Below are 56529 nucleotides of genomic sequence, written 5' to 3' on the forward strand. Positions count from 1 at the left end.
GACTTGTTGGGCGAATTGAGGAGCTTGCATGGTCAACGCGGGATATCCGGCAAAGGTGTAATAAAGGAGCCGATTCCAGCACAGCGGCGTAAAGCTGTAAACCGGAACTTTCTGCCACTTGCTTCTCATCCTTAACTTTGGATAATGCCCGTTTCCCGAACACTAAGCGAAGCGTTAAGAAAACCATGAAGAATGACGTCATTTCACCGGAATTTAATGAAGAAGGCCGTGTGCTGCGCCGCATCCGCAGCTTTGTCCGTCGCCAGGGGCGTCTGACAAAAGGCCAGCAGCACGCGCTGGATAACTACTGGCCGGTGATGGGCGTTGAGTTCCAGGCCGAGCCTGCCGACTTTAGCGAGATTTTTGGCCGCGAAGCGCCGGTCACGCTGGAGATCGGTTTTGGTATGGGCACCTCGCTGGTAACCATGGCACAAACCAATCCGCAGCATAACTATCTCGGTATTGAAGTGCATTCGCCGGGCGTGGGCGCCTGCCTGGGCACCGCGCATGAGGCTGGCGTGGAGAACCTCCGTGTGATGTGCCACGACGCGGTGGAAGTGCTGGAAAACATGATTCCTGACAATTCTTTGAACATGGTTCAGCTGTTTTTCCCTGATCCATGGCATAAAGCACGTCATAATAAACGCCGTATCGTTCAGGCACCGTTTGCTGACCTGGTGAAACGCAAGCTGAAGTTGGGCGGCGTGTTCCATATGGCCACCGACTGGGAACCTTATGCTGAACATATGCTCGAAGTGATGTCCTCTATCGAAGGGTATAAAAACCAGTCGGAGAGTCACGACTACGTACCGCGTCCGGACTCACGTCCGGTAACCAAATTTGAACAACGTGGCCATCGTCTTGGTCACGGCGTATGGGACTTAATGTTCGAGAGGGTGAAATAATGGCAAAGAATCGTAGCCGTCGTCTGCGTAAGAAAATGCATATCGAAGAGTTCCAGGAACTGGGCTTCTCGATTGCCTGGCGCTTCCCGGAGGGCACTTCCGAAGAGCAAATTGATAAAACCGTGGACGAGCTGATCGCCGAAGTGATCGCGCCGAACAAGCTGGCGTTTGACGGCAGCGGTTACCTGGTCTGGGAAGGTCTGGTGTGCATGGAAGAGATTGGCAAATGCACCGAAGAGCATCAGGCGCTGGTGCGTAAATGGTTAGAAGACCGCAAACTCGAAGATGTTCGCATCAGCGATCTGTTCGACGTCTGGTGGGATTAAGCTTTAGCAAAAACAGGCTGGTTAATTAACCGGCCTTTTTTTCAGGAGCTGATTTTTCAGGAGAAAATATGATCCGTAAGGTCCTTTTAGGCGCGCTGCTGGTCACCGCCGCTTCGGCACACGCGGACTATCAGTGCAGCGTCAATCCACGTGATGACGTGGTGATTAACCCGCAGTCCGTGCAGGTTGTGGGTGAGAACGGCAATCTGGTCATCGCGCCTGACGGCAGCGTGCAATACAACGGTGTTCAGAAGACGCTGACATCCGCACAGCGCCAGCAGGCGCTGAACTACCAGAAAGCCCTGCGCACGGATTTACCGTGGATCGATAATGGGGCTCGCTCTCGCGTAGAGAAAAGCCGCGTCGCGCTGGACGGCATTATTGCTAAACAGGTCGGGGAAAGCAGCAGCATGCGTAATCGCCTGACCAAGCTGGATGCCCAGCTAAAAGAGCAGATGAACCGGATTATTGAGCGCCGCCAGGACGGGCTGACGTTCCATTATAAAGCGGTCGATCAGGTAAGAGCCGATGGCCAGCAGCTGGTGAACCAGGCGATGGGCGGCATTCTGCAGGACAGCATTAATGAAATGGGCGCGCAGGCGGTGCTGAAAGGCGGCGGCAACCCGCTGCAGAATGTACTGGGTAACCTGGGCGGTCTGCAAACGGCGGTTCAGAACGAATGGAATAATCAGCAGGCTGATTTTGAACAGTTCGGCCACGAGGTGTGTAACCGGGTGGTGTCGCTGGAAAATCAGCGTAAAGGGCTTGTGGGGGCGCTGAAGTAATTTTCTCCTCACCCTAACCCTCTCCCCTAAGGGGAGAGGGGATAAACCATGTTCCCCGTCGCCTGTTTTTCCCTCAAAGAGAGAGGGAATAAGTCATGTCGCCCATCACTTGTTTTCCCCCTCTCCCTCTGGGAGAGGGCCGGGGTGAGGGTAAAAACTTACGCTTCGTCGGCTAAAAACAGCTCCAGCAGGGAATTTAAAAACAGTTTCCCGTGCTCGGTTATCTGCCAGTGTTCATCCGTTTCCGTCATATAGTTTTTCGCCAGCGCCTCATCCAACTGCGGGCGAATTATCGCTTCATCTAAACCGGTATAAAGCGTGAACTCACTGCGTGGTGCGGCCTCCAGCAGGCGGAAACGGTTCATAAAGAATTCGAACGGTTTGTCTGCCTGCTCAACGTCATGCTGGCGGTCGAGGTACTTTCCTTCCATGTAGCCGCGCGGATGGCGCGTTTTCGCCGTGCGCGTAATGCGCCCGTCCGGGAAGGTGATTTTGCCGTGCGCGCCGCAGCCAATCCCCAAATAGTCGCCAAAGCGCCAGTAGTTCAGGTTGTGCTGACACTGATAACCGGGCTTAGCATAGGCTGAGGTTTCGTATTGCTGGTAGCCCGCAGCGGTCAGTAGCTTATCGCCTTGCTCGAAGATATCCCACAGCGCGTCGTCGTCCGGTAACTTCGGCGGACGTGATCCAAACAGCGTGTTCGGCTCGATGGTCAACTGATACCAGGAAAGATGCGGGGGATTCAGGGCAATGGCCTGGCGCAGATCGTCCAATGCCTCTTCGAGCGACTGGTCAGGTAGGCCGTGCATCAGGTCAAGGTTAAAGCTGCGCAGCCCCAGGCCGCTTGCCAGGTTCGCGGCACGTTTGGCTTCACCCGCATCATGAATACGGCCCAGGCGCTTTAATTTGGGCTCGCTAAAGCTCTGAACGCCGATAGAAATACGATTCACACCCGCTTTCTGGTAGCCAACAAAGCGGTCGGCTTCGACCGTGCCGGGGTTGGCTTCCATGGTGATTTCTGCGTCGTCTGCCAGCTTCAGGCGTGAGCGCACGCCGTCCAGCAACGTTTGCATGGCTTCGCTGGAGAGCAGGCTTGGCGTACCGCCGCCAATGAAAATAGTCTTTACCTCACGCCCCTGAGCAAGCGCCACGTCGCGGTCGAGATCGTGCAGCAGATGGCTCACGTACTCGTCGTGCGGCACGTCGCCTTTCAGCGCGTGGGAGTTGAAGTCACAGTACGGGCACTTCTGTACGCACCACGGGATGTGAATGTAGAGACTAAGAGGTGGCAAATTAGCCATTACGCATTGCTTCCAGTAACAGTTTCAGCGCTTGCCCACGGTGGGAGATCGCGCTCTTTTCATCGCGGGTTAGCTCCGCCGCGGTTTTACCCTCGGAAGGAACGTAGAAGATAGGATCGTAGCCAAAGCCACCTTGCCCTGCTGGCGCCTGGGTAATCACGCCCGGCCAACTACCGTGAAACACCAGCGGCGTTGGGTCTTCCGCGTGACGCATATAGACGAGCACGCAGTGGAACTGAGCCTGGCGTTTATCGTCCGGCACGTCGTTGAGCGCTTCCAGAAGCTTGTCGAGGTTCTGCCGATCGCTGGCATCCTCGCCCGCGTAGCGTGCGGAATAGATACCCGGTGCGCCGCCCAGCGCATCCACCGCCAGGCCGGAATCGTCGGCCAGCGCCGGTAGCCCGGTCACTTTAGCCGCATGGCGAGCCTTGAGAATCGCATTCTCAATAAAGGTCAGGCCGGTCTCTTCGACAGACTCTACGTTCAGCTCGGTTTGAGCGACCACATCGAAGCCAAAATCCGCCAGCAGATTGGCGAGTTCACGCACTTTACCGGCGTTACCGGTAGCTAATACGACTTTTTGCATAGTCAGTCCTGTGTTATTCGAGGGGGGCAATCAATGCCGCGACTTCCGTCGGGATCTGCTGCGGGCCGATAATTTTAACTTGTTTATGGCGACCAAGTTCGCCTTTCTCTATCACGACCTGGCCTTTCGCTACCCTGAATTGTTTGGCCAGATATTTTACCAGGTGAGCGTTGGCCTGCCCGTCTACCGGTGGTGCGGTGATGGCGACTTTTAACTCGTCGCCATGCATACCGACCAGGCTATCGCGGCTGGCCTTGGGCTGAATATACAGCCGCAGAACCAGCCCGTCAGGCTGCTGTGTCACAGCACTCAAATCGCGTACCAAAGGCCAGGGAACAGGTCCATACCGAGGTAATTCAGCGCATAAAGAATAAGAATGACCACCATGGCGGAGAAATCAATGCCGCCCATCGCAGGCAAGATGCGGCGAATCGGCGCCATCATTGGCTCGGTCATTTGCATCAGCACGTATTCAATAGGGCTGCGGCCCTGGCTTATCCAGCTCATCAGGGAACGAACGATGATCACCCAGAACACCAGGGTACCGGCTGATTTCAGCAGCGACAGCACGCCGATGAGTAAGTTTAATGGATCGAGCGACAGCCCGCCGGACTGGATCAGCAGCAGAATAGGGAATTTCAGCGTGGTGAGTATAAATGCCACCAGCAGGGATGAGGTGTCAATAGGGCCCAGGGATGGCAGTACGCGACGAAGCGGTCCGACAACGGGCTGGGTAACTTTAACGATGAACTGGGCAAACGGGTTGTAGAAATCACAGCGCGCCCACTGCATCCAGATACGGATAAGCAGCACCATTACGTAAAGCTCAATCAGGGTTTTGACCAGGAAAGTCAACGTAAGCATGGTTTTCCTCAAAAATGATGGTGATTAACGAGCGGGATAATCCCGCGCGCCGAAAATAGCGGTTCCAATGCGCACCATGGTGCTGCCTGCGGCAATCGCGGCTTCCATGTCATCGGTCATGCCGAGAGATAATGTATCGATCGTGGTAAAGCGGGCTTTGAGTGCATTACAGGCCTCTGCCATTTTGCGGCAAACGGTAAGCTGGCGCTCGTAATCCGGTTCTGGCGCAGGGATGGCCATCAGGCCTCGCAGCGTCAGTCCCGGTAAGGCCGCCACTTCGGCAGCTAACTGCTCCAGCTCACTCAGCGCGATGCCGGACTTACTGTTTTCGTCGCTGATATTAATTTGAATCAGTACGTTTAGCGGCGGCAACGTCGACGGGCGTTGTTCGCTGAGTCTACTGGCAATTTTCAGCCGATCGACGGTATGGCACCAGTCAAAATTCTCCGCCACAAGGCGGCTTTTATTCGACTGCAGCGGCCCGATAAAGTGCCACTCCAGCCCTGTTACACCTTGTTCAGCAAAGTGGTGAATCTTATCCACGCCTTCCTGCACATAGTTTTCGCCAAAGGCGCGTTGCCCGGCAGCAATCGCTTCTGCGAGGGCGCTCGCAGGCTTGGTTTTGCTGACTGCAAGCAGAGTCACTTCTTCGGGGCTTCTGCCGCAACGTGCCGCAGCGGCTGAGATTTTCCCATGTACCTGTGCCAGATTGTGCGCTATCTCATTCATGATCGTTGGAAGTGATATGGATATCGAAGAAATTGTGGCCCTTAGTGTAAAGCATAATGTCTCCGATCTACACCTGTGCGCGCGCCAGGCGGCACGCTGGCGAAAGTGTGGCAGGCTGGAAGCGTGCCCGGAGAAGGTGCCGGAAGTCGAAGAGGTTCTCAACGGATGGTTAAATGAGGAGCAAAAGTTGCAGCTTAGTCGCGCCGGCCAGCTCGATTTTTCCCTCACGCTCGCGAACGGCATCAGGCTACGCGGCAATGCTTTTCTCCATCAGGAAGGTTATTCGCTGGCGCTTAGATTACTCGCATCTTCTTGCCCGGATCTGCATACGCTTGGCGCACCCTCCCAACTGAAGGCGCTTTTACGGGAAAGTGAAGGGCTGATACTGGTGACTGGTGCTACCGGGAGCGGGAAGTCTACAACCCTTGCCGCGATGATTCAGCATCTCAATCAGCATCTTGACGGCCATGTGCTAACGCTGGAAGACCCCATCGAATTTATTCACGCCTCTGGCCGCTGCCTGATTCAGCAGCGCGAGCCCGGCCTGCACTGTGAAAGCTATGCAGCAGCGCTAAAAGCCGCTTTAAGGGAAGATCCGGACGTCATTCTGCTGGGTGAGCTCAGGGATAGTGAGACTATTGGCCTGGCGCTGACCGCGGCAGAAACAGGGCATTTGGTTCTGGCGACATTACACACACGCGGTGCTGCTCAGGCGGTAGAACGGCTGGTGGACGTGTTCCCTGCTCAGGAGAAAAGCCTGATTCAAACTCAGCTTGCCGGAAGCCTGAAAGCGGTGCTGGCACAAAAGCTTGTACCGGCGACTGACGGTGGCCGGGTGGCGCTGTACGAACTGTTGGTCAATACCCCGGCTGTGGCAAATTTGATTCGTGAGGGGAAGACGCATCAACTGCCTGGCGTGCTGCAAACCGGCCAGCAGCATGGCATGCAAAGCTTTGCCCAGAGCGAGGCGCTGCTGCTGCGTGAAGGTAAGATTGTTGGACACGATCGGGAATTCAGCGTGCCATGGGAGGCGACATTTTGAACGCTTTTATTGCCGTAATGTGTATTGGTGTGTATATTATCCATCATTCAGGGAGAGCATGATGACCTCTGCTGAGCTGATAAAGGAATTGAGGGCCACGGGGTGCGAACCCGTCAGGCGTTCTGGGGGTAGCCACTGGATCTGGTGGTCACCTACAACCGGAAAAACGTTCCCCGTTCCGCATCCCAAAAAGGATTTGCCCGTCGGTACCGTCAAATCCATTCGTAAAATGGCAGGCATTTAGCCTGTCGCTGCCGGAGGTTGATGATGTTTTTTTCCGTTGGTGTGGAATTACCCGCAACTGAAAACGAAGCGTTTGGCCTGGTCGTGCCCGCGCTATGCAATGATGAATTTGGCTGCGTATCGGCCGCAGACAGTCAGGCGGATATCGCCCCGATGGTGCAGGATGCGGTGCTGTCGATTGTGGATTTAATGGTGGAGAGCGGCAAAGACATTACTCAACTGTGTGATGCGGGGCCTTTTGCTTATGCCGCAGACCCGGAGTACGGCTACTGCCAGCAATGGCTGCTGGTTGATGTGGATTTATCCGCGCTGGAAGGAAAGCAGCAGCGGCTAAACATCATGCTGCCAGACGCGCTGCTGCGGCGTATTGATTCCCGGGTAAAACAGCCCTCTTCAGGCTACCGGGACCGCAGCCATTTTTTGGCGATTGCCGCAAGGCATGAACTGCTGAACGCAGGGAACGACGCGCCCGGCAGTTAAGCCCTTCACGGGTGGTACTCGAACCAGCTTTCAAGAATAATCACCGCAGAAGCGGAGTCGATGCTGCCTTTGTTGAGGGCGCGGAAACCACCGTGTTCGAATAACCCGGCGCGGGCTTCGACGGTGCTCAGCCGCTCGTCCTGCAGGGAGACTTTCACGCCAAAGCGGCCGTGCAGGCGGTTCGCAAACTTGCGGGCTCTCGCCGTCAGGGGTTGTTCGGTGCCATCCATGTTCAGCGGCAGGCCGACAACGACTTCTTCCGGCTGCCACTCCTTCAGGATTTTTTCTACCGCATTCCAGTCCGGAGTGCCGTCCTGCGCCTTAAGCGCGGTTAACGGGCGCGCAGTGCCGGTAATGCGCTGGCCGATGGCGACGCCGATACTTTTGGTGCCGAAGTCAAAAGCCATTAAAGTTCCACTGCTCATCAGGCGTGCCCCGCTTCGCTTGGCATGGTGTGGATATCGATACCAATCAGACGGGCGGCCTCGCGCCAGCGCTCTGAAATGGGCGTATGGAACAAGATCTCAGGCGAAGCAGGAGCCGTCAGCCATGAGTTTTCCATGATCTCCTGTTCAAGCTGCCCCTTTTCCCAGGAAGCATAGCCGAGGGCAACAATCACCTCTTTCGGCTGTTTGGCCGTGCCTAACGTTTCCAGCACATCACGGGAAGTTGTAATCACCGTGTCGTCGGAGATGCGAATGCTTGAGCCGAAGTTGTCCGGCGGTGAGTGCAGAATAAACCCGCGATCTTCCGCCAGCGGGCCGCCGATAAATACGGGTTTATCCAGTCGAATCGTAGCGTCGCGCGGGTCTGGTTCTATTTTTAGCTTTTCGAGAACGCCATCCACCTGCAGGTTTTCCAGCGGTTTATTGATGATAATGCCCATCGCGCCTTCATCGTTGTATTCACAGATATAAACTACGGAGCGCTTAAATAAAGGGTCCTGGAGAGCCGGCATGGCAATAAGAAAGTGATGCTGTAAATTCATTGTCAGAGGTTCTGATCCCGGTTGATAAAAGCGGCAGTGGCTGCGCGAAGTGTGGCCAGCTTACCACTAATGAAGGAGGGCGGGCTACCCGCCGTGAATCGTGCCTTCGAAGGGGGAAGGCGGGTAACAGCTACCCGCCAGATGCGCTTAGTGAGCGAGGCGTTTTTCGATGGCGTCGAACAGCATCCCGGTGATCGACACAGGGAATTCAGCTTCGATTTCGCGGATGCAGGTTGGGCTGGTGACGTTAATCTCGGTCAGGCGATCGCCGATAATATCCAGACCAACAAAAATCAGCCCTTTGGCTTTCAGCGTAGGCCCAACGCGGCGGGCAATTTCCCAGTCGCTGTCGGTCAACGGACGTGGTTCACCACGGCCACCGGCGGCCAGGTTACCGCGGGTCTCACCACCCTGCGGAATACGAGCCAGGCAGTAAGGTACCGGCTCGCCGTCGACCACCAGCACGCGTTTATCACCGTCTTTAATGGCAGGCAGGTAGTTCTGCGCCATGCAGTAGCGGGTACCCAGTTCGGTCAGCGTTTCGGCGATAACGCCGATGTTTGGGTCATCCTGTTTCACGCGGAAAATAGAGGCGCCACCCATACCGTCCAGCGGTTTCATAATGATGTCGCCGTGCTGCTGCCAGAAGGCTTTCAGCTGAGCTTTGTTACGGGTGACCAGCGTTTCCGGCGTTAAGTCGGCAAACCAGGCGGTGAACAGCTTTTCGTTACAGTCGCGCAGGCTCTGCGGTTTGTTAACGATCAGCGTGCCTTTCTCTTCTGCGCGCTCAAGAATATAGGTCGCGTAGATAAATTCAGTGTCGAACGGCGGGTCTTTGCGCATCAGTACCACGTTCAGATCGGCCAGGGCGATATCTTGCTCGGTGCCAAACTCATACCACTTATCGTAGTTCTGCTCGACGCTGAGCAGGCGCGTGCGGGCACGCGCTTCGCCGTTGTTCAGATACAGGTCGGCCATTTCCATGTAGTGCAGTTCGTAACCACGACGCTGCGCTTCCAGCAGCATGGCGAAGCTGGAGTCTTTTTTAATGTTGATGTGTGCGATGGGGTCCATCACGATGCCGAGCTTGATCATTGTTGTTCTCCTTTAGCCCAGGTCGCCAAAGCGCACCTGCAGTGCGGTGATGGCGGTGAGCGCGGTGGTCTCAGTACGCAGAACGCGCGGTCCCAACAGAATATCAGTAAATTGGTGCTCTGCGGTCATGGCAATCTCATCTGCAGACAGGCCGCCTTCCGGGCCAATCAGCAGGCGGACGCGCTCGACCGGCTGCGGCAGAGTGTTGATACTGGCGCTGGCTCGCGGATGCAGATTGAGCTTCAGGGCGTCATCCTGCTCGGCGCACCAGGCGGCCAGATCCATCGCCGGGCGAATGTCTGGCACCCGGTTGCGGCCGCATTGTTCGCAGGCGGCAATCGCAATCTTTTGCCACTGCTGGAGTTTCTTGTTCAGCCTTTCCGCATCCAGTTTTACCCCGCAGCGTTCGGAAAACAATGGGGTGATCTCGTTCACACCCAGTTCCACGGCCTTCTGAATGGTGAATTCCATTTTTTCACCGCGGGACATGACCTGGCCGAGATGCAGCCAGAGCGGTGACTCACGGTCGTCCTCGTTGCCCGCCAGGATTTTAACGCGCACGCTTTTTTTATCCGCCTGCACGATTTCCGCGTCGAACACCTGATTGCTGCCGTCGAACAGCTGAATAGCCTGGCCCGCGCTCATGCGCAGCACGCGTCCAACGTGGTTAGCCGCATCTTCGCTCAGGGCAACGTCCTGGCCAACGGAAAGATTTTCAGGATGGTGAATGCGGGGTATACGCATGAAGTGAGTTCCGGTTAGTTGCGCTGCAGGAATGGGCTCTTATCCTGACTCTATCCCAAAAAGGGAGAGGGGATTTTCGCCCCCTTGTTCTGTAGGTCGAGGGCGATATTCGTCACAGCAAATAAAGAATTGCCGCTAGTGTAGGTTAGCTGTTTCGCGCCTGGCAAGCCCGCAGCACATATGGATTATGATTGCCCTGGACTTTCGCAATGCGCTCATCCCGCTCGCACTCCCAGGTGTTGACCGGGTAGCGTTTATCCCAGGCCTGGAATAATTGAGTCTGCTGGCGAGAAAGCGACAGCTGGTATTGGTCGCGCATGTAGAAATAAGTGCGCGCAATTGCGCCTCGAGCGCGTTCCGGCGGCTCGGCCACTTTATCCTTAAAATCAATTTTCATTGCGCACTGGCCGTATTGGCCTTCGCCGCCGTTCCATTGGCTGTACATGAAGTTATTTCTGTCGGCGTTAACCTCGCCCACGGCAGGCTGCAGGTTATGCATATCGCTTTCTATTTTGCGGTATACCGGATCTTTGGCGCAGTTTTTACGTCCGCCGTCTTGCCAGCACTGCAGCAGGTGGCCGAACTGCCAGGCAGGCATGACGTGCTCCCATTCAATGCGGGTGGCCCGGTTTTCATTCTTCCGCACTTTATAGCCACAGGACTCCAGGTCCGGGATACCCTTTTTACCCTGCCAACTAATTTTACAGCCGCAGTAGAAGTCGCCCGGAGCATCGGCGTTGACCTTGACGCCTGCGGTTTTGGCTTGTGCGAAGCTATTGATGCCGTTGCTGAAGGCGGGAAGCGAACTGAAGGCTGCAACGAATGCAACAGCCCAAGAAATTTTGCGAGACATTTCCAGAATCCTTACTAAAACGTGCCCGCACCCTACCTGATCGGATATCCAGTTTCAATCAGGGGCAGTGTAAAAATTCCAGAAATAAACGATTAATTACATGGGGTTGTAACGTCGATTTTTAATAACTGGCCGCAATGAGTGCAGCGATATTCGGCTTCGCCGCGCAGCACCCGATTGTGGCGGCGCACGGTGAGCTGATGCTGCTGGCAAGGGCAGCGGTAGGGGAAGGTATTTTTGCGTACCGAATCGACTTCAAATTTATGCGTGCGGCGGGCAGGGACGCCGAGCACGGTTTCCATCATCCATTTCCATTCCTTGCCGTGGGGGGCGACGCGGCCAAAGTGCTTCCATACCAGCAGGTGAGCCAGCTCATGGGGGACAACTTCTTCGACAAAAGCCTGCTGATTTTCCATCAGCAGCACCGGATTCAGGCGAATTTCGTTGCTTTCCAGCCAGGCAGTGCCGGCGGCGGTGCCGCGCTGATGATAGACCACTTTGGGCTCAGGATAATGAGTGCCTAAATGCGCGTTGGCCTGCTGAAGTTTTTCACGCAGGCAGCGCATAACGGCTTGCTGGAGAGCGATAGGGAGTCTGAGGGCTTTCATAACGGCAGAGAATAATGGGGCAGGAAGCGCGGTGCAAGCCCCTCCCGTTACCGGGAGGGGCTTTCAGGACTCAGTTGTGTGCGCCGATTTCGCGTAATTTACGGCCTTTCATCAGGTTACGTTCGATGTGTTCCAGAGAGACATGTTTCGTCTCAGGAATAAGCCACAGCGTCAGGACGATAAAGAACAGGTTCAGCGCCGCATAAACCCAGAAGGTGTTAGCGTTGCCCAGCGTGTTCAGCATAGTCAGGAAGGTGGCGCCGACAATCATATTGGCAATCCAGTTGGTGGCGGTGGAGCAGGTGATGCCGAAATCGCGCCCTTTGAGCGGCTGGATTTCCGAGCACAGCACCCAAATCAGCGGGCCAGCGCTCATGGCGAAGCCAACGATAAACATCAGCAGCATGGCAACCGCAAAGTACTGCGCGCCCTGGGAATGGATGCCGACGTGTAGCATGGTGCCCAGCACGCCCATGCCGACGGCCATGACCAGGAAGCCGAGCACCAGCGTAGGTTTACGTCCCCAGCGGTCAACCAGACCGATAGCAATAAAGGTAGCCAGCACGTTAATCAGGCCCACGATCACGGTGCCCCACATTTGCTGCGTGGTATTCGCGAACCCGGCAATTTCGAAGATTTTTGGTGCGTAGTACATGATGACGTTCATGCCGGTGAACTGCTGCATGACCTGCAGCAATACGCCAAGAAAGACCGCCCGGCGGAAGTTCGAGTTGTCCTTAAACAGCGACCACCCGCTTTGTTTCACCTTCAGGCTTTCGCGGATTTCTTCCAGCTCACGTTTCGCCTCTGCGCTGGTATCGCGCAGGCGCAGCAGCACGCGTTCAGCATCGTGGAAGCGGCGCTTGGCGGCAAACCAGCGCGGACTGTCCGGCAGGAAGAACACGCCAACCAGCAGTAGCAGAGCGGGAAGGGTGATCACGCCCAGCATCCAGCGCCAGGATTCGGTGTAGCTGAAAGCTGTATCGGAGAGATAAGCGCCCAGAATACCGATGGTGATCATCAGTTGGTACATGGAGATCATGCTGCCACGGATCTTCTCCGGCGCAATCTCTGACAGGTAAAGCGGGGCGGTGTAGGAAGCGACGCCAACGGCCAGGCCCAGCAGGACACGAGACACGATCAACACTTCAACATTGGGCGCAAAGGCCGAGAACAGGGAACCGAGCACAAACAGCACGGCACCTATCATCAGGCTGTATTTTCTCCCCAGTTTGAAAGAGAGCCAGCCGCTGCCGATGGCCCCGACGGCTGCCCCGAACATCATCGAACTCACCACCCATTCCTGGGTGTGGGAGGTGATGGCAAAGTCTTTAGCGATAAACGGCAGCGCACCGGCAATCACCCCAATGTCCAGGCCGAACAGCAGGCCGGCGAGCGCGGCGAGGAAGCAGACAAAAAAGGTCATGCTTTTGTTGGAGCGCCCGGTTTTTTTATTGTCAGGCATATCGCCCTCCACGTGGATTTTTTCGGATTTGACGTTTTTAAGGGTAGGGCAGTAAACGGCGGAAGTGTGTGATGATAATCACAGTGATGTAATCGTTTACACTAGAGGTCTAAATTGAGAGGAAACTTAATGTTGATAAGACAGGGAATTTACGGCTAATAAAATCCGTCCTGCGGTTAAAAATCGGTGTTTGATGAGCTGTTATGTAACAAATGATGTGCCTGAACGCACATATGAATAAAAGTGGCAATAAAGGCTATTCCTGTTATGTGTAATCGGTTTCAAATTGTTGCCGGTGATAGCAGGGAGCCAGGAGAAGAGAAATCTGTAGGTACAGAACCAAAAAGCAAAAGGCCAGCATAAGCTGGCCTTTAAAGTACAAAGCGGTGGCGGGTTATTTCAGGCCAGCGGCTTCACGCAGCAGTGCGGCTTTGTCGGTTTTTTCCCATGGGAAATGTTCGCGACCAAAGTGACCGTATGCGGCGGTTTCTTTGTAGATCGGATGCAGCAGATCCAGCATCTGAATCAGGCCGTATGGACGCAGGTCGAAGAACTCGCGTACCAGCAGGGTCAGCTGCTCGGTAGAGATTTTCTCGGTACCGAAGGTTTCCACCATGATGGAAGTAGGTTCTGCCACGCCGATAGCGTAAGAAACCTGAATTTCGCAGCGGTCAGCCAGGCCAGCGGCGACGATGTTTTTCGCGACATAACGCGCAGCATAGGCAGCAGAACGGTCAACTTTAGACGGATCTTTACCTGAGAATGCGCCGCCACCGTGACGAGCCATACCGCCGTAGGTATCAACGATGATTTTACGCCCGGTCAGACCGCAGTCACCCATTGGGCCACCGATAACAAAACGGCCAGTTGGGTTGATGTGGTATTTGGTGGAGGCGTTCAGCCACTCGCCCGGCAGAACTGGTTTGATGATCTCTTCCATCACCGCTTCCTGCAGGTCTTTCAGCGCGATGTCTTCAGAGTGCTGAGTGGACAACACTACCGCATCAATACCGACGATTTTACCATCGTCGTACTGGAAGGTGATCTGGCTTTTCGCGTCCGGGCGCAGCCACGGCAGGGTGCCGTTTTTGCGCACTTCAGCCTGACGCTGCACCAGACGGTGGGCGTAGGTGATTGGCGCTGGCATCAGCACGTCGGTTTCGTTGGTCGCATAGCCAAACATCAGGCCCTGATCGCCCGCACCCTGTTCCAGCGGATCGGTACGGTCAACGCCCTGATTGATGTCCGGGGATTGTTTACCAATCGCGCTCAGAACAGCGCAGGAGTTGGCGTCAAAGCCCATATCTGAATGCACATAGCCGATTTCACGCACGGTTTTGCGGGTGATTTCTTCGATATCAACCCACGCGCTGGTGGTGATTTCGCCGCCAACCAGAACCATACCGGTTTTGACGTAGGTCTCACAGGCTACGCGTGCTTTCGGATCCTGCTCGAGGATTGCGTCAAGGACGGCGTCGGAGATTTGGTCAGCGATTTTATCAGGATGCCCTTCAGATACAGACTCGGACGTAAAGAGGTGTTTAGCCATATTTTCTTCACCCTAAGAGGATTTATTTAGTTCAGGCTGCTGCTCTACGCCACAGCGGTGGCGAGATAGACCAACCCGGGAACTTATTGCCACAGATTGAAAAACAGGCAGTCTAACAGTTAATCAGTATAGATGGATTAACATCTGGACGGCCATTTTAGATTAGACAATCGGCAGATAGCCAGAATTTTTTAGGGTAACGGCAACATGTGATAAATCTTGAGTGGAAAGTGGAGCTGACACTGCTGGCAATTTACACATTTTGTTTTGCTTTTTACCCCTTATATGGGTATAAAGCGGCGCGCGCGGCTTAATCAAAAGCACACGATTCGTGTTGCCCACTTCCAGCCGGGTTGAGCAATTATTTAGAGCCTGTCAGGTACAGTGTTCGCAGCTTTGGCTTGTCGCATACATATTCAACGTATGCGTGGAGGTGATACAAGTAATGAACCGCCGTCATTCACATAACCCAGCACGCCGTTCTGGCGCGCGTATGCTCCTCGCAGCCTGCATCTCATGTTTTCAAACTTGCCGATGTTTTACCCATCTCGGCGCTTCTCAGGATCCCCGGGCCGGTCTGTAATCCGCCGTGGTAACTGAACAAGGGCGCTCTTGTATTACAAGAGTTTTCTCGTGGTTTCGCCGTCCTGTCATACAGGGTTCGGATACGTGTTTTACAATGATATGAAAATGAAACCGGTCGCACAGCCTGGCTGTCAGCGTCTTGTGCTGTCAATGCGCGCTGTTAATGGGTTGTTATTGCAGGATACCCCTGCGATAGTAGTCAACTGTTTTGCACAATCGACAAAATTTGAGGTTCGCCATGACTGACAAAATCACTTCTGTTTCGGGTTCGTCAGTGGGCGAGCAGGATGTACATCGTTCCATTCAGGAGGTTGCCATGAGCTCCGAGGAAGCCAGCAAGATGCTGCGTACATACAATATTGCCTGGTGGGGCAATAATTATTACGACGTTAACGAACTGGGCCATATTAGCGTTTGCCCGGATCCGGACGTTCCGGAAGCTCGCGTGGATCTCGCCGAGCTGGTGAAAGCGCGTGAAGCTCAGGGCCAGCGCTTGCCTGCGCTGTTCTGCTTCCCGCAGATCCTGCAGCACCGCCTGCGTTCGATTAACGCCGCCTTTAAGCGTGCGCGTGAATCCTACGGCTACAACGGCGACTATTTTCTGGTTTACCCGATCAAAGTTAACCAGCACCGCCGTGTGATTGAGTCGCTGATTCATTCCGGCGAACCGCTGGGCCTGGAAGCCGGTTCTAAAGCCGAGCTGATGGCCGTATTGGCGCACGCGGGCATGACCCGGTCGGTTATCGTCTGTAACGGCTATAAAGACCGCGAATACATCCGCCTGGCGCTGATCGGCGAGAAGATGGGCCATAAGGTCTACCTGGTTATCGAGAAGATGTCCGAAATTGGCATCGTGCTGGAAGAAGCCGAGCGACTGAATGTGATTCCTCGCCTAGGCGTTCGCGCACGTCTGGCCTCTCAGGGATCCGGTAAATGGCAGTCCTCCGGCGGTGAGAAGTCCAAATTTGGCCTGGCGGCAAACCAGGTTCTGCAGCTGGTGGAAATCCTGCGTGAACGCGGCCGCCTGGACAGCATTCAACTGCTGCACTTCCACCTGGGTTCGCAGATGGCGAACATTCGCGATATCGCCACCGGCGTTCGTGAGTCGGCGCGCTTCTACGTTGAGCTGCATAAGCTGGGCGTGAACATTCAGTGCTTCGACGTTGGCGGTGGCCTGGGCGTGGACTACGAAGGGACTCGCTCCCAGTCCGACTGCTCCGTTAACTACGGCCTGAATGAATACGCGAACAATATTATTTGGGCAATTGGCGATGCCTGTGAAGAAAATGGTCTGCCGCACCCGACGGTGATCACCGAGTCTGGCCGCGCCGTGACCGCGCACCATACCGTGCTGGTTTCCAATATTATCGGCGTGGAGCGTAACGAATATACCGAAGCAACTCCACCTGCGGTTGACGCCCCTCGCGCACTGCAAAGCATGTGGGAAACCTGGGAGGAGATGCATCAGCCTGGGACTCGCCGCTCGCTGCGTGAATGGTTGCACGACAGCCAGATGGACCTGCACGATATCCACGTCGGCTACTCCTCCGGGGCATATAGCCTGCAGGAGCGTGCCTGGGCAGAACAGCTTTACCTGAACATGTGCCACGACGTGCAGAAGCAGCTAGATCCAAGCAACCGCGCACACCGTCCAATTATCGATGAACTGCAGGAGCGCATGGCGGACAAAATGTACGTCAACTTCTCGCTGTTCCAGTCGATGCCGGATGCGTGGGGGATCGATCAGCTTTTCCCGGTACTGCCGCTGGAAGGGTTGAATCACGCGCCTGAGCGCCGCGCGGTGCTGCTGGACATTACCTGCGACTCCGATGGGGCAATTGACCACTATATTGATGGCGACGGCATAGCCACGACGATGCCGATGCCGGAATACGATCCGGAGAACCCACCGATGCTGGGCTTCTTCATGGTGGGTGCGTACCAGGAAATCCTGGGCAACATGCACAACCTGTTCGGTGACACCGAAGCGGTGGACGTCTTCGTCTTCCCTGATGGCTCCGTGGAAGTTGAACTGTCTGACGAAGGCGATACCGTGGCGGACATGCTGCAGTACGTGCAGCTCGATCCGAACAAGCTGCTGACTCAGTTCCGCGACCAGGTCAAGAACACCGGCCTTGACGATGCGCTGCAGCAGCAGTTCCTCGAAGAGTTCGAAGCGGGTCTGTACGGTTATACGTATCTGGAAGACGAGTAAGCTATCGCTTTCCCTCTCCTCTTCAGGGAGAGGGGCAAAGAGCGTGTAATAGCCTATACTCTCTTGAACCTGTATGAATTAGCGGCGATAATCCGCGCAATAAATAGTAGTCACCCAATCCAATCCCTTCCTCGTCGGGTTTAACGACGCGGAGGGGATTTTTTTTAGGCGTTTTTTAACCCCAACCGAGAGGTCAGACAATGAGCACCTTAGGCCACAAATACGATAACTCCCTGGTATCTAATGCCTTTGGTTTTTTACGTTTCCCGCTGAATTTCCAGCCGTACGATAGCGATGCAGACTGGGTGATCACCGGCGTTCCGTTTGATGCGGCAACTTCCGGTCGCGCAGGCGGCCGCCATGGCCCGGCAGCGATTCGTCAGGTGTCCACCAACCTGGCATGGGAAGGGAACCGCTTCCCGTGGAACTTCGACATGCGCGAGCGTCTGAACGTTGTGGACTGCGGCGATCTGGTTTACGCCTTCGGCGATGCCCGTGAGATGAGCGAAAATCTCCAGGCGCACGCTGAGCGTCTGCTGGCTTCCGGCAAGCGTATGCTTTCCTTCGGCGGTGACCACTTCGTGACTCTGCCGCTGCTGCGTGCTCACGCGAAGCACTTTGGTAAAATGGCGCTGGTTCACTTTGATGCTCACACCGACACCTACGCGAATGGCTGCGAGTTCGACCACGGCACAATGTTCTACACCGCGCCAAACGAAGGCCTGATCGATCCGAACCACTCCGTGCAGATCGGTATTCGTACCGAGTTCGACAAAGATAACGGCTTCACCGTGCTGGATGCCTGCCAGGTTAACGATCGCGGCGTAGACGACATTATTGCCCAGGTTAAGCAGATCGTCGGCGACATGCCGGTTTACCTGACCTTTGACATCGACTGCCTGGATCCCGCGTTTGCGCCGGGAACAGGTACGCCGGTGATTGGTGGCCTGACGTCCGATCGTGCTATCAAGCTGGTTCGGGGCCTGAAAGATCTGAATATCGTGGGGATGGACGTGGTGGAAGTGGCTCCGGCCTACGACCAGTCTGAAATCACCGCGCTGGCTGCGGCAACGTTGGCGCTGGAAATGCTGTATATCCAGGCGGCCAAGAAAGGCGAATAAGCCTTTAAATACCGCCCCGTTGGGGGCGGTATCGCTTTATTTAATCCCATCCGCTGCCATGCGGTCGCGGATATGCTGGGCACGAGCGGCAGACGCCGGGTGGTCGTCCAGCATGGAGCTTTGACGGCCCTCGTCGAGCTTAGCCAGTTTCTCGAAGCTGGTGGCAAGACCGGTCGGGTTGATGCCGCGTTTGCGCAACAGATCGTAAGAGTAGTCGTCCGCTTCAGATTCCTGACGCTGGGAGAACTGAGCGTTCACCAGTTTTTCGCCTAAATCCCCAAGCTGAGACTGCGACAGGTTGCCAATCACGCCGCCTGCGGATGCGGCAGCAACGCGGGCTGCGTTAGCCCCGAGCGCGACCTGCATCCCTTTTTTCACGTGGCCCAGCGCGACGTGCCCCATTTCGTGGCCAATCACCGCTTCAACTTCGTTGTCGTCCATCATGTCCATCAGGCCGCTGTAGACGCGGATGCAGCCGTTCGCCATGGCGAAGGCGTTGACGTCTTTGGTCACATAAACTTTATAGTTAACCGGCAGACCGTTGATGTTATCCCCCAGCGCGGAGGCAATTTTGTTCAGCCGCTGGGTGTATGGGCTGTCTGCCGGGGCTATCGTAGCTTTGCTGTCCTGCTGCTTACAGGCATCATCGCTCAGGGTTTTCACCTGCGCATCGCTTAAAGTGTAGGCCTGGAAAGCTTCGGCTCCAGAGGTCAATAGCCCGTTGGAATCCATTCCCTGGCAGCCGCTCAGCAGGGCTGCGACGCTCAGGCTCAACAATATTGGGCGCATCTTCATGGCCATTTTCCTTTCTTTATAATAGGTAAAAACAGAATCGGATTTACCGCAGGCGTGGCGGCTCCAGAACCAGTATAAAGAAGAATAAATGGCCTGCGCATCAGGTTGCGCAACTTGCGAGCGTTATCCAGAGATTTCTTACCCTGTCAACGGCACGCCGCATGTACATGACCATTCCCCTGGTGTACATTGTTGTCACATTTTCGGGCGTAGCCCATAACGCATCGTAGTCAAGGCGCGACCTTCAACCATCCGATCTGGAGTCAAAATGTCCTCTCGTAAAGAGCTTGCCAATGCTATTCGTGCGCTCAGCATGGACGCAGTACAAAAAGCCAAATCCGGTCACCCGGGTGCCCCTATGGGCATGGCCGACATTGCCGAAGTCCTGTGGCGTGATTTCCTGAACCATAACCCACAGAACCCATCCTGGGCTGACCGCGACCGCTTCGTGCTGTCCAACGGCCACGGTTCTATGCTGATATACAGCCTGCTGCACCTCAGCGGTTATGATCTGCCGATTGAACAGCTGAAAAACTTCCGTCAGCTGCACTCCCAGACTCCGGGCCACCCGGAAGTGGGCTACACCGCCGGTGTTGAAACCACGACTGGCCCACTGGGTCAGGGTATTGCGAACGCGGTCGGTATGGCTATCGCAGAGAAAACGCTGGCGGCACAGTTCAACCGTCCTGGCCACGACATCGTGGACCACTTCACCTATGCATTTATGGGTGACGGCTGCATGATGGAAGGCATCTCTCACGAGGTTTGCTCCCTGGCTGGTACCCTGAAGCTGGGTAAACTGGTTGCGTTCTATGACGACAACGGCATCTCCATCGACGGTCACGTTGAAGGCTGGTTCACCGACGATACCGCAAAACGCTTCGAAGCCTACGGCTGGCATGTCGTGCGCGGTGTAGACGGCCACGATGCCGCGGCTATCAAACGTGCAGTAGAAGAAGCGCGTGCGGTGACCGACAAACCATCCCTGCTGATGTGCAAAACCATCATCGGTTTCGGTTCCCCGAACAAAGCCGGTACCCATGACTCTCATGGCGCCCCGCTGGGTGATGCAGAAATCGCACTGACCCGCGAAGCGCTTGGCTGGAACCACGCACCGTTCGAAATCCCTTCTGACATCTACGCGCAGTGGGATGCGAAAGAAGCGGGTCAGGCTAAAGAAGCCGCATGGAACGAGAAGTTCGCTGCCTACGCGAAAGCCTTCCCGCAGGAAGCCGCAGAGTTCACTCGCCGCGTGAAAGGCGAAATGCCTTCTGACTTCGACGCAAAAGCGAACGAGTTCATCGCTAAGCTGCAGGCTAACCCATCCAAGATCGCCAGCCGTAAAGCGTCCCAGAATGCTATCGAAGCGTTCGGCCCGCTGCTGCCGGAATTCCTGGGTGGCTCCGCTGACCTGGCGCCTTCTAACCTGACTCTCTGGTCTGGTTCTAAAGCAATTAACGAAGATACCGCCGGGAACTACATCCACTACGGCGTGCGCGAATTCGGTATGACCGCTATCGCCAACGGTATCTCCCTGCACGGCGGTTTCCTGCCGTACACCTCTACCTTCCTGATGTTCGTAGAATACGCCCGTAACGCGGTGCGTATGGCTGCGCTGATGAAACAGCGTCAGGTGATGGTGTATACCCACGACTCCATCGGCCTGGGCGAAGATGGCCCGACTCACCAGCCGGTTGAGCAGGTTGCTTCCCTGCGTGTGACCCCGAACATGAGCACCTGGCGCCCATGTGACCAGGTTGAGTCCGCAGTCGCGTGGAAGTACGGCGTTGAGCGTCACGACGGCCCGACCGCGCTGATCCTTTCCCGCCAGAACCTGGCTCAGCAGGATCGTACCGAGCAGCAGCTGAAAGACATCGCTCGCGGCGGCTACGTGCTGAAAGATTGCGCAGGTCAGCCAGAGCTTATCTTCATCGCTACCGGCTCTGAAGTTGAGCTGGCGGTGGCCGCATGGGACAAGCTGACTGCCGAAGGCGTGAAAGCGCGCGTGGTGTCCATGCCGTCTACCGACGCGTTCGACAAGCAGGATGCGGCTTACCGTGAATCCGTGCTGCCGAAAGCCGTTTCTGCTCGTGTGGCTATCGAAGCTGGCATCGCTGACTACTGGTACAAATACGTTGGCCTGAACGGCGCTATCGTGGGCATGACCACCTTCGGTGAGTCTGCTCCAGCGGAACTGCTGTTCGAAGAGTTTGGCTTCACCGTGGAAAACGTGGTGAAACAGGCTAAAGCGATTCTGTAATCCGTCTCGCTAACTATCAGGGTCGCTTCGGCGGCCCTTTTTTATGCCGATTATTCCACTTATACCCTGTTCTTTATTCCACCATCGGGGCGCTCAGTTGCAGTTATTCCACCAAAACTGTGATGTACATCAGAAGTTGAGCGGAGCATGTTGGGGTATCGTTCCTTTTATTCCCGCTTTCGCTTAACATAGCTGAAGCGTTTCAGTCGAATAAATGTTCGACAATTAAGCAAACAAGTGCAGTTTCATGAGTGCGAGGATTCCCCTCAGGCGGTTGCTGGATTACTCTGTCAGCCACTAAATCCCAGGGATTCTGGCAGGAGAGATATGACCGTACGCATCGCTATTAATGGCTTCGGTCGCATTGGGCGCAACGTGGTACGTGCTTTGTACGAATCTGGTCGCCGTGCGGAAATTACCGTGGTAGCAATCAACGAACTGGCAGACGCTGCGGGTATCGCGCATCTGTTGAAGTACGATACCAGCCACGGTCGCTTTGCCTGGGATGTTCGCCAGGAGCGTGAAGTCCTGTTTGTGGGCGATGACAGCATTCGCCTGCTGCATGAACCGACCATTGAAGCGCTCCCGTGGCGTGAACTGGGCGTTGATATCGTGCTGGACTGCACCGGCGTGTTCGGCTCCCGCGCTGACGGTGAAGCCCACCTTGCGGCAGGGGCGAAGAAAGTCCTGTTCTCACACCCTGGCGGTAACGACCTCGATACAACCGTCGTCTACGGCGTGAACCATGAGCAGGTCGAAGACAGCCACCGTATCGTCTCCAATGCCTCCTGCACCACAAACTGTATTATTCCAATCATTAAACTGCTGGATGAAGCGTTTGGCATTGAGTCCGGGACGGTCACTACTATCCACTCGGCCATGCACGATCAGCAGGTGATTGACGCTTACCACCCTGATTTGCGACGCACTCGTGCGGCGAGTCAGTCGATCATTCCGGTGGATACGCGTCTTGCGGCCGGTATCACGCGTATTTTCCCACAATTTAATGACCGTTTTGAGGCGATCGCGGTACGCGTTCCCACGATAAACGTGACGGCTATTGATTTGAGCGTGACGGTCAGAAATTCAGTAAATGCATGTGAAGTCAACCACTTGCTGCAAAAAGCGGCACAGGAAGCATTTCATGGTATAGTTGACTATACGGAATTACCGTTGGTCTCTACTGATTTTAACCACGATCCGCACAGTGCAATCGTCGACGGCACGCAAACGCGGGTCAGTGGGCAACATCTGATTAAAACTCTAGTCTGGTGTGATAACGAATGGGGCTTTGCCAACAGGATGCTCGACACCACGTTGGTTATGGCTCAATGGATTTCAGGTAAGGCGCACGTTGCGTCTGCAAAACTTTAAGAATCAACGAGAGGATTCACCATGTCTGTAATTAAGATGACCGATCTGGATCTGGCGGGCAAACGCGTATTCATCCGTGCCGATCTGAACGTGCCGGTTAAAGACGGGAAAGTCACCAGCGATGCGCGTATCCGTGCATCTCTGCCGACCATTGAACTGGCGCTGAAACAGGGTGCTAAAGTCATGGTGACTTCTCACCTGGGTCGTCCGACCGAAGGCGAGTACAACGAAGAATTCTCTCTGCTGCCAGTGGTTAACTACCTGAAAGACAAGCTGTCTAACCCGGTTCGTCTGGTAAAAGATTACCTGGACGGCGTAGAGGTTGCTGCCGGTGAGCTGGTTGTTCTGGAAAACGTTCGCTTCAACAAAGGCGAGAAAAAAGACGACGAAGCACTGTCCAAAAAATACGCTGCACTGTGCGACGTGTTCGTGATGGATGCTTTCGGGACTGCACACCGTGCGCAGGCCTCTACTCACGGCATCGCTAAATTTGCTGACGTTGCTTGTGCAGGCCCGCTGCTGGCTGACGAACTGGAAGCACTGGGCAAAGCTCTGAAAGAGCCGGCTCGCCCAATGGTTGCTATCGTTGGCGGTTCTAAAGTTTCTACCAAACTGACCGTGCTGGACTCCCTGTCCAAAATCGCTGACCAGCTGATTGTTGGCGGCGGCATCGCGAACACCTTCGTTGCAGCCCAGGGCCACAACGTAGGTAAATCCCTGTACGAAGCAGACCTGGTTGATACCGCTAAAGATCTGCTGACCCGTTGCGACATCCCAGTACCAACCGACGTGCGTGTGGCCACTGAGTTCTCCGAAACTGCGACCGCAACCCTGAAGTCTGTGAACGACATCAAAGACGAAGAGCAGATTCTGGACATGGGCGACGTTTCCGCTGAGAAACTGGCCGTGATCCTGAAAAACGCGAAAACCATTCTGTGGAACGGCCCGGTTGGCGTGTTCGAATTCCCTAACTTCCGTAAAGGGACCGAAATCGTTGCCCGTGCTATCGCAGACAGCGAAGCCTTCTCTATCGCAGGCGGCGGCGACACTCTGGCCGCTATCGACCTGTTCGGTATCGCAGACAAAATTTCCTACATCTCTACCGGTGGCGGCGCATTCCTTGAGTTCGTGGAAGGCAAAGTACTGCCAGCTGTAGCAATGCTCGAAGAGCGCGCTAAGAAGTAATTCCTACGGGCAGGGTAACCTGCCCGTTGATTTATTGCCGCCCGGCAAGATTCAGGACGGTGATTCGATTTTTCCAAGGCCTACAGGACACATCAACATGTCTAAAATTTTTGATTTCGTAAAACCAGGTGTTGTAACTGGCGACGACGTACAGAAAATCTTCCAGGTAGCAAAAGAGAACAACTTTGCTCTGCCAGCCGTTAACTGCGTCGGTACCGACTCTATTAACGCCGTTCTGGAAACCGCTGCGAAAGTAAAATCTCCGGTTATCGTTCAGTTCTCTAACGGCGGTGCTGCATTCATCGCTGGTAAAGGCGTGAAAACTGATGTTCCACAGGGTGCTGCTATCCTGGGCGCAATCTCTGGTGCACACCACGTACATCAGATGGCTGAACACTACGGCGTGCCGGTTATTCTGCACACTGACCACTGCGCTAAGAAACTGCTGCCGTGGATCGACGGCCTGCTGGACGCGGGTGAAAAACACTTTGCCGCTACCGGTAAACCACTGTTCTCTTCCCACATGATTGACCTGTCCGAAGAGTCTCTGGAAGAAAACATCGAAATCAGCTCCAAATACCTGGCTCGCATGTCCAAACTGGGCATGACCCTGGAAATCGAACTGGGCTGCACCGGCGGTGAAGAAGATGGCGTGGACAACAGCCACATGGACGCTTCTGCTCTGTACACCCAGCCAGAAGACGTTGATTACGCTTACACCGAACTGAGCAAAATCAGCCCACGTTTCACCATCGCAGCTTCCTTCGGTAACGTACACGGCGTGTACAAACCAGGTAACGTGGTTCTGACCCCGACCATCCTGCGTGATTCTCAGGAATACGTTTCTAAGAAACACAACCTGCCGCACAACAGCCTGAACTTCGTCTTCCACGGCGGTTCCGGTTCTTCTGCTCAGGAAATCAAAGACTCCGTAAGCTACGGCGTAATCAAAATGAACATCGATACCGATACCCAGTGGGCAACCTGGGACGGCATCCTGAACTACTACAAAGAAAACGAAGCTTACCTGCAGGGTCAGCTGGGTAACCCGAAAGGCGCTGACCAGCCGAACAAAAAATACTACGATCCACGTGTCTGGCTGCGCGCAGCTCAGACCTCTATGATCGTTCGCCTGGAGCAGGCATTCAAAGAGCTGAACGCGGTAGACGTTCTGTAATTTGAGCTAATATTTGCTTCGATAAAAACCCGCCTTGGCGGGTTTTTTTATATTCAAATATAAGCGTAATATTTGCAGCCATTTTTAATTCTTTGTTTTATGCACCTTACTCTGAGTAAATAAACGTCAATATTGATAAGTTTTCAGTCTGAATAAGAGTTTATGGCTGGTTATATGAATTTATTATCTCCATAAATTTCTTTTATTCAGGATGTTTAGGTTGACCTTAATCATGGAAATAGCAAATTATAAAAAATTAACTCATTGTTATTTATGGGTTTATATTTATTTGGTTGCTTGTTGTACTGATGAGGGTTGAGCTCTTGTGAGTCGCCGCACATAACATAGTAGGGAGAATACGTAAGATCGCCGCCATTGATAACTTATTAGGCATGGCGCTTTATGGATAATACGACATTACCTAAAACACAGCACCTGGTTGTATTTCAGGAAGTGGTAAGAAGTGGTTCATTTGGCTCTGCGGCGAAGCAGCTAAGATTGACTCAGCCTGCGGTAAGTAAAATTATCAGCGATATGGAAGCCTTGTTTGGTCTGGAGCTTATCATTCGCAAAAATACCGGTGTTCAGCTTACGGCTGCCGGTAAAGTACTGCTCGGTTACGCCGAGTCGATTACCCGCGAAATGCGCAACATGTGCAACGAAATGAACAGTCTGGTCGGTAGCGAAGCGGTAGATGTTTCATTCGGCTATCCTTCACTTATCGGTTTTACCTTCCTGCCGGGCATCATGAAAGCCTTTAAAGAGCAGTATCCACAGGCTGAAGTTTCAATGTTTGAAGCCCAACTTTGCTCCTTCTTACCGGCGATACGTGACGGCAGGCTGGATTTTGCCATCGGTACGCTGAGCGATGAGATGCTGCTTCAGGATTTGCATATCGAACCCCTGTTTGAATCAGAGTTTGTTCTGGTAGCCGGACGAACACGAACGCGCGGAGGCGTGATGACGCTCCGCTCATTAAGCCATGAGCAGTGGGTGTTGCCTCAAACCGAAATGGGCTACTACAGTGAACTTCTGACCATCCTGCAACAGAACCATATCACCAGCGATAAAATCATTAAAACCGACTCAGTTGTCACCATTTATAACATGGTGTTGACCGCCGGTTTCCTGACGATTATTCCCCGTGAAATGATCGCACCTTTTGGCTCTCAGGAGTTTGTTCAAATTCCATTAACGGATGAATTACCTGTTGCACGCTATGCTGCGGTATGGTCGAAAAATTGCCGTATAAAAAAATCAGCGGCGACTCTGGTTGAATTAGCCAAAGTGCATTCAGTGCGTAGTAAATATCAATTTAATAAATTAACGGTGGTGGCTTAGCTTACTTAGCATAATCACTTTTTATCACTCATTAAATTAAAAAGGCGAGTTTTTTATTATTCGCTACGAATATCTTTTATTGCTTTGATGCGGAGATTAACATGCATATAGATAATGAATTGCCAGTCACAATTAACGATGTTCTTGAAGCGAAAAAAAGAATATCTGGATTTGTGTATAAAACCGGGATGCCTCGCTCTAATTATCTTAGCGAATGCTGTAAGGGCGACATCTATTTGAAATTTGAAAACATGCAGCGTACCGGTTCGTTTAAAATGCGCGGTGCTTTCAATAAACTCAGTTCACTGAGTGAAGAAGAAAGAGCCCGGGGCGTGGTGGCCTGTTCTGCGGGTAACCATGCTCAGGGTGTTTCATTGTCATGTGCGCTGCTCGGTATTAACGGCAAAGTGGTGATGCCTAAAGGTGCACCGAAGTCAAAAGTTGCCGCCACGACTGACTATTCAGCTCAAGTGATTATCCACGGCGATAATTTTAACGAAACCATCGCCAAGGTCAGCGAAATTGTTGAGACGGAAGGGCGTATCTTTATCCCACCTTACGATGATGAAAAAGTCATTGCCGGGCAGGGGACGATTGGCCTGGAAATTCTTGAGGACCTTTACGACGTCGATAACGTGATTGTGCCGATTGGCGGCGGCGGCCTGATTGCCGGCATTGCGGTAGCCATTAAATCCATTAATCCAACAATTAATATTATTGGCGTGCAGGCGGAAAACGTCCACGGCATGGCTTCCTCTTTCCGTACTGGTGAAATTACCGCGTATCGGGCAGGCAGCACGTTGGCTGACGGCTGTGACGTTGCCCGCCCAGGAAAGCTAACCTTCGAAATCGTTAAAAAATTAGTCACCGATATTATTTTGGTCAGTGAAGACGATATCAGAAATAGTATGGTCGCACTTATTCAGAGAAACAAAATTGTCACTGAAGGTGCTGGTGCACTGGCTTCTGCTGCATTATTAAGCGGCAAGCTTGACCAGTACATTAAAGGCCGGAAAACCGTGAGTATTATTTCTGGTGGAAATATCGATTTGTCTCGTGTTTCTGAAATTACTGGCGCAGCGGAAGCCTGCCTGGTCTAAATAAGGATCTTCATTATGAGTAATGTAGAAACAACCCTTGTTGGTCAAAAAGAGTCCTCCCTGTGGCGTAAGTCCGATACCACCTGGACTTTAGGTCTGTTTGGTACCGCCATTGGCGCTGGGGTCCTGTTTTTCCCGATTCGCGCGGGCTACGGCGGGCTTATCCCAATACTTATCATGCTTGTTCTTGCCTATCCGATAGCCTTCCTTTGCCACCGCGCGCTGGCACGACTGTGCCTTTCCGGCAGCAATCCGTCGGGGAATATCACCGAAGTTGTCGAGGAGCATTTTGGTAAAACGGGGGGCGTCGTTATCACCTTCCTTTATTTCTTCGCGATTTGCCCGCTGCTGTGGATTTACGGCGTCACCATTACTAACACCTTCATGACCTTCTGGGAAAATCAGCTCCAGCTGATGCCCTTAAATCGTGGGCTGGTAGCGCTATTCCTGCTGATGCTGATGGCCTTTGTCATCTTCTTTGGTAAGGATCTGATGGTGAAGGTGATGAGCTGGCTTGTGTTCCCGTTTATCGCCAGCCTGGTCATTATTTCCCTGTCGCTTATTCCCTACTGGAATTCAGCGGTTATCGATCAGGTGAACCTGAGTGAAATCGCGTTGACCGGCCATGACGGCATCCTGGTGACCGTGTGGCTCGGGATCTCCATCATGGTGTTCTCCTTTAACTTCTCGCCGATCGTCTCTTCCTTTGTGGTGTCGAAGCGTGAAGAGTACGAAGCGGACTTCGGGAAAGCCTATACCGAAGACAAGTGCTCAAAAATCATCTCGCGTGCCAGCATGTTGATGGTTGGCGTGGTGATGTTCTTCGCCTTTAGCTGCCTGTTCACGCTGTCGCCACAGAATATGGCCGAAGCAAAAGCGCAGAACATCCCGGTGCTCTCCTATCTTGCTAACCATTTCTCTTCACTCTCTGGTTCGAAGTCTACTTTTGCCACGGTGCTGGAATATGGCGCGTCGATTATTGCCCTGGTCGCTATTTTCAAATCTTTCTTCGGCCACTATCTGGGCACGCTGGAAGGGTTGAATGGCCTGGTCCTGAAGTTTGGCTATAAGAGTGACAAAACGAAGGTTTCCGAGGGCAAACTTAATCTGATCAGCATGGTGTTTATCATGGGGTCAACCTGGGTTGTCGCCTACGCCAACCCAAATATTCTTGACCTGATTGAAGCGATGGGCGCCCCGATCATTGCCTCGTTGCTTTGCCTGCTGCCGATGTACGCGATTCGCAAAGTGCCGGCGCTGAGCAAATACAAAGGCAGAAGTGAAAATATCTTTGTTACCGTGATCGGCTTACTGACGATCCTTAACATCGTATACAAAATCTTGTAATTAACTGTCATTGGCTCAGGATGAGTGAACGTTAATATGAATGAATATCCGGTAATATTAACCATAAATTGCGGTTCATCTTCGGTTAAATTCTCCGTGCTGGATGAGTTAACCATGGAGCCACTTTTAACGGGTATTTGCGAAGGTATAAATACCGAAGCCGCAATGCTTATCGTTAATAGCGGTGAGCCGGTGAAGCTGGCGCATTCTGATTATGAGGATGCGCTGGCGGCAATCTCCCTCGAGCTTGAAAGACGTCATTTGACCGAAAGCGTGGCCTATATAGGCCACCGCATTGCTCACGGTGGGGCGATTTTTGGCGAGTCGGTATTGCTTACGGACGACGTCGTGGAGCAAATCCGCGCGGTCTCGCCTCTCGCGCCGCTGCACAACTATGCCAATCTCAGTGGCGTGGCTTCGGCCAGGCTGCGCTTCCCTGGCGTGCCGCAGGTTGCCGTGTTTGATACCAGCTTTCACCAGACGATGAAACCTGAAGCCTATCTTTACGGCCTGCCATATCGCTATTTCAACGAGCACGGCGTCAGGCGTTATGGATTCCACGGGACCTCTCACCGCTATGTTTCCATGCAGGCAAGCGAGCTACCTGAACTGAAAGGGCGTTCATTGGGGCTGGTGATTGCTCATCTGGGCAACGGGGCTTCAGTGTGCGCGGTTGTTGACGGGCAAAGCGCTGATACCTCGATGGGGATGACGCCGCTGGAAGGTTTGATCATGGGGACACGCTGCGGCGATGTCGACTTTGGGGCGATGGTGTGGCTGGCAAGGCAGACCGGGCAGTCGCTGGACGATCTTGAGCAGGTGGCAAATACCGAGTCAGGGTTGTTGGGGCTTTCAGGTATATCTTCTGACTTACGGACGCTGGAAAAAGCCTGGCAGCAGGGGGATACCCGCGCGGAGTTGGCTATCAACACCTTTGTACATCGTATTGCCAAAACCATCGGCGGGCACGCAACTTCGCTGCCACATTTTGATGGGCTAATTTTTACTGGCGGCATTGGTGAGAACTCCGCGCTTATTCGCCGTCTGGTTATTCAACATTTACGGGTATTCGGTTTCGAACTGAATGAAGAAAAAAATATGCGGCCTAATTCTGACGGCGAGCGTGTTATTTCAACCCAGAACTCGGCAGTACTGTGTGCAGTTATTCCGACCAACGAAGAAAAAATGATTGCTCTTGATGCCCGTGAATTGGGCAAGGCATCGGAGCTTGCGGCATTCGCTTAATTTTATTTGCGGTACAGAGGATTGAATGCATGAAAATGGATATTGATATTTCCCATGATAATTATGCTCAGGCCTGGCAGCAGTTTCGTGGGGAATGCTGGCAGCATGAAATTAATGTTCGGGATTTTATCCAGCAAAACTACACGCCGTATGAGGGGGATGATGCGTTTCTGGCGAGCGCAACATCTGAGACGACGGCGCTCTGGGAAAAGGTGATGGAGGGTATTCGCGTTGAAAATGCCACTCATGCCCCGGTCGATTTTGATACTAACGTGGCCACGTCCATTACCGCCCATGCCCCCGGTTACATTATTCAGCAGCATGAGAAAATTGTTGGCCTTCAGACGGACCAGCCGCTAAAGCGCGCGCTGCATCCTTTCGGCGGCATCAATATGATCAAAAGTTCGTTTGAAGCCTATGGCCGCAAAATGGACCCTGAGTTTGAGTATCAGTTTACCGAGCTGAGGAAAACGCACAATCAGGGCGTGTTCGACGTTTATTCGCCGGATATTCTGCGCTGCCGCAAGTCCGGCGTACTGACTGGGCTGCCTGATGGTTACGGGCGTGGCCGAATCATCGGCGATTACCGCCGCGTGGCGCTGTACGGCATTGCTTATCTGGTTCGCGAACGTGAGCTACAGTTTGCCGATCTGCAGCAAAAGCTTGAACGCGGCGAGGATCTTGAGGCAACGATTCGCCTGCGAGAAGAACTGTCGGAGCATCGCCACGCACTGCTGCAAATACAGGACATGGCCGCTGGCTACGGTTTCGATATCTCGAGGCCGGCGAGCAACGCACAGGAGGCGATTCAGTGGCTTTATTTCGCCTATCTGGCGGCGGTGAAGTCGCAAAACGGCGGAGCGATGTCGCTGGGGCGCACCGCAACCTTTATCGATGTTTATATTGAGCGCGATCTTCGCTCTGGCCTGCTCAATGAGCAACAGGCGCAGGAGCTTATTGACCACTTCATTATGAAAATCCGCATGGTGCGCTTCCTGCGCACGCCGGAGTTTGATTCGCTGTTCTCCGGGGATCCTATTTGGGCAACGGAAGTGTTAGGCGGAATGGGGCAGGATGGTCGTACTCTGGTGACCAAAAGTACCTTCCGCTATTTGAATACGCTTTACACCATGGGGCCTGCGCCGGAGCCGAATTTGACCATCCTTTGGTCTGAGGCGCTGCCGAAAGCGTTCAAGGTTTATGCCGCCAGAGTGTCGATTGAAACCTCGTCATTGCAGTATGAAAATGATGATCTGATGCGCAGCGATTTCGCCAGCGACGACTATGCGATTGCCTGCTGCGTTAGCCCGATGGTGATTGGCAAACAGATGCAGTTCTTTGGCGCTCGCGCCAACCTGGCAAAAACGCTGCTGTACTGCATCAACGGGGGAATGGATGAAAAGCTGAAGATCCAGGTTGGGCCGAAAACGCCAATGTTGCTCGACGATGTGCTGGACTACGACAAGGTGATGACCAGCCTCGACAGCTTTATGGATTGGTTGGCGGTGCAGTACGTGACGGCCCTGAACCTGATCCACTACATGCACGATAAATACAGCTACGAAGCTTCGCTGATGGCCCTGCATGACCGGGATGTTTACCGCACGATGGCCTGTGGCATCGCCGGGCTTTCGGTGGCGGTGGATTCACTTTCTGCCATCAAACACGCCGTGGTTAAGCCGGTGCGCGACCATACCGGGCTGGCGGTGGATTTCGTGATTGAGGGTGACTATCCGCAATACGGCAATAACGACGATCGCGTGGACGCCATTGCCTGCGATCTGGTTGAGCGTTTTATGAAGAAAATTCAGGCGCTGCCAACTTATCGCGATGCCGTGCCGACGCAGTCTATTTTGACCATTACGTCGAATGTGGTTTACGGGCAAAAAACGGGGAACACGCCAGATGGCCGCAGGGGAGGAACGCCGTTTGCACCCGGTGCGAACCCGATGCACGGGCGAGACACTAAAGGAGCTGTAGCCTCGTTAACCTCCGTGGCTAAGCTGCCGTTCAGCTACGCAAAAGATGGTATCTCTTATACGTTTTCCATCGTGCCTGCGGCGCTGGGGAAAGAGGATTCCATTCGCTGCCTGAACCTGGTCGGCTTGCTTGATGGCTACTTCCACCACGATGTCAAAACGGAAGGCGGGCAGCACCTGAACGTCAACGTGTTGAACCGTGAAATGCTGATGGATGCCATCGCGCATCCTGAAAATTATCCGACACTGACCATTCGTGTTTCTGGCTACGCGGTGCGTTTCAACGCGCTTACCCGCGAGCAGCAGCAGGATGTTATTTCCCGGACCTTCACACAAACGTTGTAAGCCCACTTTTAGCCCGGACATTCGTCCGGGCTTTTCCCTTTTTTTGCCGCATTAATACGCAATTTGAGATCAATTTTGTGACGTACTTGGCACATCCATGCGTTTTTGTTTACCCTTTACGGTTTGAACTGCCTTACCGGGCGGAGAAACTTTTCAGACAAGGAACAGTAAATGGAAGATCTCAACGTAGTAGACAGTATTCATAATGCGGGGGGCTGGCTGGTACGCAATCAGGAGCTGCTCCTGAGCTATGCGGTAAATATCGTCGCCGCCGTGGCCATTTTGATCGCCGGGATGATCGTTGCCCGTCTGGTCTCCGGAGCCGTTAATCGCCTGATGCTGGCTCGCAGCATCGACAGCACTGTCGCCGACTTTCTTTCCGCGCTGGTGCGCTACGGGATTATTGCCTTCACGCTGATTGCGGCCCTGAGCCGTGTCGGGGTGCAGACAGCTTCGGTGATTGCCGTGCTGGGTGCCGCCGGTCTGGCCGTTGGTTTGGCGCTGCAGGGTTCCCTGTCCAACCTGGCCGCAGGCGTGTTGCTCGTTACCTTCCGCCCGTTCCGTACCGGGGAGTATGTCGATCTCGGCGGCATTGCGGGCACCGTGCTGAACGTGCAAATCTTCTCCACCACGCTGCGTACCGTGGATGGCAAAATCGTGGTTGTGCCGAACGGCAAAATCATCGCCGGGAATATCATTAACTTCTCCCGGGAACCTGCCCGCCGCAACGAGTTCATCATCGGCGTGGCCTACGATGCCGACATCGATCAAGTTAAGCAGATCCTGACTGACATCATCACCAGCGACGAGCGCGTGCTGAAGGAGCGCGATATCACCGTGCGCCTGAACGAGCTTGGCCCTTCATCCGTCAACTTTGTGGTGCGGGCATGGAGCAAAAGCGGTGACCTGCAAAACGTTTATTGGGACGTGCTGGAGCGCATCAAGAAAGCGCTTGATGCCAACGGCATCGGTATTCCTTATCCGCAAATGGACGTTCACGTTCGCCAGATGAAAGACTCTGATAACGCATAACCTCCGGGGCCAGCTTTCGCTGGCCTTATTTTCACCTGCAATGATTAGCCATGCTTATAAGCGATTAAAAATATCAATTTCCTCTAATAATTTTTGCGCATTACACTCACGCTCAATGATGAACAGTTAAAGGGTGTGTCGCGTGTTATCTTATTATTTTCAGGGCATTGCATTGGGAGCCGCGCTAATTCTGCCTCTGGGGCCGCAAAATGCCTTCGTGATGAATCAGGGCATTCGTCGCCAGTACCATCTGATGATTGCTTCCCTGTGCGCGTTGAGCGACATCATTCTGATTTGCGGCGGGATTTTTGGCGGCAGCGCCATTCTGATGCAGTCTCCCTGGCTGCTGGCGCTGGTCACCTGGGGCGGCGTGGCATTTCTGCTGTGGTATGGCTGGGGTGCGCTGCGCACGGCGATGAGCAGCAACCTGGAGCTGGCTTCTGCCGAAGTGTTGAAGCAGGGGCGCTGGAAAATCGTGGTCACCATGCTGGCGGTGACCTGGCTCAACCCGCACGTCTATCTGGACACCTTTGTGGTACTTGGTAGCCTGGGGGGCCAGCTTGCGGACGAAGCAAAACGCTGGTTCGCGCTGGGAACCATTAGCGCCTCCATTCTCTGGTTTTACGGCCTGGCTAGTCTTGCCGCCTGGCTGGCCCCTCGTCTTCGTACCGCAAAAGCGCAGCGCATTATCAACGGGGTGGTTGGGATTGTGATGTGGTTTATTGCCGCTCAGCTGGCCCGGGATGGCGTGCAGCACATCGCGGCACTCGTGGGCTAATTCGCCATAATCTGATAGACAAGTTACCATTACAGGCTAAGCTTGCTGGCAGACGTCGGGAGTTTGTTGAACGGCGTAATCACAGTGGAACGTAGCACGGAGGAGTTACAGTGAAGTTTAAAATTTTAGCATTAGCCGCGTTAATGGGATTAGGTTCTGTTTCTGTGCAGGCGGGTGAGTTGCCAAACGGCCCTCACGTGGTCACCTCCGGGACAGCCAGCGTCGATGCCGTTCCTGATATCGCCACGCTCGCTATCGAAGTCAACGTGTCCGCTAAGGACGCGGCCTCAGCCAAAAAACAGGCCGACGATCGCGTGGCGCAATACCTGACCTTCCTGCAGAAAAATGGCGTAGAGAAGAAGGACATCAATGCCGCTAACCTGCGCACACAGCCAGAGTATGACTACCTGAAAGACGGTAAAACTCAGTTGAAGGGCTACCGTGCGGTACGTCAGGTGGAAGTCACGCTGCGTCAGCTGGATAAAATGAACGAGCTGCTGGATGGCGCGCTGAAGTCTGGCCTGAACGAAATCCGTTCCGTGTCGCTGGGCGTTGCGCATCCAGAAGAGTACAAAGACAAAGCACGTAAAGAAGCGATTAACGATGCAACCCGCCAGGCGAAGCTCCTGGCCGAAGGCTTTAACAGCAAGCTGGGCCCGGTCTACAGCGTGCGTTACCACGTGTCTAACTACCAGCCCGCGCCGATGGTTCGCATGATGAAAGCGGACGCGGCCGCACCGGCTTCCGCTCAGGATACCTACGATCAGCAGACTATTCAGTTTGACGATCAGGTCGATGTGGTGTTTGAACTGCAGGGCGCACAAACCCCTGCGGCACCTGCTCAGTAAGATGTGATCTTCACCTTAACCCTCGCCGCAGCCGACGAGGGTTAATCAAAGCCTTATTCCGTATCCTGCCTCAAGACCTTGTGCCCGTACTCCAGCAACGCATCCGTCACGTTGCGCATCATGCGGCTTTCCGGTGCAAAGCGGTGCCAGTAGAGCATGCGGCGCTGCAGCAGACCCGGTGTCAGGTCGATTAATTCCCCGCTATTTAACTCGCGCTCAATTTGCAGGTGCGGGATCATGCAGCATGTTGTGCCCTGGCGAGCCAGCTGCACAAAGGCCTCCGAAGAGTTAACGATGTGGCACGGCACGCTGCCTGGGGACAGATCAAAGTTCTGCTGTAAAAATGCCTGATGCATATCGTCGAGATGATCAAAGGCTACGGCAGGGGCTTTTAGCAGCGCCGACCGCGTGACGCCATTCGGGAAATAACGCTCGGCAAAATCTTTCGACCCCACAAACAGATAGTCCAGCGCGCCCAGGCGATCCACCAGGCAGCTCGGCAGCGGCTGAGGTTGGATGGATACCGCCCCAACCACTTCCCCGCGACGCAGGCGTTCCTGAGTACGGGTTTCATCTTCCACTTGAAGATTCAGGCGAATGGGGGAGTCGGCCAGAACCGGCGCAAGGGCCGGTAGCAGCCAGGTGGCCAGACTGTCGGCGTTAACTGCCAGCGAAAGCAGCAGCGGCGTGGAGCCGGTTTGCTCATCGCCCAGCCACTCTTCTTCCAGCAGTTCCACCTGACGTAAAAGTGCCAGCAGTTTTTGGCCCTGCTCGGTGGGGCGGGGCGGCACGGTACGCACCAACAATGGCTGGCCGAACATCGTTTCCAGTTGCTTAATACGTTGTGACACCGCCGACTGAGTAATGCACAGCTTCTGCGCCGCACGCTCAAATCCTCGTTCACGAATTACCGCATCCAGCGCCTGCAGCGTTCTGTAGTCCGGGCGTTTCATTGTTGTTCATCTGCTCCTGATTTCGTCGTGCAGCCACTATGACATAAATTTGCCGCTGATTCAGACCAAATCAGCAAGCTGACATTGTGTTTGAACGTGATGGGGTTTGCAGTGCGGCAAAGCCGGGGACATTTTTCCGCCGCATGCTCTATAATGCGCGTCAGTTTCCACATCACAGGCATAAAATTATGACGCAGGATGAACTGAAAAAAGCAGTCGGATGGGCAGCACTCCAGTATGTGCAGCCGGGCACCATTGTGGGCGTGGGCACGGGCTCAACCGCCGCGCATTTTATTGATGCTTTGGGCACCATCAAACACCAGATTGAAGGTGCTGTTTCCAGCTCCGACGCTTCTACCGCGAAACTGAAAAGTCTTGGGATCCCCGTGTTCGATCTCAACGAGGTGGATTCATTAGGCGTCTACGTCGACGGTGCCGATGAGATCAACCACCAGATGCAGATGATTAAAGGCGGTGGCGCAGCACTGACTCGCGAGAAAATCATCGCCTCCGTTGCCGACAAGTTTGTTTGCATCGCGGACGCCTCCAAGCAGGTTGATATTCTCGGTAACTTCCCGCTGCCGGTGGAAGTGATTCCTATGGCGCGCAGCGCCGTCGCGCGTGAACTGGTAAAACTGGGTGGTCGCCCGGAGTACCGTCAAGGCGTGGTCACGGACAACGGTAACATCATTCTGGATGTGCATGGTTTGAGCATCATGGAACCGATGAAGCTGGAAAACATCATCAACGGTATGCCTGGCGTTGTTACCGTGGGCCTGTTTGCGAACCGTGGCGCGGATGTGGCGCTGATCGGTACCGCTGACGGCGTAAAAACCATCGTGAAATGATCTGACCGGGGCGCGTTCTGCGCCCCAAAAAACCGTATAAAAAATGACAAATTATTTTAACCGCATTTTTGGTGACATATATCACATTTCGGTAACAGTTCTGTGATTCATGCCTGGTTCACTCTCCCGCTCAGCATTTTATTCTGACTCTCGCCGCCTTATTCCCGCCTGACGATACGGCGACGCAATCGTTCATATTGCCCCAAACGTAGATTTTGATATTTTGACAGAAGGGTAACTTATAGGCGGTGGCGCATCACCGCCTATAAACGAATACAACAGCACTGAAAATAGGGTCGGGAAATGGCAAAAGTATCACTGGATAAAGACAGAATTAAATTCCTGCTTGTGGAAGGCGTGCACCAGAAGGCGGTAGACAGCCTCCGTGCAGCGGGATACACCAACATTGAATTCCATAAAGGCGCGCTGGATTCCGAAGCGCTCAAAGAGTCGATCCGTGATGCTCACTTCATTGGCCTGCGTTCCCGCACCCATTTGACCGAAGAGATCTTTGCCGCGGCTGAAAAACTGGTGGCTGTAGGCTGCTTCTGCATCGGCACCAACCAGGTTGATCTGGATGCGGCGGCGAAGCGCGGTATTCCGGTGTTCAACGCCCCGTTCTCGAACACCCGTTCCGTTGCTGAACTGGTGATTGGTGAATTGCTGCTGTTGCTGCGCGGCATTCCTGAAGCTAACGCCAAAGCGCACCGTGGCGTGTGGAACAAGCTGGCGGTAGGCTCTTTTGAGGCCCGTGGTAAAAAGCTGGGCATCATTGGCTACGGCCACATCGGTACGCAGCTGGGGATTTTGGCTGAATCCCTGGGGATGCACGTCTACTTCTACGATATCGAAAACAAGCTGCCGCTGGGCAACGCGACTCAGGTTCAGCATCTCTCCGACCTGCTGAATATGAGCGATGTGGTTAGTCTGCACGTGCCGGAAAACGCCTCCACCAAAAACATGATTGGCGCGAACGAGCTGGCCTTGATGAAGCCGGGCTCTCTGCTGATCAACGCCTCTCGCGGTACGGTGGTAGATATTCCTGCTCTGTGCGGTGCGCTTTCCAGCAAGCATCTGTCAGGTGCGGCTATCGACGTCTTCCCGACCGAACCGGCCACCAACAGCGATCCGTTTAACTCTCCGCTGTGCGAGTTTGACAACGTGATCCTGACCCCGCACATCGGCGGCTCAACTCAGGAAGCGCAGGAAAACATCGGCCTGGAAGTGGCGGGCAAACTGGCGAAATACTCGGATAACGGCTCTACGTTGTCTGCGGTTAACTTCCCGGAAGTTTCTCTGCCGCTGCACGGGGGCACCAGCAGCCGCCTGCTGCACATTCATGAGAACCGCCCTGGCATTCTGACCGCGCTTAACCAGATCTTTGCTGAGCAGGGTATCAACATTGCCGCTCAGTTCCTGCAGACCACGCCGCAAATGGGTTACGTAGTAATTGATATTGATGCGCCGGAAGATGTGGCTGAGAAAGCGCTGAAGTCAATGAAAGCGATTCCGGGCACCATCCGCGCCCGTCTGCTGTACTGATCTGACCATGGCCTCTTCCCCGAAGGGGGAAGGGGCATCACCACTGCCAAAGGCGCGATGGCGTCACCACGGCAGGCAAAGGAATATCCCACTGTTCTACCGGCAACGTCTCCACCTGCTGGCAATCATGCGCCAGGCCAACCGGGTAGAAACCGTGCTGCTGCCAGTGCTGCAGCGTTCTGTCGTAAAACCCGCCGCCCATCCCCAGACGCTGGCCTGTTTCATCGAAGGCAACCAGCGGCGTGACCAGTACATCCAGCTTATTCAGCGGCAGCACGTCGCGAATATCCAGCTTAGGCTCAAGAATTTTCAGGCGATTGGTGACCAGGTGACTTTGCGGCGTGTAGCGTAAAAACAGCAGGTTGCCGGGGCTAAAAGGATGAAGCACCGGGAGATAAACGTTTTTGCCTGCCCGCCATAAAGCCTGAATCAGCGGAGTGGTATTCAGTTCCCCGTCGAACGAGAGAAACAACGCTACGGTCTGAGCACGAATGACCGGCTCAAACGCCAGCATGCGTTCAGCAGCCTGTAGGGCAAAGGTTTGTTGTTCTGGGGGAGTGAGCGACCGGCGTCGCTGCCGAATCGTTTGGCGAATGTCCTGACGAAGCGTTGAGGTTAACGGGATATGCGTCATGATGGCCGGGTAGTAAAGAGGGAATCTCCGAGATGCCGCCGCAGGCTGTAACCCTTGAACCCTTGGTTCAAGGTGAGTGTGTCGTCATGGTTTTAAGGCTTCTCGGACGGACCGAGCATGCTCACCAACCGCGGAGCGCCACACTCTTGTGGTATGAAATATCGGCTCAGGGGACTGGCCCGCTTGCAAACATCTCAGAGAAATTTTGTCTTCGAAGTTACTCTACCACAGTCAACTGCGAAGTGTTATTCAAACTTTGGACCCTGTCGGTCTGCAATGCGACCTTGCTCAAGCAATGCTTGTTCGATGGTCTGCTGTAGCATCCGAATACGCTCTTCCATATTGGCGGCGTAGTCACGGGTTTTCGACTTTTCCTGAGCCAGTTCGTAGCAAATGTTAAGTGCTGCGATGAACACCAGCTGCTCGGTATTTGTGACTCTAGTGCGAACTTTTAAATCTTGCAACCGCTGATTCAGCTCTTCCGCAGCCTGATTCAGCGCATCCTGTTGTTCAGGCGGACAATTCACGCGCAATGAACGACCGAAAATTTGAATATCGACTGGTTGTGCAGACATGCCACCTTCCTGCTGTTTACTCGCCTGCCTTTACGCTACCGGCCCCGGTAGCGGAAGGGGCGCCACTATAGCTATCCCGATATCAAGATACAAGCCCTTTTCTGGTATCTGCGGGGGTCCTGGTGGTAGCATAACACACACTATTCCTGCCAACGATGACGAATGCGCATGTCAATACAGAACGCAATGCCGGACTACGACTTAGTCGGCCAACTTTTGAACCAACAGGGTGTGGGTCTGACGCCTGCAGAAATGCACGGCTTGATCAGCGGCATGCTGTGCGGTGGTAACAAAGACACCAGCTGGCAAACGCTGCTGCATGACCTGACTAACGAAGGCCTGGCCTTTAGCCAGAACCTCGCAGATCCGCTGCGCCAGATGCACGGCGCCATTGGCGATGCGCTGGAAGACGAAGGCTTCCTGTTCCAGCTTTACCTGCCGGACGGGGATGATGTCTCCGTTTTCGATCGCGCCGATGCGCTTTCCGGCTGGGTAAACCACTTCCTGCTGGGCCTCGGCGTCATGCAGAGCAAGCTCGACAAAGTCACCGGTGAAACCGGCGAAGCCATTGACGATCTGCGTAATATTGCCCAGTTGGGTTACGACGAAGACGAAGACCAGGAAGAGCTGGAGATGTCGCTCGAAGAGATCATTGAGTATGTGCGTGTTGCTGCGCTGCTGTGCCACGACACCTTTACTCACGCGGCACCGACCGCGCCAGAGGTACGCAAACCTACGCTCCACTAACGATCAAAAAATCAGGAGATGTGATGACCCAGCAGGAATTTCTTCGCCGCCGCCAGGCGCTACTGGCGAAAATGGTGCCCGGCAGCGCTGCGTTAATTTTCGCGGCCCCGGAAGCGACCCGCAATGCCGACAGCGAATACCCTTATAGGCAGAGCAGCGATTTTTGGTACTTCACCGGCTTTAACGAGCCGGAAGCCGTGCTGGTGCTCATTAAAAGCGATGAGTCGCATAATCACAGCGTGCTGTTCAACCGCGTGCGGGATAAAAGTGCAGAAATTTGGTTTGGCCGCAGGCTTGGCCAGGACGCTGCCCCGCAGAAGTTAGGGGTGGATCGCGCGCTGGCCTTCAGCGAAATCGGTGAGCAATTACATCTCCTGCTAAACGGTCTGGATGCGGTTTACCACGCTCAGGGCGAGTACGAATATGCGGATAACATCGTTTTTGCCGCGCTGGATAAGTTGCGTCGTGGTTCGCGTCAAAATCTCGCTGCGCCCGTAACCCTGACCGACTGGCGCCCGACGGTACACGAACTACGCCTCTTCAAATCCGAAGAAGAGATTACCGTTATGCGTCGTGCCGGCGAGATTTCCGCGCTGGCGCATACTCGTGCCATGCAGGCCTGCCGCCCGGGAATGTTTGAATATCAGCTCGAGGGTGAAATTCACCACGAGTTTACTCGCCACGGCGCGCGTTATCCTTCGTACACCACTATTGTGGGCGGCGGTGAGAACGGTTGCATTCTGCATTACACCGAAAACGAAAGTGAACTGCGCGACGGAGATCTGGTGCTGATAGACGCCGGATGTGAATACCAAAGCTACGCCGGAGACATCACGCGCACTTTCCCTGTTAACGGCAAATTCAGCCCAGCGCAGCGTGAAATTTACGACATCGTGCTGGAATCGCTCGAAACCTCGCTAAAACTCTACCGGCCGGGCACGTCCATGCAGGAAGTGACGACGGAAGTGGTGCGCATCATGGTTAAGGGGCTGGTGAAGCTCGGTATTCTGAAAGGCGATATCGATCATCTGATCGCCAATAACGCCCACCGCGCGTTCTTTATGCATGGCCTGAGCCACTGGCTGGGGCTGGACGTGCACGACGTGGGCGCTTACGGGCAGGACAGGTCACGCGTGCTGGAGCCGGGTATGGTCATCACCGTCGAACCTGGGCTTTATATTGCTCCGGATGCGGACGTGCCCGCGCAGTATCGTGGCATTGGCATCCGCATTGAAGACGACATTGTGATCACCAAAGACGGCAACGAGAACTTGACCGCCAGCGTGGTGAAGTCGGCAGACGATATCGAAGCGCTGATGGCAGCGGCGCGTCAGCCATGAGCGTCATCATTGTTGGCGGCGGGATGGCGGGGGCGACGCTGGCATTAGCCATATCGACCCTCACCCAGGGGAAATTGCCGGTGCACCTCATCGAGGCGATTGCCCCGGACTCAGCCGCTCATCCGGGGTTTGATGCCAGAGCCATCGCGCTCGCCCAGGGCACCCGGCAGCAGTTGGCCCGCATTGGCGTATGGTCTGCGCTCGTCGACTGCGCCACGGCAATTAAAACCGTGCACGTCAGCGACAAAGGCCACGCCGGCTTCGTCACCCTTGAAGCTGAGGATTACCAGATTGATGCGCTTGGGCAGGTTGTGGAGCTGCACGACGTCGGGCTGCGTCTTTTTAGCCTGCTGCGTAAAGCGCCTGGCGTAACGCTGCACTGCCCGCAGCGCGTTTCGTCGTTTACCCGGCATGAGCATAGCGTGCAGGTTGTGCTGGATAACGGCGTTGAGCTGCAGGGCAACGTTTTGGTTGCCGCGGATGGCACCCGTTCTAAGCTGGCGGCGCAGTGCGGCATCACCTGGCAGCCGCAGAGCTACCAGCAGATCGCCGTGATTGCCAACGTCACTACTTCTGAACCCCATCATGGCCGGGCATTTGAGCGCTTTACCGAATTCGGGCCAATCGCCATGCTGCCTATGTCCGACGGGCGCTGCTCGCTGGTCTGGTGCCATGCGCTGGATGCCCGTGACGAGGTTGAAAGCTGGAGCGAAGCAGCGTTTTGTCAGCAGCTTCAGCGTGCCTTTGGCTGGCGGCTGGGGCGAATTACCCATGCAGGCATTCGTCATCATTATCCTCTGGCGTTACAACAGGCTTCTCAGACCGTATCCCATCGCCTGGCGCTGGTAGGCAATGCCGCGCAAACGCTGCATCCGATAGCCGGGCAGGGGTTCAACCTTGGCCTGCGCGACGTTATGTCGCTGGCTGAAGGGTTGGCAGAGGCGCACGCTGCAGGCACGGATGTCGGCAGCTTCCCGGTTCTGGCCGCTTATCAGCAGCGCCGTGCCGCAGATAAAGCGGCAACTATTGGCGTCACTGACGGGCTGGTTCAGCTGTTTGCTAACCGCTGGGCACCGCTAGTGGCGGGCCGTAACCTTGGCCTGATGGCGATGGAACATTTTACTCCGGCACGAGACGTGCTGGCTCAGCGCACCCTGGGTTGGGTGGCGCGTTAAAGGAGAGTCAATTTGCAAAGCGTAGATGTGGCGATTGTCGGCGGCGGCATGGTGGGGCTGGCGGTGGCCTGCGGACTTCAGGGCAGCGGCCTGCGCGTTGCGGTCATTGAAAGTCATCTTCCCCAGCCGCTGGGGCCTGACGCTGCCCCGGAACTGCGCGTTTCGGCTATCAATGCGGCGAGCGAAAAGCTGCTGACGCATTTGGGCGCGTGGCCAAAAATCAGCGAGCGAGCCAGCAGCTATCACGGGATGGAAGTCTGGGAGCGAGACAGCTTCGGGCAAATCGCCTTTGATGATAAGAGCTTCGGTTTTAGCCACCTGGGGCACATCATCGAAAACTCGGTGATCCACCAGGCGCTGTGGCAACGTGCGGAGCAATGCAGCGAAATCAGCCTGATGGCACCCGTGGACATTCACCAGGTCGCCTGGGGTGAAAACGACGCCTTCCTGACCCTGAAAGACGGCACAATGCTAACTGCAAGGCTGGTGGTGGGCGCAGATGGCGCCAACTCCTGGCTGCGGGACAAAGCCGATATCCCGCTGACGTTCTGGGACTATAACCATCATGCGCTGGTAGCGACGATTCGCACCGCCGAGCCGCATCAGGCCGTCGCACGTCAGGTGTTCCACGGCGAAGGCATTCTGGCATTTCTGCCGCTTTCTGACCCACATCTTTGCTCTATTGTCTGGTCGCTGCCGCCGGAAGAAGCGGCTCGTATGCAGCAGGCCGACGATGAAGCGTTTAACCAGGCGCTTTCCGTTGCGTTTAACATGCGTCTCGGCCTGTGTTCTGTTGAAAGCGAGCGCCGCACCTTCCCGTTGACGGGCCGCTACGCCCGCAGCTTTGCCGGCCATCGTCTGGCGCTGGTGGGCGATGCCGCCCATACCATTCACCCACTGGCCGGGCAGGGCGTCAACCTCGGTTTTATGGATGCCGCGGAATTGATTGCGGAAATTCGCCGCCTGCATCGCGAAGGCAAAGATTTTGGGCAGCATCTCTACCTGCGTCGCTATGAGCGCAGCCGCAAGCACAGCGCGGCGGTGATGCTGGCCAGTATGCAAGGCTTCCGCGATTTGTTCGCCGGCAGCAATCCGGCGAAAAAACTCCTCAGAGATATTGGCCTGAAGCTTGCCGATACGCTGCCGGGAGTTAAACCTCAGTTGGTTCGCCAGGCGATGGGGTTGCAAGATCTGCCATCCTGGCTCCAATAAATACTCGTCATACTTCGATCTACACGGGGGTGAGCAGTACTCACCCACCTGATGGAATCTATAGTGATAACCCCGTCACATTTCCCTTCCCGATGACCGGGAAGGGTATCTGCTCCCTCGTTTGAAATATTCTAATCTCAGGACAAATCTCGGATTACATTTTCTAATCTTACAAATTATGCGATGTAGTCAATTTGTTTCTGAAATGGTCGTAAATGTTAGCCAGTGCTAAATTCGACACTAAATACCTGCTGTTAATGTGGAGTGAATCGCATTTTTACAGTCAATTACTCTGCACACTTCCTCTCCCATTTTGGTCATAAGCTAATGCAATGACCGTTTTTCGCTTATGGTTTACGCCCCCGTTCGGTGGTAAGTTCAGGTCAAAGGTAACGTTTGCGTCGCTATCGGGGAACGGTGGCGATGCCGGGTTTCGTCTGACGGTTGGCAAAGCCAAATCCGCCTTGCCACCAGATGGTTAAAGAGGAAAAGATGACTCAACAGACCCCCTTATTTGAACAGCACACGCTCTGCGGTGCCCGCATGGTTGATTTCCACGGCTGGATGATGCCGCTGCACTACGGCTCGCAAATTGATGAGCACCACGCCGTACGCACCGACGCCGGTATGTTCGACGTGTCGCACATGACCATCGTCGATCTGCACGGCAGCCGTACCCGCGAGTTTCTGCGTTACTTAGTCGCCAACGACGTCGCCAAACTCACCCAGCCGGGCAAAGCGCTTTACACTGCCATGCTCAATGCTTCCGGCGGCGTGATTGACGACCTGATTATCTATTTCCTCACCGAAGACTATTTCCGCCTCGTTGTTAACTCCGCTACTCGTGAAAAAGACCTTGCCTGGATCAACCAGCACGCTGAACCGTTTGGCGTGTCTGTCACCGTGCGTGACGACCTGGCGCTGATTGCCGTTCAGGGGCCGAATGCGAAAGCCAAAGCCGCCACGCTGTTTAGCGAAGCGCAGCGTAAAGCCGTTGAAGGCATGAAACCGTTCTTTGGCGTGCAGTCCGGTGATTTGTTTATTGCCACCACCGGCTACACCGGCGAAGCGGGCTATGAAATTGCGATGCCGAACGACAAGGCCGCGGGATTCTGGGCGCAGCTGGTTGAGGCGGGCGTTAAGCCTTGCGGCCTGGGCGCTCGCGACACGCTGCGTCTTGAAGCTGGCATGAACCTTTACGGCCAGGACATGGACGAAGGCGTTTCTCCACTAGCCGCGAACATGGGCTGGACCATCGCGTGGCAGCCTGAAGATCGTGATTTTATCGGCCGTGAAGCGCTGGAAGCACAGCGCGCGAACGGTACCGAAGAGCTGGTTGGCTTGATCATGACCGAAAAAGGCGTATTACGTAATGAGCTGCCGGTACGGTTTACCGACGCGCAGGGCAATACGCACGAAGGGGCAATCACCAGCGGCACCTTCTCGCCAACGCTCGGCTACAGCATTGCGCTGGCTCGCGTCCCGGCGGGCATCGGTGAAACGGCGATCGTGCAGATCCGCAACCGCGAAATGCCGGTCAAAGTCACCAAACCTATTTTTGTTCGCGCCGGTAAGCCGGTCGCGCTTTAAATTTTGAAATCAGGTATCAGGAGAAAACAATGAGCAATGTGCCGAACGAACTGAAATACAGCAAAGAGCACGAATGGCTGCGTAAAGAAGCTGATGGCAGCTACACCGTAGGCATCACCGAACACGCACAGGAACTGCTGGGCGACATGGTATTTGTTGACCTGCCTGAAGTGGGCGCCACCGTTTCTGCCGGTGATGATTGTGCCGTTGCTGAATCCGTGAAAGCCGCTTCTGACATCTACGCCCCAATCAGCGGTGAAATCGTTGCGGTCAACGACGCGCTGAGCGACAGCCCGGAGCTGGTCAACAGCGAACCTTACGGCGAAGGCTGGATCTTCAAAATTAAAGCCAGCGACGAAGCACAGGTTGCCGCGCTGCTGGATGCTTCTGCCTATGAAGCACTGTTAGAAGACGAGTAATTTTTAAACCCCTCTCCCTGGTGGGGAGGGGAAACCATTTCAGGAATCACCGCTCATGACCCAGTCTTTACGTCAGTTAGAGAATCACGAAGCGTTTATCGATCGTCACATTGGCCCGGATGCGCAGCAGCAGCAAGAGATGCTGGAGACCGTCGGCGCGAAGACGCTCCCCGACCTGATTGCCAGCATTGTTCCGCAGGATATTCAGCTTGCTGAGCCGCCTCAGATTGGCGCCGCGGCGACCGAGTTTGCGGCCCTGGCAGAGTTAAAAGGCATTGCCAGCCGCAATAAACGCTTCAAAACTTACATTGGCATGGGTTACACCGCGGTACAAACGCCGCCGGTGATTCTGCGTAACATGCTGGAAAATCCAGGCTGGTACACCGCCTACACGCCTTACCAGCCTGAAGTTTCCCAAGGGCGTCTTGAAGCACTGCTGAACTTCCAGCAGGTCACGCTTGACCTGACCGGCATGGATATCGCTTCCGCTTCTCTGCTTGATGAAGCTACCGCGGCAGCCGAAGCTATGGCGATGGCTAAGCGCGTCAGCAAGCTGAAAAACGCTAACCGTTTCTTCGTGGCCTCTGACGCTCATCCACAAACGCTGGACGTGGTGCGTACCCGCGCGGAAACCTTCGGTTTTGACGTCATTGTCGATGATGCGGCGAAAGTGCTGGACCATCAGGATGTGTTCGGCGTGCTGCTTCAGCAGGTGGGCACCACCGGCGAAGTGCATGATTACACGGCTCTGATTGCCGAGCTGAAACAGCGCAAAGTTGTGGTCAGCGTAGCCGCAGATTTCATGACGCTGGTGATGCTGACCGCGCCGGGCAAACAGGGCGCGGACATTGTCTTCGGCTCTGCCCAGCGCTTCGGTGTCCCAATGGGCTACGGCGGACCGCACGCGGCGTTCTTCGGCGCTCGCGATGAATTTAAACGTTCCATGCCAGGCCGTATTATCGGCGTTTCCCGCGATGCCGCTGGCCGCACCGCGCTGCGCATGGCGATGCAAACCCGCGAGCAGCACATCCGCCGCGAGAAGGCGAACTCCAACATCTGTACTTCCCAGGTGCTGTTGGCGAACATTGCCAGCCTGTATGCGGTCTTCCACGGCCCGGCTGGCCTGAAACGCATTGCAGGCCGCATCCACCGCCTGACCGACATTCTGGCCGCCGGCCTGCAGCAGAAAGGGCTGGTTCTGCGCCACAAACACTGGTTCGACACCCTTTGTGTTGAAGTGGCTGATAAAGCCGCCGTGCTGGCGCGTGCCGAAGCGCGTGAAATTAACCTGCGTAGCGACATCCTGAACGCGGTAGGCATCACTCTTGATGAAGCCACCACCCGTGAAGATGTTGTTGCTCTGTTCGACGTGCTGCTGGGCGATGCTCACGGCCTGGATATCGACAAGCTGGATCGTGACGTTGCCAACGACAGCCAGTCCATTCCGGCTCCGATGCTGCGCGATGACGAGATCCTGACCCACCCGGTCTTTAATCGCTACCACAGCGAAACCGAGATGATGCGCTACATGCACTCTCTGGAGCGTAAAGATCTGGCGCTCAACCAGGCGATGATCCCGCTCGGCTCCTGCACCATGAAGCTGAACGCCGCGGCCGAAATGATCCCGATCACCTGGCCGGAATTTGCCGAGCTGCACCCGTTCTGCCCGGCAAACCAGGCCGAAGGCTACCACCAGATGATCGCCCAGCTGTCCGACTGGCTGGTGAAACTGACCGGCTACGATGCGCTGTGCATGCAGCCGAACTCCGGCGCCCAGGGCGAATACGCTGGCCTGCTGGCTATCCGCCGCTACCACGAAAGCCGCAACGAAGGCAGCCGCAACATCTGCCTGATCCCAAGCTCTGCGCACGGTACCAACCCGGCTTCGGCGCAAATGGCGGGTATGGAAGTGATCGTCGTGGCTTGTGATAAACAAGGCAACATCGATCTGCAGGATCTGCGTGTTAAAGCCGAACAGGCGGGCGAAGCGCTCTCCTGCATCATGGTGACTTACCCGTCCACTCATGGCGTGTACGAAGAAACGATCCGCGAAGTGTGCCAGATCGTGCATCAGTTTGGGGGCCAGGTTTACCTGGACGGCGCCAATATGAACGCCCAGGTGGGGATCACCACGCCGGGGTATATCGGCGCAGACGTTTCGCACCTCAACCTGCACAAAACCTTCTGCATTCCGCACGGCGGCGGCGGCCCGGGCATGGGCCCAATCGGCGTGAAAGCGCATCTGGCTCCGTTTGTACCTGGCCACAGCGTGGTGCAGATTGAAGAGATGCTGACCCAGCAAGGCGCGGTTTCCGCCGCCCCGTTTGGCAGCGCCTCTATTCTGCCAATCAGCTGGATGTACATCCGCATGATGGGCGCGGACGGCCTGAAGAAAGCCAGCTCCGTAGCGATTCTGAACGCCAACTACATCGCGACCCGCCTGAAATCCGCGTATCCGGTGCTCTACACCGGTGCGAATGGCCGTGTGGCTCACGAATGTATTCTGGATATTCGTCCGCTGAAAGAAGAAACCGGCATCAGCGAGCTGGATATCGCCAAGCGCCTGATCGACTTCGGCTTCCACGCGCCAACCATGTCGTTCCCGGTAGCGGGCACGCTGATGGTTGAGCCAACCGAATCCGAAAGCAAAGTGGAGCTGGACCGCTTTATTAATGCGATGCTGTCCATCCGCAGCGAAATCGACCGCGTCGTTGCAGGCGAATGGCCGCTGGAAGACAACCCGCTGGTGAACGCGCCGCACACTCAGGATGAAATTGTTGCCGAGTGGGCGCACCCGTACACCCGCGAACTGGCGGTCTTCCCGGCAGGTCACGGCAATAAATACTGGCCAACCGTGAAACGCCTTGACGACGTTTACGGCGACCGCAATCTGTTCTGCTCCTGCGTGCCGATGAGCGAGTACGAATAGTTTTTACAGATTGAATCAAGGGCACTTCGGTGCCCTAAAGACTGCTGACAATCCTCTGGTGATAGTAGAAATGCTAGACGATTCGTCAAAAAAATAAGGAAAATCAATTTATTGATTTTCGGCTGATAATCACAAAGAGGAAAAAACCACGCTTTTTTCCTCTTTGTCATCAACCTTAAGGGCACTTCGGTGCCCTTTCTTGTTTCTGGAGAGTCACATGAAGATAGCTTTGGTTACCGGCGGCAGCCGGGGAATGGGTAAAGCAACCTCGCTTTTGCTGGCTCAGCATGGTTATAAAGTGGTGGTGAACTACCTCCGCAATAAGCAGGCTGCGGATGAAGTGGTCAAGACGATCATTGCCCAGGGCGGAGAAGCGCTGGCGCTGCGGGCGGATATTGCCGATGAGCTGCAGGTGATGGCGATGTTCGCCGAAATCGATAACGCATTTGGGCCGCTGACCGCGCTGGTGAATAACGCCGGCATCTTGTTCCAGCAATCGACCATTGAAAACCTTACGGCGGAACGTATCAATCGCGTGCTGACGACAAACGTTACCGGATATTTTCTCTGCTGCCGGGAAGCGGTGAAGCGCATGGCATGGCATCACGGTGGGGAAGGTGGAGCCATTGTGAATGTCTCTTCTGCCGCGTCCCGCTTAGGCGCTGCTGGGGAATATGTTGATTATGCCGCGTCCAAAGGAGCCGTCGATACGTTGACCACCGGGCTAGCGGTAGAGGTTGCCGCGCAGGGGATCCGCGTGAACGGCGTGCGGCCCGGTTTTATTTATACCGAAATGCATGCTTCCGGTGGAGAAGCGGGGAGAGTTGATCGGGTGAAAACGGCATTGCCGATGCAGCGCGGCGGTCAGCCGGAAGAGATCGCGGAGGCCATTCTATGGCTGCTGAGCGAAAAGGCATCTTACGTGACCGGCACCTTTATTGATGCGGCAGGTGGGAAATGAGTTCGCTACGCCAGAAGAGGGTGAGACTGGCGTAGCGTCAGGCTTATTGCTTGCTCATGCTGTCTTTCGCCATACCGTCTTTGGCCATGCTGTCTTTGCCCATAGGGTCTTTGCTCATCCCGTCTTTCTTCATGCCATCTTTGGACATGCAATCTTTCTTCATGCCGTCTTTGTTCATGCCGTCTTTACAGGTGTGGGTCATTTTGCCCATGCCGTCTTTGGCCATGGAATCCTTGCTCATCGAGTCGGCAGCGTTAGCCCCGGCGATACCGAACAGCATGGTGGAGCACAGCAGGGCAGCGTAGATCTTTTTCATGATGTATTTCCTTGATTTTGCAGTGAGACAGAGAGTTAACTACCACCGAACCAGTTATAGCCCTGGTCTTCCCAGTAGCCGCCGGGGTAGCGATTGGTGACTTCAATGACCTGAATATGCTTCGGGTTCTTGTAGCCGAGTTTGGTAGGGATACGCAGTTTCATCGGGTAGCCATATTTGCGCGGCAGGACTTTGCCATCCCAGGTTAAAGCAATCAGCGTTTGTGGATGCAGCGCGGTGGCCATATCAATGCTGGTGTAGTAGTCATCCGCGCATTTAAAGCTGACGTATTTGGCTCGCAGGTCGGCGCCAATCCCTTTCAGGAACAGGGCAAAAGGGACGCCGCCCCATTTGCCGATGGCGCTCCAGCCTTCGACGCAGATATGGCGGGTCACCTGGCTGACCTGCGCCATCTGGTGCAGCTGTGCCAGCGTCCACGGGCGCTTGTCGGTAATTAGCCCGGCAAGCTCCAGGCGGTAGCTGTCGCCGTTGATGTCCGGCGCCTCGTCCTCGCCGTAAAAGGCGTTAAACGGGAAGTTAGCGTCGATCATGCTTTCCGGGTAAACCGGTGCCAGTTGGCTGCCGTTAAACAGCCAGGCCTGAATGCGGTCGTTAAAACGTGAAATCTTGCTGAGCGAACTTTCAACCGTGGCGTTATCGCTGATATCGCAGCCGGTGAGCATCGCGATGCCGCCGAGCGTTAAGCCCTGCTTTAAAAAACGACGGCGGCCTTCCTGCGTGAGCTGCTTATTAATCAGCTGCGTCGCTTCTTTAATGATTTCGTTTTTATCGCTCATGTTTCTTCCTCAGCGGCCACGGAGCATGGCGAGCAACGTGCGGGGCACCAGCGCCACCATCAGCAGATGAATCACCACGAAACCGACCAGCGCGGACATGGCATAAAAGTGGATAAACCTCGCTGTGTCATAGCCGCCAAGCAATTCTCGCAGCAGGGCAAACTGCACGGATTTCCACACGACGAGGCCGGAAATAACCAGTAGCAGGCTATCGGCGATAACAAACAGATAGGCCGCCTTTTGCACCATGTTGTAATGGCTCAGGTCAGCGTGGGCTAATTTCCCCCGCAGCGCCGCAAAGGCGTCCTGGAAGAATTCGCGAGGCGATAAGGGCCAGTATTTCTGCTTAAAGCGGCCGCTGAAGAGATTGCACAGCAGATAAATCACGCCGTTGACCGCAAACAGCCACATCCCGGCGAAGTGCCACTGCAGCGCGCCACCCAGCCAGCCGCCGAGTGTCAGTTCGTTGGCAAACTGGAAATGAAACAGCGGAGAGGCGTTATAAATGCGCCAGCCGCTGGTGACCATAATCAGGATCGCCAGCGCATTCAGCCAGTGGCAGAGCCTCAGCCACAGTGGGTGAATGAGCGTTGGGGCGGTATGCAGCGTTGAGCTTTCCATCGTCCGGCTTCCTCGTGATTCGATGCAGCGAGTATTGGCCAGATTTGTTCCCCATTGCCTCACGCAAAGTTAAATTAAATGTGACAACTTAACCGACGCGAGTTGTGTAAACTTTGGCTATGCCAGCGTGTGGGGACAGACAAAGTGAATCAGGCAAAAAAAATACTGATCGTAGAAGACGACGAAAATATCGCCGAGCTTCTGCAGCTGCATTTGCGGGAAGAAGGCTTTGAAATTGTGCATGCGGCCGACGGCAATCTCGGCCTGGAAAAGCTCAGGCAGGGCGGCTGGGATGCGCTGATTCTCGATCTGATGCTGCCCGGCGTCGATGGCCTGGAGATTTGCCGCTTTGCCAGAAGCATGACGCGGTACACGCCGATTATTATGATCAGCGCCCGCTCCAGCGAAACGCACCGCGTGCTGGGGCTTGAGCTGGGCGCGGACGACTATCTGGCAAAACCTTTTTCAATGCTCGAACTGGTCGCCCGCGTGAAGGCGCTGTTCCGCCGTCAGGAGGCGATGAGCCAAAACCTTAAGATAGACGCCGGCACGCTGACTTTTGGCCCGCTTACGATTGATCCGCTGGCCAGAGATGTTCGGCTGAATCAGATGCCGATAGATCTCACCCCGCGTGAGTTTGATTTGCTGTACTTTTTCGCCCGCAACCCGGACAAAGTGTTTTCGCGGCTGCACCTGCTAAACCAGGTTTGGGGCTACCAGCACGAAGGCTATGAGCACACCGTAAACACCCACATCAACCGGCTGCGCATCAAGATTGAAGATAACCCGGCGGAGCCGAATTTTATACGCACCGTGTGGGGTAAAGGCTATAAGTTTACCGCCCTGATACGTGAGTAACCCTATGCGAATTCTTACGCTTTCCCGACGCCTGACGCTGGTTTTTGCCGTGTTGCTGCTGACCGCCTGCGCCTTTTTGGGCTGGCTGCAGGTGCGTACCAGCACGCAATACAGCCAGGCCGTGATTCAGCAACTCTCCGGTGACCTGGCGCAGCACATCAACCAGAGCTACCCGCTGCTCGGGCAGGATGGGCTGAACAAAGACTCGGTCCGCACGCTGTTCGACCATCTGATGGCCGTTAACCCCAGCGTGGAAGTTTATCTGCTGGATAAACAAGGCAATATCATTGGTGATGCAGCCCCGGATGGGCATATTAAGCGCCATCAGGTCGATCTCGCTCCGCTACGGGCCGCGCTGAACGGCGGCAAATTCCCGCTTTATGGAGACGACCCGCGCAGCCTGGACGGGCAGAAAGTGTTTAGCGTGGCGCCGATGATGCGAGACGGCAAGCTGGAGGGCTATTTGTATGTGGTGCTGCTGGGGGAAACCTACAATCAGCTTGCCAACAGCGCTCAGTTTGATGCCGTTTTAAAGCTAAGCTTGTTTCTGCTCAGCCTGGTCTGCGTGCTGGCGTTGGTGGTGGGCGGCCTGGCGTTTCGCTGGATCACACGCCCGTTACGCGAACTTTCGCAGCACGTTAAGGCGCTGGAATCAGGAGGGATGGCCGAAATGCAGGCCATGGCGGCTCTGCCGCAAAATCCAGGAGGAGGTGGGGATGAGCTGGCCCAACTGCGTCACGGGGTGATTGCTATGGCCGGGCGAATCTCCGAGCAGTGGCATAGCCTGACTCAGCAAGATCAGCTGCGGCGCGAGTTTATCGCCAATATCTCCCATGACCTGAGAACGCCGCTAACGTCGCTGCATGGTTACCTGGAAAGCCTCTCGGTCATGTCGGCTACGCTGAGCGAGGCGGAGAAAAAGCGCTATCTGGATATTGCGCTGGCCCAGAGTCAGAAGGTTGGGGCGCTGGCGCAGTCGCTGTTCGAACTGGCCAGGCTGGAATACGGGGTGGTGAAGCCACACAAAGAGAGCTTCTCCCTGAGCGAATTGCTGCAGGATGTGTTCCAGAAATTTGAGCTTCCGGCGCAAACTCGCCAACTTGAACTTTTAGCTGACATCCAGCCAGGACTGCCGCTGATTGAAGCCGATGTCAGCATGATCGAGCGCGTGTTGACTAATCTGTTGGACAACGCCATTCGCCATACGCCGGACAAAGGCATGATTTCAGTCCGGCTGTGGAAAGAGGTGGATAAAGTCATGGTGCAGGTCAGCGACAGCGGGCCAGGTATTCCGCAGGAGCTAAAAGAGGGGCTGTTTGTGCGGCCTTCGATTGTGAATCAATCCCGGCTCAGGGTTGGCGGGCTTGGACTGATGATTGTGCGCCAGATGCTGCAACTGCACGGCAGCGACATTTCGCTGGTGGACCAGCCAAAGCGCGGGGCCTGCTTCCGGTTTGGGTTGCCCGTTTAAATAAAAAAGGCGCCATGAGGGCGCCTTTTGCTTATCAACGCTAAACCACCTCCTATGGAGGTGGTGATCGTTTAGATATTCTCGCCATTGCTGGCGATCACTTCTTTGTACCAGTTGAAGCTCTTCTTGCGGGAGCGCGACATATCTCCAGTGCCGTCGTCGTGTTTGTTGACGTAGATAAAGCCGTAGCGCTTGCTGTACTGGCCGGTGGTAAACGACACACAGTCGATGCAGCCCCATGGCGTATAGCCCATCAGATCCACACCGTCGTAGGTCACAGCTTTTTTCAATTCTTCAACGTGAGCGCGCAGGTAATCAATGCGGTAGTCATCGTTGATGGTGCCGTCCGCCTCTACTTTGTCGTAAGCGCCAAAGCCGTTTTCTACGATGAACAGCGGTTTCTGGTAGCGTTCATACAGTTCACACAGCGCGTAGCGCAGGCCAACCGGGTCAATCTGCCAGCCCCAGTCGGAGGCTTTGACGTGCGGGTTCGGCACGCTGCCCTGGAAGCCGGAAAGCGCATCGCCGCTGCCGCCTTCGGCCTGAACGGCGTTCGTCATGTAGTAGCTGAACCCGAGATAATCACAGACGCCTTCGCGCAGGATCTGCTCGTCACCGGCTTCCATTTTAATGTTGAACTCGCGGCGTTCCCATTCGTTCAGTACATAAGACGGGTAATAGCCACGCAGCTGCACGTCGGTAAACACATAGCGTTCACGCATTGATTCTTGCGCAAACATTTGGTCTTCAGGCTTACAGGAGAAGGCGTACAGAGGCACCATGGCGAGCATGCAGCCGATTTTCATCTCAGGGTTGATGCGGTGGCCGATCTTCACCGCCATTGCGCTCGCCACAAACTGGTGGTGCAGCACCTGGTACATCACCTCTTCCGGGTTGTCATGCTCAGTGTAAACCACACCGGAGCAGCAGTAGCCGAACAGCGGCGCGCGCCAGTTACGCTGGTTATTGATTTCGTTAAAGGTCATCCAGTACTTCACTTTGCTCTTGTAACGCTCGAACACGACTTCGGCGAAACGAACAAAGAAATCGACCACTTTGCGGTTGGTCCAGCCGCCGTATTCGGTCACCAGGTGGTGCGGCATTTCGAAGTGGGAGAGGGTGATGACCGGCTCGATATTGTATTTCAGTAGCTCATCGAACATATCGTCGTAGAACTTCAGGCCAGCTTCGTTAGGCTGCTGCTCGTCGCCGTTGGGGAAAATGCGGGTCCAGGCAATGGAGGTACGGAAGCACTTGAAGCCCATCTCGGCGAACAGCTTGATGTCTTCTTTATAGCGACCATGAAAGTCAATTGCTTCATGGTTCGGGTAGTATTTACCAGGCACAACCTGCTGAGTAATCTCGCGTGGGACGCCATGGGCACCGCCCGTCAGTACGTCACAAATGCTTGGGCCTTTACCGTCTTTGTTCCAGCCGCCTTCCACCTGGTGAGCGGCAACCGCGCCGCCCCATAAAAAGTCCTTCGGTAACTTAAGTTGTTTCATATTCTTTCATCTCATTGTTAGCGCATAAAATAATGTGCGTAGGTTCACATCGTCGCGCTGAAAGTATTTTTTTCTGCTTTGGAGTCTAACAAATGAAATGGGATTGTCACGATATAACAAATAGCGTGAATTGTGATTTGTCACAAACAAAAAACAGGGTGTTTTTTTATAGCATTCTTTTTTCCAGGCGGCGGCCAATGGTTTCAAGAATATAAATAACGGGGATTTGTGTAGTGATGTCATACACTCCGGCAATACGTACCGGTGGAATATGCCAGGAAATATTAAAGTCGGCTAACTTAGCCAGCGATGAGTTTTCATGGCTGGTGACAGACATCACTTTACAGTGGTGAAGGCTGAACTGGCTGGCAAAGCGCAGGATCTCCTCCGTCTCACCTGAAACGGAAAGCACAATAGCCAGCGCGTTTCGTGCCATATCATTGGTGACCGGAAAATAAGGATCATCAATATGGTTGCTAAATTTACCAACGTTTGAGAAAAAACGTGCACCATATTTAGCTAAAGCACCGGATGTTCCCGCGCCAACAAAAATAATACGCTCGGAGGAGCAAATAATATCAACGGCGTGGTCGATTAAATTATCGAATTCTTCATTATTGGTACTTTTAAAAAAACTGATAATTTCGCTACTGCCGAAATTAGCGGGCTGAATTTCCGTTTGCTCCAGATATAATTTAAAACGAACGCGAAACTCGGAATACCCTTCACAGTTGAGTTTGCGGCAA

57 protein-coding genes and 1 other RNA gene (2 of these 58 only partly in view) are annotated in these 56529 nt (G+C 54.6%); 34 read left to right on the forward strand and 24 right to left on the reverse strand.

Annotated features, from left to right (window positions below):
* A protein-coding gene (mutY, locus tag F3J26_RS18115; RefSeq protein ID WP_205246554.1) for an A/G-specific adenine glycosylase crosses the window boundary here: on the reverse strand, window positions 1–30 show its 5' portion. 1053 nt of this gene lie to the left of the window's left edge; the window shows 30 of its 1083 coding nt (coding positions 1–30); it begins with the start codon at window positions 28–30; its stop codon lies off the left edge, out of view.
* A 155-nt stretch (window positions 31–185) separates the two neighbouring features.
* On the opposite strand from mutY, the gene trmB reads away from it, so the two are divergent.
* From trmB to F3J26_RS18130, 3 genes are all read left to right on the forward strand, one after another.
* A complete protein-coding gene (gene trmB / locus F3J26_RS18120; RefSeq protein ID WP_166995237.1) occupies window positions 186–905 on the forward strand; it encodes a tRNA (guanosine(46)-N7)-methyltransferase TrmB in 720 nt (239 codons plus the stop codon).
* Window positions 905–1231: a YggL family protein gene (locus F3J26_RS18125; RefSeq protein ID WP_008461534.1), complete on the forward strand. Its 327-nt coding sequence runs from the start codon at window positions 905–907 to the stop codon at window positions 1229–1231. The genes trmB and F3J26_RS18125 overlap by 1 nt, the downstream gene beginning before the upstream one ends.
* A gap of 68 nt (window positions 1232–1299) precedes the next feature.
* Window positions 1300–2016: a DUF2884 family protein gene (locus F3J26_RS18130; protein WP_166995239.1), complete on the forward strand. Its 717-nt coding sequence runs from the start codon at window positions 1300–1302 to the stop codon at window positions 2014–2016.
* A 158-nt stretch (window positions 2017–2174) separates the two neighbouring features.
* Here F3J26_RS18130 and hemW read toward each other — a convergent pair whose 3' ends face one another.
* Genes hemW through F3J26_RS18155 form a run of 5 tightly spaced genes read right to left on the reverse strand, consistent with a single transcriptional unit; the run spans window position 2175 to window position 5496 of the window.
* A complete protein-coding gene (hemW, locus tag F3J26_RS18135; RefSeq protein ID WP_166995241.1) occupies window positions 2175–3317 on the reverse strand; it encodes a radical SAM family heme chaperone HemW in 1143 nt (380 codons plus the stop codon).
* Window positions 3310–3903 carry an XTP/dITP diphosphatase gene (locus tag F3J26_RS18140; protein ID WP_166995243.1) on the reverse strand — a complete coding sequence of 198 codons (594 nt, stop codon included), beginning with the start codon at window positions 3901–3903 and terminating at the stop codon, window positions 3310–3312. Before F3J26_RS18140 ends, hemW begins: the two co-directional genes overlap by 8 nt.
* A gap of 13 nt (window positions 3904–3916) precedes the next feature.
* Complete coding sequence (gene yggU / locus F3J26_RS18145) at window positions 3917–4216, reverse strand: DUF167 family protein YggU (protein ID WP_008461542.1); 300 nt, start codon at window positions 4214–4216, stop codon at window positions 3917–3919.
* A complete protein-coding gene (locus F3J26_RS18150; protein ID WP_008461544.1) occupies window positions 4213–4767 on the reverse strand; it encodes a YggT family protein in 555 nt (184 codons plus the stop codon). Before F3J26_RS18150 ends, yggU begins: the two co-directional genes overlap by 4 nt.
* Window positions 4768–4791: 24 nt before the next feature.
* Window positions 4792–5496 carry a YggS family pyridoxal phosphate-dependent enzyme gene (locus tag F3J26_RS18155; protein ID WP_008461545.1) on the reverse strand — a complete coding sequence of 235 codons (705 nt, stop codon included), beginning with the start codon at window positions 5494–5496 and terminating at the stop codon, window positions 4792–4794.
* Between the two features lie 16 nt (window positions 5497–5512).
* Here F3J26_RS18155 and F3J26_RS18160 point away from each other — a divergent pair, with 16 nt between their 5' ends.
* From F3J26_RS18160 to F3J26_RS18170, 3 genes are all read left to right on the forward strand, one after another.
* On the forward strand, window positions 5513–6538 hold the full coding sequence (locus tag F3J26_RS18160) for a type IV pilus twitching motility protein PilT (protein WP_166995245.1): 1026 nt from the start codon (window positions 5513–5515) through the stop codon (window positions 6536–6538).
* 61 nt (window positions 6539–6599) lie between these two features.
* On the forward strand, window positions 6600–6782 hold the full coding sequence (locus tag F3J26_RS18165; RefSeq protein ID WP_166995303.1) for a type II toxin-antitoxin system HicA family toxin: 183 nt from the start codon (window positions 6600–6602) through the stop codon (window positions 6780–6782).
* A 23-nt stretch (window positions 6783–6805) separates the two neighbouring features.
* Window positions 6806–7261 (forward strand): type II toxin-antitoxin system HicB family antitoxin, encoded by a 456-nt coding sequence (locus F3J26_RS18170; protein ID WP_166995305.1) that lies wholly within the window; start codon window positions 6806–6808, stop codon window positions 7259–7261.
* Between the two features lie 5 nt (window positions 7262–7266).
* On the opposite strand, the gene ruvX is transcribed toward F3J26_RS18170, so the two are convergent.
* From ruvX to metK, 8 genes are all read right to left on the reverse strand, one after another.
* Window positions 7267–7686, reverse strand: coding sequence for a Holliday junction resolvase RuvX (ruvX, locus tag F3J26_RS18175; protein WP_008461550.1), 420 nt, complete (start codon window positions 7684–7686; stop codon window positions 7267–7269).
* Window positions 7686–8249, reverse strand: a complete 564-nt coding sequence (locus tag F3J26_RS18180; RefSeq protein WP_008461552.1) for a YqgE/AlgH family protein — start codon at window positions 8247–8249, stop codon at window positions 7686–7688. Before F3J26_RS18180 ends, ruvX begins: the two co-directional genes overlap by 1 nt.
* 147 nt (window positions 8250–8396) lie before the next feature.
* On the reverse strand, window positions 8397–9344 hold the full coding sequence (gene gshB, locus F3J26_RS18185; protein ID WP_008461555.1) for a glutathione synthase: 948 nt from the start codon (window positions 9342–9344) through the stop codon (window positions 8397–8399).
* A 12-nt stretch (window positions 9345–9356) separates the two neighbouring features.
* Window positions 9357–10088, reverse strand: a complete 732-nt coding sequence (rsmE, locus tag F3J26_RS18190) for a 16S rRNA (uracil(1498)-N(3))-methyltransferase (protein WP_166995246.1) — start codon at window positions 10086–10088, stop codon at window positions 9357–9359.
* 145 nt (window positions 10089–10233) lie between these two features.
* Window positions 10234–10941, reverse strand: a complete 708-nt coding sequence (gene endA, locus F3J26_RS18195; protein ID WP_166878139.1) for a deoxyribonuclease I — start codon at window positions 10939–10941, stop codon at window positions 10234–10236.
* Between the two features lie 92 nt (window positions 10942–11033).
* The gene (locus F3J26_RS18200; RefSeq protein ID WP_166995248.1) at window positions 11034–11549 is read right to left on the reverse strand and encodes a SprT family zinc-dependent metalloprotease; all 516 of its coding nucleotides are present in this window, start codon (window positions 11547–11549) and stop codon (window positions 11034–11036) included.
* A gap of 70 nt (window positions 11550–11619) precedes the next feature.
* The gene (locus tag F3J26_RS18205; protein WP_008461563.1) at window positions 11620–13014 is read right to left on the reverse strand and encodes a sugar porter family MFS transporter; all 1395 of its coding nucleotides are present in this window, start codon (window positions 13012–13014) and stop codon (window positions 11620–11622) included.
* Window positions 13015–13408: 394 nt separating this feature from the next.
* Window positions 13409–14563, reverse strand: coding sequence for a methionine adenosyltransferase (gene metK / locus F3J26_RS18210; RefSeq protein ID WP_008461565.1), 1155 nt, complete (start codon window positions 14561–14563; stop codon window positions 13409–13411).
* Window positions 14564–14990: 427 nt separating this feature from the next.
* On the opposite strand from metK, the gene yqgG reads away from it, so the two are divergent.
* The 4 genes from yqgG (at window position 14991) to speB (ending at window position 18484) form a co-directional block, all read left to right on the forward strand.
* Complete coding sequence (gene yqgG, locus F3J26_RS22880) at window positions 14991–15146, forward strand: small protein YqgG (RefSeq protein ID WP_502706588.1); 156 nt, start codon at window positions 14991–14993, stop codon at window positions 15144–15146.
* 107 nt (window positions 15147–15253) lie between these two features.
* Window positions 15254–15394, forward strand: a complete 141-nt coding sequence (yqgB, locus tag F3J26_RS18215; protein ID WP_442892300.1) for an acid stress response protein YqgB — start codon at window positions 15254–15256, stop codon at window positions 15392–15394.
* Complete coding sequence (gene speA, locus F3J26_RS18220; protein ID WP_008461567.1) at window positions 15387–17363, forward strand: biosynthetic arginine decarboxylase; 1977 nt, start codon at window positions 15387–15389, stop codon at window positions 17361–17363. Before yqgB ends, speA begins: the two co-directional genes overlap by 8 nt.
* A gap of 200 nt (window positions 17364–17563) precedes the next feature.
* Window positions 17564–18484, forward strand: a complete 921-nt coding sequence (speB, locus tag F3J26_RS18225; protein ID WP_008461568.1) for an agmatinase — start codon at window positions 17564–17566, stop codon at window positions 18482–18484.
* 36 nt (window positions 18485–18520) lie between these two features.
* On the opposite strand, the gene loiP is transcribed toward speB, so the two are convergent.
* Window positions 18521–19279, reverse strand: coding sequence for a metalloprotease LoiP (loiP, locus tag F3J26_RS18230; RefSeq protein WP_008461569.1), 759 nt, complete (start codon window positions 19277–19279; stop codon window positions 18521–18523).
* Between the two features lie 268 nt (window positions 19280–19547).
* Here loiP and tkt point away from each other — a divergent pair, with 268 nt between their 5' ends.
* From tkt to F3J26_RS18290, 12 genes are all read left to right on the forward strand, one after another.
* Complete coding sequence (gene tkt, locus F3J26_RS18235; RefSeq protein WP_166995250.1) at window positions 19548–21539, forward strand: transketolase; 1992 nt, start codon at window positions 19548–19550, stop codon at window positions 21537–21539.
* 327 nt (window positions 21540–21866) lie between these two features.
* Window positions 21867–22913: an erythrose-4-phosphate dehydrogenase gene (gene epd, locus F3J26_RS18240; RefSeq protein WP_008461572.1), complete on the forward strand. Its 1047-nt coding sequence runs from the start codon at window positions 21867–21869 to the stop codon at window positions 22911–22913.
* Between the two features lie 21 nt (window positions 22914–22934).
* Entirely contained in the window at window positions 22935–24098 is a 1164-nt protein-coding gene (gene pgk, locus F3J26_RS18245) for a phosphoglycerate kinase (RefSeq protein ID WP_008461573.1), read from the forward strand.
* A 97-nt stretch (window positions 24099–24195) separates the two neighbouring features.
* Window positions 24196–25275 carry a class II fructose-bisphosphate aldolase gene (gene fbaA / locus F3J26_RS18250; protein WP_008461574.1) on the forward strand — a complete coding sequence of 360 codons (1080 nt, stop codon included), beginning with the start codon at window positions 24196–24198 and terminating at the stop codon, window positions 25273–25275.
* Window positions 25276–25677: 402 nt separating this feature from the next.
* Window positions 25678–26616, forward strand: coding sequence for a transcriptional regulator TdcA (gene tdcA, locus F3J26_RS18255; protein WP_166995252.1), 939 nt, complete (start codon window positions 25678–25680; stop codon window positions 26614–26616).
* A 101-nt stretch (window positions 26617–26717) separates the two neighbouring features.
* Complete coding sequence (gene tdcB, locus F3J26_RS18260; RefSeq protein ID WP_008461576.1) at window positions 26718–27716, forward strand: bifunctional threonine ammonia-lyase/L-serine ammonia-lyase TdcB; 999 nt, start codon at window positions 26718–26720, stop codon at window positions 27714–27716.
* 15 nt (window positions 27717–27731) lie between these two features.
* The gene (gene tdcC, locus F3J26_RS18265; protein WP_008461579.1) at window positions 27732–29063 is read left to right on the forward strand and encodes a threonine/serine transporter TdcC; all 1332 of its coding nucleotides are present in this window, start codon (window positions 27732–27734) and stop codon (window positions 29061–29063) included.
* Between the two features lie 36 nt (window positions 29064–29099).
* Window positions 29100–30308, forward strand: coding sequence for a propionate kinase (gene tdcD / locus F3J26_RS18270; RefSeq protein ID WP_008461581.1), 1209 nt, complete (start codon window positions 29100–29102; stop codon window positions 30306–30308).
* A 29-nt stretch (window positions 30309–30337) separates the two neighbouring features.
* Window positions 30338–32632 (forward strand): formate C-acetyltransferase, encoded by a 2295-nt coding sequence (gene pflB / locus F3J26_RS18275; RefSeq protein WP_166995254.1) that lies wholly within the window; start codon window positions 30338–30340, stop codon window positions 32630–32632.
* Between the two features lie 171 nt (window positions 32633–32803).
* On the forward strand, window positions 32804–33664 hold the full coding sequence (locus F3J26_RS18280) for a small-conductance mechanosensitive channel MscS (RefSeq protein WP_166995256.1): 861 nt from the start codon (window positions 32804–32806) through the stop codon (window positions 33662–33664).
* Between the two features lie 142 nt (window positions 33665–33806).
* Entirely contained in the window at window positions 33807–34442 is a 636-nt protein-coding gene (argO, locus tag F3J26_RS18285) for an arginine exporter ArgO (RefSeq protein ID WP_166995258.1), read from the forward strand.
* 110 nt (window positions 34443–34552) lie between these two features.
* Window positions 34553–35290, forward strand: coding sequence for an oxidative stress defense protein (locus tag F3J26_RS18290; protein ID WP_008461590.1), 738 nt, complete (start codon window positions 34553–34555; stop codon window positions 35288–35290).
* A 53-nt stretch (window positions 35291–35343) separates the two neighbouring features.
* On the opposite strand, the gene argP is transcribed toward F3J26_RS18290, so the two are convergent.
* Window positions 35344–36243: a DNA-binding transcriptional regulator ArgP gene (argP, locus tag F3J26_RS18295; RefSeq protein WP_008461592.1), complete on the reverse strand. Its 900-nt coding sequence runs from the start codon at window positions 36241–36243 to the stop codon at window positions 35344–35346.
* 188 nt (window positions 36244–36431) lie between these two features.
* Between argP and rpiA the strand changes: the two genes are divergently transcribed.
* Complete coding sequence (gene rpiA, locus F3J26_RS18300; protein ID WP_008461594.1) at window positions 36432–37091, forward strand: ribose-5-phosphate isomerase RpiA; 660 nt, start codon at window positions 36432–36434, stop codon at window positions 37089–37091.
* Window positions 37092–37394: 303 nt separating this feature from the next.
* Window positions 37395–38633, forward strand: coding sequence for a phosphoglycerate dehydrogenase (gene serA / locus F3J26_RS18305; RefSeq protein WP_166995260.1), 1239 nt, complete (start codon window positions 37395–37397; stop codon window positions 38631–38633).
* A 37-nt stretch (window positions 38634–38670) separates the two neighbouring features.
* On the opposite strand, the gene F3J26_RS18310 is transcribed toward serA, so the two are convergent.
* From F3J26_RS18310 to zapA, 3 genes are all read right to left on the reverse strand, one after another.
* A complete protein-coding gene (locus F3J26_RS18310) occupies window positions 38671–39267 on the reverse strand; it encodes a 5-formyltetrahydrofolate cyclo-ligase (protein WP_166995262.1) in 597 nt (198 codons plus the stop codon).
* 20 nt (window positions 39268–39287) lie between these two features.
* Window positions 39288–39471, reverse strand: a non-coding RNA gene (ssrS, locus tag F3J26_RS18315) — 6S RNA.
* 41 nt (window positions 39472–39512) lie between these two features.
* Window positions 39513–39842, reverse strand: a complete 330-nt coding sequence (zapA, locus tag F3J26_RS18320) for a cell division protein ZapA (RefSeq protein ID WP_008461599.1) — start codon at window positions 39840–39842, stop codon at window positions 39513–39515.
* A 168-nt stretch (window positions 39843–40010) separates the two neighbouring features.
* Between zapA and F3J26_RS18325 the strand changes: the two genes are divergently transcribed.
* The 8 genes from F3J26_RS18325 (at window position 40011) to F3J26_RS18360 (ending at window position 50215) form a co-directional block, all read left to right on the forward strand.
* The gene (locus F3J26_RS18325; protein WP_008461600.1) at window positions 40011–40589 is read left to right on the forward strand and encodes a YecA/YgfB family protein; all 579 of its coding nucleotides are present in this window, start codon (window positions 40011–40013) and stop codon (window positions 40587–40589) included.
* 23 nt (window positions 40590–40612) lie between these two features.
* On the forward strand, window positions 40613–41929 hold the full coding sequence (pepP, locus tag F3J26_RS18330; protein WP_166995264.1) for a Xaa-Pro aminopeptidase: 1317 nt from the start codon (window positions 40613–40615) through the stop codon (window positions 41927–41929).
* Window positions 41926–43104 (forward strand): 2-octaprenyl-6-methoxyphenyl hydroxylase, encoded by a 1179-nt coding sequence (gene ubiH / locus F3J26_RS18335; protein WP_166995266.1) that lies wholly within the window; start codon window positions 41926–41928, stop codon window positions 43102–43104. The genes pepP and ubiH overlap by 4 nt, the downstream gene beginning before the upstream one ends.
* Window positions 43105–43116: 12 nt before the next feature.
* Window positions 43117–44316 (forward strand): FAD-dependent 2-octaprenylphenol hydroxylase, encoded by a 1200-nt coding sequence (ubiI, locus tag F3J26_RS18340; RefSeq protein ID WP_166995268.1) that lies wholly within the window; start codon window positions 43117–43119, stop codon window positions 44314–44316.
* Window positions 44317–44808: 492 nt separating this feature from the next.
* Window positions 44809–45906 (forward strand): glycine cleavage system aminomethyltransferase GcvT, encoded by a 1098-nt coding sequence (gcvT, locus tag F3J26_RS18345; RefSeq protein WP_166995270.1) that lies wholly within the window; start codon window positions 44809–44811, stop codon window positions 45904–45906.
* A gap of 29 nt (window positions 45907–45935) precedes the next feature.
* Window positions 45936–46325: a glycine cleavage system protein GcvH gene (gene gcvH / locus F3J26_RS18350; protein WP_008461608.1), complete on the forward strand. Its 390-nt coding sequence runs from the start codon at window positions 45936–45938 to the stop codon at window positions 46323–46325.
* A gap of 55 nt (window positions 46326–46380) precedes the next feature.
* A complete protein-coding gene (gene gcvP, locus F3J26_RS18355; protein WP_166995272.1) occupies window positions 46381–49254 on the forward strand; it encodes an aminomethyl-transferring glycine dehydrogenase in 2874 nt (957 codons plus the stop codon).
* A 217-nt stretch (window positions 49255–49471) separates the two neighbouring features.
* Window positions 49472–50215: an SDR family oxidoreductase gene (locus F3J26_RS18360; protein WP_166995274.1), complete on the forward strand. Its 744-nt coding sequence runs from the start codon at window positions 49472–49474 to the stop codon at window positions 50213–50215.
* Window positions 50216–50258: 43 nt separating this feature from the next.
* On the opposite strand, the gene F3J26_RS18365 is transcribed toward F3J26_RS18360, so the two are convergent.
* Genes F3J26_RS18365 through F3J26_RS18375 form a run of 3 tightly spaced genes read right to left on the reverse strand, consistent with a single transcriptional unit; the run spans window position 50259 to window position 51949 of the window.
* Window positions 50259–50531, reverse strand: a complete 273-nt coding sequence (locus tag F3J26_RS18365) for a pentapeptide MXKDX repeat protein (RefSeq protein WP_008461611.1) — start codon at window positions 50529–50531, stop codon at window positions 50259–50261.
* A 35-nt stretch (window positions 50532–50566) separates the two neighbouring features.
* Window positions 50567–51328: a molybdopterin-dependent oxidoreductase gene (locus F3J26_RS18370; protein ID WP_166878185.1), complete on the reverse strand. Its 762-nt coding sequence runs from the start codon at window positions 51326–51328 to the stop codon at window positions 50567–50569.
* A 9-nt stretch (window positions 51329–51337) separates the two neighbouring features.
* Entirely contained in the window at window positions 51338–51949 is a 612-nt protein-coding gene (locus F3J26_RS18375) for a cytochrome b/b6 domain-containing protein (RefSeq protein ID WP_008461613.1), read from the reverse strand.
* Between the two features lie 144 nt (window positions 51950–52093).
* Here F3J26_RS18375 and F3J26_RS18380 point away from each other — a divergent pair, with 144 nt between their 5' ends.
* Both F3J26_RS18380 and F3J26_RS18385 read left to right on the forward strand, forming a co-directional pair.
* Window positions 52094–52807: a winged helix-turn-helix domain-containing protein gene (locus F3J26_RS18380; RefSeq protein ID WP_008461615.1), complete on the forward strand. Its 714-nt coding sequence runs from the start codon at window positions 52094–52096 to the stop codon at window positions 52805–52807.
* Between the two features lie 4 nt (window positions 52808–52811).
* Window positions 52812–54278, forward strand: coding sequence for a sensor histidine kinase (locus F3J26_RS18385; protein ID WP_166995276.1), 1467 nt, complete (start codon window positions 52812–52814; stop codon window positions 54276–54278).
* A gap of 71 nt (window positions 54279–54349) precedes the next feature.
* Here F3J26_RS18385 and F3J26_RS18390 read toward each other — a convergent pair whose 3' ends face one another.
* Complete coding sequence (locus tag F3J26_RS18390; protein WP_166995278.1) at window positions 54350–55783, reverse strand: 6-phospho-beta-glucosidase; 1434 nt, start codon at window positions 55781–55783, stop codon at window positions 54350–54352.
* A 166-nt stretch (window positions 55784–55949) separates the two neighbouring features.
* A protein-coding gene (locus tag F3J26_RS18395) for a MurR/RpiR family transcriptional regulator (protein WP_166995279.1) crosses the window boundary here: on the reverse strand, window positions 55950–56529 show its 3' portion. The gene runs 149 nt beyond the window's last position; the window shows 580 of its 729 coding nt (coding positions 150–729); its start codon lies off the right edge, out of view; the stop codon is at window positions 55950–55952.

Origin of the sequence: Enterobacter sp. Ap-867 (genome assembly GCF_011752855.1) — a bacterium.
In the GTDB taxonomy this organism is placed as follows: domain Bacteria; phylum Pseudomonadota; class Gammaproteobacteria; order Enterobacterales; family Enterobacteriaceae; genus Cedecea.

Coding starts and splice junctions, on each gene's coding strand:
- trmB (WP_166995237.1), top strand. CDS start 186: ATGAAGAATGACGTCATTTCACCGGAATTTAATGAAGAAGGCCGTGTG.
- F3J26_RS18125 (WP_008461534.1), top strand. CDS start 905: ATGGCAAAGAATCGTAGCCGTCGTCTGCGTAAGAAAATGCATATCGAA.
- F3J26_RS18130 (WP_166995239.1), top strand. CDS start 1,300: ATGATCCGTAAGGTCCTTTTAGGCGCGCTGCTGGTCACCGCCGCTTCG.
- hemW (WP_166995241.1), bottom strand. CDS start 3,317: ATGGCTAATTTGCCACCTCTTAGTCTCTACATTCACATCCCGTGGTGC.
- F3J26_RS18140 (WP_166995243.1), bottom strand. CDS start 3,903: ATGCAAAAAGTCGTATTAGCTACCGGTAACGCCGGTAAAGTGCGTGAA.
- F3J26_RS18150 (WP_008461544.1), bottom strand. CDS start 4,767: ATGCTTACGTTGACTTTCCTGGTCAAAACCCTGATTGAGCTTTACGTA.
- F3J26_RS18155 (WP_008461545.1), bottom strand. CDS start 5,496: ATGAATGAGATAGCGCACAATCTGGCACAGGTACATGGGAAAATCTCA.
- F3J26_RS18160 (WP_166995245.1), top strand. CDS start 5,513: ATGGATATCGAAGAAATTGTGGCCCTTAGTGTAAAGCATAATGTCTCC.
- F3J26_RS18165 (WP_166995303.1), top strand. CDS start 6,600: ATGACCTCTGCTGAGCTGATAAAGGAATTGAGGGCCACGGGGTGCGAA.
- F3J26_RS18170 (WP_166995305.1), top strand. CDS start 6,806: ATGTTTTTTTCCGTTGGTGTGGAATTACCCGCAACTGAAAACGAAGCG.
- ruvX (WP_008461550.1), bottom strand. CDS start 7,686: ATGAGCAGTGGAACTTTAATGGCTTTTGACTTCGGCACCAAAAGTATC.
- F3J26_RS18180 (WP_008461552.1), bottom strand. CDS start 8,249: ATGAATTTACAGCATCACTTTCTTATTGCCATGCCGGCTCTCCAGGAC.
- gshB (WP_008461555.1), bottom strand. CDS start 9,344: ATGATCAAGCTCGGCATCGTGATGGACCCCATCGCACACATCAACATT.
- rsmE (WP_166995246.1), bottom strand. CDS start 10,088: ATGCGTATACCCCGCATTCACCATCCTGAAAATCTTTCCGTTGGCCAG.
- endA (WP_166878139.1), bottom strand. CDS start 10,941: ATGTCTCGCAAAATTTCTTGGGCTGTTGCATTCGTTGCAGCCTTCAGT.
- F3J26_RS18200 (WP_166995248.1), bottom strand. CDS start 11,549: ATGAAAGCCCTCAGACTCCCTATCGCTCTCCAGCAAGCCGTTATGCGC.
- F3J26_RS18205 (WP_008461563.1), bottom strand. CDS start 13,014: ATGCCTGACAATAAAAAAACCGGGCGCTCCAACAAAAGCATGACCTTT.
- metK (WP_008461565.1), bottom strand. CDS start 14,563: ATGGCTAAACACCTCTTTACGTCCGAGTCTGTATCTGAAGGGCATCCT.
- yqgB (WP_442892300.1), top strand. CDS start 15,254: ATGAAACCGGTCGCACAGCCTGGCTGTCAGCGTCTTGTGCTGTCAATG.
- speA (WP_008461567.1), top strand. CDS start 15,387: ATGACTGACAAAATCACTTCTGTTTCGGGTTCGTCAGTGGGCGAGCAG.
- speB (WP_008461568.1), top strand. CDS start 17,564: ATGAGCACCTTAGGCCACAAATACGATAACTCCCTGGTATCTAATGCC.
- loiP (WP_008461569.1), bottom strand. CDS start 19,279: ATGAAGATGCGCCCAATATTGTTGAGCCTGAGCGTCGCAGCCCTGCTG.
- tkt (WP_166995250.1), top strand. CDS start 19,548: ATGTCCTCTCGTAAAGAGCTTGCCAATGCTATTCGTGCGCTCAGCATG.
- epd (WP_008461572.1), top strand. CDS start 21,867: ATGACCGTACGCATCGCTATTAATGGCTTCGGTCGCATTGGGCGCAAC.
- pgk (WP_008461573.1), top strand. CDS start 22,935: ATGTCTGTAATTAAGATGACCGATCTGGATCTGGCGGGCAAACGCGTA.
- fbaA (WP_008461574.1), top strand. CDS start 24,196: ATGTCTAAAATTTTTGATTTCGTAAAACCAGGTGTTGTAACTGGCGAC.
- tdcA (WP_166995252.1), top strand. CDS start 25,678: ATGGATAATACGACATTACCTAAAACACAGCACCTGGTTGTATTTCAG.
- tdcB (WP_008461576.1), top strand. CDS start 26,718: ATGCATATAGATAATGAATTGCCAGTCACAATTAACGATGTTCTTGAA.
- tdcC (WP_008461579.1), top strand. CDS start 27,732: ATGAGTAATGTAGAAACAACCCTTGTTGGTCAAAAAGAGTCCTCCCTG.
- tdcD (WP_008461581.1), top strand. CDS start 29,100: ATGAATGAATATCCGGTAATATTAACCATAAATTGCGGTTCATCTTCG.
- pflB (WP_166995254.1), top strand. CDS start 30,338: ATGAAAATGGATATTGATATTTCCCATGATAATTATGCTCAGGCCTGG.
- F3J26_RS18280 (WP_166995256.1), top strand. CDS start 32,804: ATGGAAGATCTCAACGTAGTAGACAGTATTCATAATGCGGGGGGCTGG.
- argP (WP_008461592.1), bottom strand. CDS start 36,243: ATGAAACGCCCGGACTACAGAACGCTGCAGGCGCTGGATGCGGTAATT.
- rpiA (WP_008461594.1), top strand. CDS start 36,432: ATGACGCAGGATGAACTGAAAAAAGCAGTCGGATGGGCAGCACTCCAG.
- serA (WP_166995260.1), top strand. CDS start 37,395: ATGGCAAAAGTATCACTGGATAAAGACAGAATTAAATTCCTGCTTGTG.
- F3J26_RS18310 (WP_166995262.1), bottom strand. CDS start 39,267: ATGACGCATATCCCGTTAACCTCAACGCTTCGTCAGGACATTCGCCAA.
- zapA (WP_008461599.1), bottom strand. CDS start 39,842: ATGTCTGCACAACCAGTCGATATTCAAATTTTCGGTCGTTCATTGCGC.
- F3J26_RS18325 (WP_008461600.1), top strand. CDS start 40,011: ATGTCAATACAGAACGCAATGCCGGACTACGACTTAGTCGGCCAACTT.
- pepP (WP_166995264.1), top strand. CDS start 40,613: ATGACCCAGCAGGAATTTCTTCGCCGCCGCCAGGCGCTACTGGCGAAA.
- ubiH (WP_166995266.1), top strand. CDS start 41,926: ATGAGCGTCATCATTGTTGGCGGCGGGATGGCGGGGGCGACGCTGGCA.
- gcvT (WP_166995270.1), top strand. CDS start 44,809: ATGACTCAACAGACCCCCTTATTTGAACAGCACACGCTCTGCGGTGCC.
- gcvH (WP_008461608.1), top strand. CDS start 45,936: ATGAGCAATGTGCCGAACGAACTGAAATACAGCAAAGAGCACGAATGG.
- gcvP (WP_166995272.1), top strand. CDS start 46,381: ATGACCCAGTCTTTACGTCAGTTAGAGAATCACGAAGCGTTTATCGAT.
- F3J26_RS18360 (WP_166995274.1), top strand. CDS start 49,472: ATGAAGATAGCTTTGGTTACCGGCGGCAGCCGGGGAATGGGTAAAGCA.
- F3J26_RS18365 (WP_008461611.1), bottom strand. CDS start 50,531: ATGAAAAAGATCTACGCTGCCCTGCTGTGCTCCACCATGCTGTTCGGT.
- F3J26_RS18370 (WP_166878185.1), bottom strand. CDS start 51,328: ATGAGCGATAAAAACGAAATCATTAAAGAAGCGACGCAGCTGATTAAT.
- F3J26_RS18375 (WP_008461613.1), bottom strand. CDS start 51,949: ATGGAAAGCTCAACGCTGCATACCGCCCCAACGCTCATTCACCCACTG.
- F3J26_RS18385 (WP_166995276.1), top strand. CDS start 52,812: ATGCGAATTCTTACGCTTTCCCGACGCCTGACGCTGGTTTTTGCCGTG.
- F3J26_RS18390 (WP_166995278.1), bottom strand. CDS start 55,783: ATGAAACAACTTAAGTTACCGAAGGACTTTTTATGGGGCGGCGCGGTT.